Source organism: Achromobacter sp. PD1, from assembly GCF_048541815.1.
Lineage (GTDB): Bacteria > Pseudomonadota > Gammaproteobacteria > Burkholderiales > Burkholderiaceae_B > Achromobacter > Achromobacter bronchisepticus_A.
Window position 1 is genome coordinate 1,516,647 of sequence record NZ_CP183349.1, and the last position, 54,477, is coordinate 1,571,123.

Consider the following 54,477-nt stretch of genomic DNA (forward strand, 5'->3'; position numbering starts at 1 on the left):
GGTGGGTGCGGTGGCATCTATTGCAGGCGTGGCGCGCTATCGAGCCTACGAGAACGACACCAATACTACTGACGCCAACGGCATCCCTGGTCACTGCATCAGCCTGGTAGTGGATGGAGGGGATGCGATGGCCATCGCCAGTGCTATCGCAGCCAAGAAAACGCCGGGAACTGGCACCTATGGGACCACTACCGAGATCGTCACCGACATCTACGGAATTGCGCATCCGATCCGCTTCTTCCGGCCGGTGGCCGCTCCCATCACCGCGGCGCTGACCATCAGGGCGTTGACGGGCTACACAACGATGATTGGCGATCAGATCAAGCAAGCCATCGCTGACTACGTGAATGCGGTGGAGATCGGTGGAGGGCTGGGTGGTTCTGTCGAGTGGGGCGATGCCATTACCGCAGCAAATTCAATCGGCGGCGGTGTCGTCTACAAGCTGGTCTCGCTGGCGCTGTCGGGGCCCGGAGGGGCTGGAGCGCCAGACGTGCCCCTTGCATTCAACGCGGCCGCAGACATGACGCCTGCGGCTGTCACGCTGATGGTGATCTAGATGGCCGACAACGAAAAGTACCTTGGATTGATCACTGCTTTACATCGTGACAAGCCGAAGTTCTCCGCGATGGTCGGCGCAGTGTCGCAGTCGTTCGTCGATGCCCAGGCTGTCTTTGCAGGCTTCATCCCGGGGTATGACCTTGACCTGGCTGTAGGGGTCCAACTGGATGCGATAGGCCTTTGGGTCGGCGTTTCTCGGCATGTCAGAACTCCACTTGAGGGCGTGTACTTCTCGCTTGACGTCTCCGGCCTAGGCTTTGATGAAGGCGTGTGGAAAGGACCGTTCGATCCAGATTCAGGTGTCACGACCCTTGACGATGACACGTATCGCTTGCTTATAAGGGCAAAGATTGGCGCCAACCACTGGGATGGCACTCTGGATGGGTCCGCGGCGATCTTGAAGCTGATCTTTGGCGACAGTACGCACGTCTTCATCCAAGACAACGGAGATATGTCGATCGACATAGGTGTCGCTGGAGTTCGTCCTTCAGCGGTGTTCCTTGCGCTCTTGGTCGGCGGCTACATCCCTATCAAGCCTGAGGGTGTACGCGTGAACTATTACATCGTCCCGGATGTGGAAGGGCCTTTATTTGGCTTTGACGTGGGAAATCAGTACATCGCAGGCTTCGATATCGGGGTCTGGGGTGATCTCATCCAACTACAGGAGTAGCAATGGCCACCAATCAGATCTTGCAGTTTGGCGCGAGCGCCGGCGCAAACGTTTTGACCCCGGCAGAATACAGCGCGCTTGTCGCGCGTGCCTCTGGATTTCTTTCTGGAGTGGCGAAGTCCAAAGAGGTGAATACACCGCTCCGACAGTCGGCATTTGTAGCGGCGATGATTGGTCAGTTCATCGCTGATACGGCGGCGGTTGATGTGCTGGATGACGGGAATCTCCCCGGCCTTCTAGCCAAGTTTGTTGCGGCCCTCAAGGCCCAAATGCAAGGTCAGGTCGCCACTACCGCCCAGGCCCAAGCCATGACCGACGACACGGTCCTGATGACGCCGAAGAAGCTGGCGGATGCATTCGCCGGCACCAATCAATCGTTGACTTCCCCTGGTTATCAGAAGCTTCCTGGCGGCTTGATACTGCAATGGTCAAAGGTCCTTAGCAACATTAACGGTTTTGCGCCGTGGACTTACCCCATATCGTTCCCAACCGAGGTATTGGGGATCCTGGCTACCGCTGGCACGATATCCACCGATGTCGATATGTCGGCTACCTTGGTTGACGAGCCCTCGGTCGTGAATTGCACGACTTCCGTTTTCGTGGGCGGCGTCCAATCTTCAGTGGCTGGCCAGGTCAGCGTTCGTTATCTCGCAATAGGGCGATAAGACTATGTACTTTTTTTCTCAAAGCACTGGTGGTTTCTATACCCGTGAAATTCACGGCGATGCGATCCCGGAGGATGCCGCAGAAATAAGCGATGAGCTTTACGCATCCCTTATGGGAGGGCAATCGCAAGGCAAGATGATCGTTGCCGGTGAGGACGGCCATCCGATTCTGGCCGATCCGCCGCCGCCCACGGCTGAGCAATTGGCGACGGCGGCTTTGATTAAGCGCGACCGCTTGCTGAGGGACGCGGCCACCCGCATTGCTCCGCTGCAGGACGCGGTTGATCTTGGCGTGGCTACGGAGGAAGAGGACGCCAAGCTGCTTGCGTGGAAACGCTATCGCGTCGCTCTCAATCGCATTGAGCAGCAACCGGGATACCCGAGTGACTTTGTATGGCCGGAGCGACCCGACCAGGCCGCATAACCCGCCCGCTTCGGCGGGCTTTTTTTCGTCTATAGGGGACGCGATGAACGATTTTGAAAAGACGATCGCCTGGTTGGCGGGTATGGGCGCCCTGATCGCCGTGGGACGGGCGCTGACCAGTCAGGAGAAGCTGTCGTGGCGGGTTGTGCTGGGGCGGACGATTTTGGGCAGTACCCTGGGCACGGTGGCGGCGCTGATCTACATCCCATTCCCGGACGCGCCTCAGGCCGTCGTGATCGGAGCGGGCGCAGGTCTTGGAATTCTGGGTGAGCAGGTCTTGGAGTTGGCGGCGCGCCGACTCATCTCGTTCAAGTTGGGAGGTGATTCGAAATGAGCCAATTTCAGCTATCGCAGCGCAGCCTGATGCGGCTGATCGGCGTGCATCCCGACCTGGTCGCCGTCGTGAAGCTGGCGATCCAGCGAACAGCTGTCGACTTCACGGTCGTAGAGGGCGTGCGCACTGTCGAGCAGCAGCGCGAGTATGTCGCCCGCGGAGCCAGCAAGACCATGGCCAGCTACCACTTACCGCAGGCCGACGGCCTGGGTCACGCCGTTGATCTGGCGCCGCTGGTGGGCGGTGGGATTCCCTGGAACGACTGGCAAGCGTTTGCCGACCTAGCCTCGGTGGTCAAGGCATGCGCCGCAGAGCTAGGCGTCCCGGTGGAGTGGGGCGGCGACTGGAAGTCGTTCAAGGACGGCCCGCACTTCCAGATTCCGCGCGACTGGAAGGGGCAGGCATGAACCCGCTGCTGCGCGCCGCGGCGCCATACCTGATTGGGGCGGCCCTAGTGGTGGTCGCGGTCCTGGGCGTGCGCTGGTATGGAGCCAGCCAGTACCAGGCGGGCGGTGACGCACGCCAGGCAGAAATCGAGAAGCGCCAGGCTGCCATCGAGCGCGCCTGGCAGGAGGAAAGAGACCGTGCTGATGCCAAACACCGCGGCGCCGTCCTGGCGCGAGAAGCTGCTGAAAAAACTGTTGCCGCTCAGCGTGGCCGGATTGACGGGCTGCTCCGCCAGCTTGCCAAGCGGCGCGCCGAGACTACCGGCGCCGGCGGCGGACCTGATGCAACCGGCCCCGACTGGATCGGAATTATTGGGTCGTGTGTCGGACGATATGAGCAGCTGGGAAAAGATGCTGCTCGATGGGCAGACCAGGTAAACGGTCTGCAGGGCTACATCCGCGGCCTGGGCGTCGCGCCCTAAGCGCGCTCTGCCCGAACCGCCACCCAGAACCAGTGGCTGAACTTTCCGCGCTTGGCCTTCTGCTTGCGGAAGAAGATGCGGACGCGGCCGACGTGCCCGGCATCCACCACGGCGTCATAGTCGCGGTCTTCCGCTGTCCCCACCTGTGGGAGCGCCTGTTTGGCCTGGGACACGAATGGGCCGGGCACTTGCTCGAGAATTCCGTTGTTGTCCATGGCAGGAAAATACTGTATGGTTGTACAGTATATTCCCGCTGGAATCGGGGTCAGCTTTCGGGCTTTCCCATAGGCTCTGCGACCAGCCGGTCGGCCGGGTAGGGGACCAGGAAATCCCGGGTATCCGCGGCCGGCGCCGTGAGCCAGTCCTGGTAGGCACCCTCTGGCAGGATGACGACCATGCGCTTTTCCTTGCCGGCCTGGTGGTAGTCCTTGAAGAGCGGATCCTGGTCGGCGTTGATGGTGAGCATGGTGTAGCTCTCCTGCCACTGGCCGGCGGCGTCTCGGTAGCGATCCCACAGGCCGGCGATGCCCAGCGGCGCGCCGTCGGCGCGGGTGAAGCGGGTAGCCACTGCGGCGCCGGATCTCCAGTCGGGCTCGAAGATGGCCTCAGCCGGGATGATGCAGTGCTGGGCCCGGCGCCAGGCGTTGCCGAAGGTGAACGACTTGGCCGCGGTCTCGCTGCGTGCGTTGAAGGTGGACAGCTTGCCGGCCTTGTCCAGGCCATCCGCCTTGGTCATGGCGCTGATCAGCCCCCAGCGGCCCACCACCGCCTCGCGCTCCGGCACGGCCTCATCGCCCGCGTCATGCTCCGGCGGTCGGCGCACGAACGGGCCCTGGTAGCGCGGCCACATATCCGACTTGGGCGGCAGCGGGATGCCGCGCGCCCGGAAGTACTTCTCCATCTGTTCCTGCTTCTTGAGCGCGGTGTAGTGGCTGCACATGGGGTACCCTTACACAATCCGGTGGCACCCAAGCATAGATGAATAAGGGTAGGAATGAGGGTAAGGGGATGTGGCGTGCTCGCTACGTCCCTTACAAATCAAAGGCTTGCGCGGCGCTTCTGATTCCAATACCGCCTACCAAATTCCTGCAAAGTGCTGTCAAGCACGGCAAAAAGAAAGCCGCTAGATCCATGATCTGGCGGCTTTTTTGTTTTCAACTCCCAAATGCGGGGAATCGAAGGCCTGGTGCAATGATTAACGCGTCTTCAGATTACAGCCCATTCTTGGGCGCGTTCAGGATAAGGCGCAACCCCAGCGCGGAAATGACGCCCGCAGCACCTCTATCTATCCATTTCTTCGCGCGCAAATAAACTTCTCGCGGGCCTTTGGTCGAAAAGCAAAGCGCCACGATGGCATACCAGCCGAACTCGACCAGGAATACCAGCGGCGGCAGCGCGAAGTAAATCCATGCTGGCGGGTGCTGGGGCAGCAACGCGGCGAAAATGCTTCCATACCAGATCGCAGTTTTGGGATTGCTTAACTGAGTCGTCAGTCCGATCCAGAAGGAACTCCGTCCATTGCGAGAGGTCGCGGCGCCGCCACCGGGCAAGGCGAAAGGTTGCTTGGCGCTACGCCAGATCCGGCCAGCGATGTAAAGCAAATAGGCGCCGCCTGCGATTTTCAGCGTGACATAAAGCCATTCCACGCTTTGCAGCAGAGAATACAGGCCCGCCAGCGCCAGGCCGGCGAACAGCATGCCGCCTGCGCCCATGCCGAAGGCCGAGGCCAGGCCGTCCCAGCGGGACTGGCCGATGGCCTTGCGCGCGACGATGATGAAACTCGGCCCGGGCAACATGGCTCCGAGCCACAGTGCACCGAGAATCGCGAGTATGGATGCGAGAGGAGTCATGATCGTTTGGGAGGCTGAAGCCGCGGGAGGCTTTGATTCTTCCACGAAAGCCGGACCCTGCAAAGGACAGCGCAGTGCCTGCCGCTGGCAGACGTCTTGCAGTTTTTGTATCAGCCGCCTGCCAGCGCCGCCGACGCGGCGAGCCCCTGATGCGTCACCCGCGGCGCTGCCTGTATTGGCGGCGACGGCTCATCCCGCAGGCGAAACACGCCCACGGCTTGCAACAGTTCGGCCGCCTGTGTTTGCAAGGCGGTAGAGGCGTCCGCGGCTTGCGCGACCCGGGCCGCATTCTGCCGGGTCAGCTCGTCCATCTGGGTCACCGCCTGGTTGACTTCGTCGATGTCAGTGGCCTGCGCGCGTCCCGCGTCGCCGATCTGGCTGACGATGCCGGCTACGCGCTCGATACTGGCCACGACTTCGCGGATCACGTGGGCGGCATGGTCGGCCTGGCGGAACCCGTCGCCGGTCTTGGTCAGCGAACCGTCGATCAGGCCGCGGATTTCGCGCGCGGCGCTGGCGCTGCGTTGCGCCAGCGCGCGCACCTCGGTGGCCACGACGGCGAAGCCGCGTCCGCTTTCGCCGGCGCGGGCCGCTTCCACCGCCGCGTTCAAGGCGAGGATGTTGGTCTGGAAGGCGATGCTGTCGATCAAGCCGGTAATCTCGGAAATCTTCTTGGCCTCTTGCTGGATTTCTCCCATCACGGCCGCGACGCCGGCGACAGCCGTGCTGCCGGTGTCGACGATGCGCCGGGCTTCGTCGCTCAGTTCACGGGCATGCTGCGCATTGGTGGCGTTGTCGTGGACGTTCGCCGCCAGGTCGCGCATGGATGTCACGGTGCGCTGCAGCGAATCGGCCTGGGTGCGGGTGCGTTCCTCCAGTTGCTGGTTGTCCTGCATGATGTCGCGCGACGCTGCCGAGAGGGCGGTTGCGGTGGTCCGGACCCCGCTCATGGTCCGGTGCACGGCATCCATCGTGGCTTTGAAGCTTTGCCCCAGGCGGCTATCCATGCTCAAGCCGCCGAAGCGCAAGTCGAACATGCCGGCCTCGCGGCCTATATGCGCGCTGAGCCGGGCCAGTTCCTCGGCTGCTACCGCGGCCCGCTCCATTTTCCAGGCCAGCCAGCCCAGCGCGGCGGCCTGCACCACCACGTAGACCGCATGCAGAAGCACCATGGGCAGGCTGGGTTCCGTGAAGCAGATCGTCCCGTAGCCCCACTGTTGCAGGAAATTGAACGACAGGTGGTGCAGCGCGATGACCACTGCCGCGCACAGGATCGTGCGCCAGTCGCGATAGGCCAGGAGCAGCGACAGCAACACGAAGATGCCGAAATGAATCTCGGCCATGCCGGACATCAAATGGATATGGAGCGCGGCCAGCACCATCAGGCCACAGGCGACGGTCAAACGCGTGCTCAGCCGGCCGGGTCGCCAGAGTATCAGCAGCGAGGGAATGCCTGCGCCGGCCAGGCCGACTGCGATGGCGGCGCCCCAACGCCCGTACTGCGGGGCCATGCACAATCCGACGGCGAACAGCAGCCAGAGCAGGGGCAACATCGCCCGGTCGGTCCGGCGGTACGAGTCTTCCAGCAAATCGCTTGCGTTGCGCATGGCATTTCCTCGCGACGGAAAGCGCGGAACCCCGCGCACGTACGATTTTTATTCAATAATTCCAATTTGTGAATATATATTCCAATTTATTCATATTTGTCCCAAATACGCCACCGACCGGGCCGGGGCGTTGGAGCGCCGCCGCCGACTTGCGCAGCGCGTTTGAAGCGACTGGAAAACCTGGGATATCCTGCTGCCCATCATGATGAGAGTACTGTGGCTCTGCCTGGGTTGCCTGATGCTGGCATTGGGTGTGATCGGCGCGTTTCTGCCCGTCATGCCGACGACCATATTCCTGATCCTGGCAGTCGCCTGCTTTTCGCGCTCTTCGCCGCGGCTGGAGAAGTGGCTGCTGGATAGCCCGACCTACGGTCCCGCGCTGCGCGCCTGGCGGGACCAGGGCGCCGTATCGCGCAAGGGCAAGACCTACGCCTGCCTGGGCATGGCCGTGGGCTACGTGCTGTTCTGGTGGGGCGCGCATCCGTCGTGGATGCTGGCCGCCGCCGTCGCCGTGTTTTTCCTGGCCAGCGCGGCCTACGTCGTTACGCGGCCGGCTCCGCAAGGGCCGCAAGCCGGCAGCGGCCAGGCCCCCCAATAGCTGCCAGCGTCAGTGCGAATGGCGGGGATCGCCCCGCGTTTCCACCACTTTCAGGTACAGCGTCGCAGGCTCCAGGCAGCCGCCGGTCGAAAGCTGACCGACCAATTGCCGGTAGAGTTCTTGCCAGGGCGTCTGCGAAGCCGGCGCCTGGTACGGCGGTTCCAGCTTGCGGCGTTCCATTTCGGTTTCGTCCACCAGCGCGGTGACCGAACGCTGGTTCAGGTCGACACGGATGCGGTCGCCCGTGCGCAATAGCGCCAGGCCTCCGCCCACCGCAGCCTCCGGAGACATGTTCAGAATGGACGGGCTGGCCGAGGTGCCGCTCTGGCGGCCGTCGCCCAGGCAGGGCAGCGAGTCTATGCCGCGCTTGAGCAGATGCGAGGGCGGCGCCATGTTGACCACTTCGGCGCTGCCCGGGTAGCCCACGGTGCCGGCGCCGCGAATCACCAGGATGCAATGCTCGTCGATGTTCAGGGCAGGGTCTTCGATGCGCGCGTGGTAGTCCTCCGGGCCTTCGAAGACGATGGCACGCGCTTCGAAGGCGTTCTCCGAACCGGGCTCCGACAGGTAGGCGCGGCGGAAGGCTTCACCCACGACCGACATCTTGATGATCGCGCTGTCGAAGAAATTGCCGGACAGGACGATGAATCCCGCGCGGTGCTTGAGCGGCGCGTCGCAGCTGCGGATGACATCGGCATTGTTGGTCTTGGCCGTGGCCGCGATTTCGCCGATGGTCTTGCCGGACACGGTGCCGCAATCGGTATGCAGGCGGCCGGCCGCCGCCAGTTCATGCAACACCGCCGGGACGCCGCCCGCGCGGTGAAAGCCCTCGCCCAGATGCTCGCCCGCAGGCACGCAGTTGACCAGCAGCGGCACGTCTTCGCCCAAGCGCTGCCAGTCGTCCAGGCTCAGGTCTATGCCAGTGTGGCGGGCGATGGCGATGAGATGCGGCGGGCAGTTGCTGGAGGCGCCCAGCGCCGAGGCCACGACGATGGCGTTCTCGAAAGCCTGGCGCGTCAGGATATGAGACGGGCGCAAGTCCTCGCGCACCATGTCGCAGATGCGCAGCCCGGTGGCGTAGGCCATCTGGCCGCGTTCGCGGTAGGGCGCGGGAATGCTGGCGCAGGTGGGCAGCGACATGCCCAACGCTTCGGCCAGCGAGTTCATCGACAGCGCCGTGCCCATGGTGTTGCAGTGGCCGATGGATGGCGACGACGCCGTGGCCAGCGTCATGAAGCCTTCGTAGTCCAGCTTGCCCGCGGCCATCAGGTTGCGCGCATGCCAGATGACGGTGCCGGAGCCGACGCGCTGGCCGTCGTGCCAGCCGTCCAGCATCGGTCCGCCGGACAGCACGATGGCGGGAATGTCGACGGTGGTCGCGGCCATGAGGCAGGCGGGCGTGGTCTTGTCGCAACCGGTCGTCAGGACCACGCCGTCCAGCGGATAGCCGTGCAGGATCTCGACCAGGCCGAGGTAGGCCAGGTTGCGGTCCAGCGCGGCGGTGGGGCGCCGGCCCTGTTCGGCCAGCGGGTGCACGGGAAACTCCATGGGGATGCCGCCTGCGTCGCGGATGCCGGCCTTGATGCGCTCGGCCAGCGCCAGGTGATGCCGGTTGCAGGGCGCCAGGTCGCTGCCGGTCTGGGCGATGCCGATGATCGGCCGCCCCGATTGCAGTTCCTGGCGCGTCAGGCCGTAGTTGAGATAGCGCTCGACATAGATGGCCGTCATGTCGGCGTGCGCCGGATCATCGAACCACTTCTGGCTGCGCAGCTTGCGGGGAGTCTGGGACATGGGATTCTCGTTTACAGCGGTTGCGTGGCAGCCCGGCGCGCGTCCGGGCCGCAAAAGGCCTAGTTGCGCGCCTTCTGGATTTCGTCGTTGAGCTGCTTGACCAGCTCGGGGCCGAGGTCCTGCGTGTACTTGTCGACCACCGGCTGCACCTTCTGGCGCATGCGCGCGATCTCTTCGGGCGAGACCGTGTTGATCTTCATGCCAGCCTTCTCCAGCGTGGTCATGGCCTTCTGCGAATCGGCGCGGCTGTCCTGGCGTTCAAAGTCGCGCGAGGACGCGGCGGCCTGGCGGATCAGCTTCTGTTCTTCCGGCGACAGGGTGTCCCACCATTTCTTGGACGCCAGTACCACCCAGGGCGTGTAGACGTGGCGGGTAATGGTCAGATAGGGCTGCACCTCGTAGAACTTGCTGCTCTGGATGGTGGTAATGGGGTTTTCCTGGCCGTCCACGGTGCGGGTTTCCAGCGCGGTGAACAGTTCGGAGAACGGCATGGGCACGGCGTTGGCGCCCAGCGTGTTGAAGACGCCCAGCGCGATCTGGTTCTGCATCACGCGCAGCTTGATGCCTTGCAGGTCTTCCGCGCGCGCGATGGGGCGCTTGGAATTGGTCATGTTGCGAAAGCCGTTTTCCCAATAGACCAGGCCGACGATGCCCTTGGCTTCCAGCTTCTTCAGCATGTCCTGACCCATCGGGCCGTCCAGCACGGCGTCCGCTTCCTTTTCGCTGTTGAAGAGGAAGGGCAGGTCGAACACGCCGAACTCCTTGACCATGCCGGCCAGGGGCGCGGTGGATCCCACCATCATTTCCTGTACGCCGCCCACCAGCGCGCTTTGCATCTGTTCGTCCGAGCCCAGGTTGGCCGAGCCGAAGGTCTTCATCTTGAGCTTGCCGCCGCTGATTTTTTCCAGTTCCTGCGCCAGGTGGCGCGCGGCGCGTCCCTGGACGCTTTCCTCGTTCAGGCCGTAGCCGAAACGGATCAGGCGCGGTTTGACGTCGGCGGCGGACGCGACGCCGGCGATAGCGCAGGACAGCGCCGTCGCCAGGACAAGCATGCGGGTCTTGAAACGGGTGATCATGGTGCTCCTCCTTGGGGGTTTTTCTAATGCATCCAGCGTGCGGGGACGGTGATCAGCTCGGGGAAGATCACCAGCAGGACCAGCAGCAGCGTGTAGGCGACGACGTAGCGCCACACGCCCCTGCAGATGGTTTCCATATTGATGCGGGCGACGCCGCAGACCACGTTGAGTACGGTGCCCACCGGCGGCGTCAGCAGGCCCACGCAACCCACCATGACGAACATCACGCCGAAATAGACGGGGTCGATCCCGGCCTTGGTGACCACCGGCATCAGCACCGGCGCCAGGATCAGGATGGTGGGCGTCAGGTCCATCACCGTGCCTACCAGCGTCAGCAGCACCAGCAGGGCGAACATCAGCAGCTTGGGCTGGTCCAGTACGGGTTCCAGCAGCGCGATCAGGTCCTGCGGCATGTCGGCCAGGGTGATCATGTAGGACGAGACCATGGCGGCGGCCACCAGGAACATGACGATGGCGGTGGTACTGGCGGCGTTGATGAAGAGCGGCGCCAGGTCGCGCACGCTGATTTCCCGGTAGACGAACAGGCTCACCAGCAACGCGTAGACCGCGGCGACGACGGCTGCCTCGGTCGGCGTGAAGATGCCGCCGCGCAGGCCGCCGATGATGATGACGGGCAACATCAGGGCCCACAGCGATTCGCGCAGCGCCTTCCAGCGCTTGCTCCACGGCTCGCGCGGCGAGGGCTTGATGCTGCCGTGCTTGCGCGCCACCCAGGTCCAGACCGCAACCAGGGTCAGGCCCATCATCAGCCCGGGCGCGATGCCGGCGAAGAACAGCTTGGTGATCGACACGTTGGTGGCGACGCCGAAGATGATGAACGAGATCGAGGGCGGAATGATCGGCGCGATGATGCCGCCGGCCGCGATCAGCCCCGAGGCCTGGCCCGCGTCGTAGCCTCTTTCGCGCAGCATGGGGATGAGCAGCGAGCCCAGCGCCGCGGCGTCGGCCACGGCCGAGCCGGACAGCGCGGCCAGCAGCACGCTGGCGAAGATGGCGACATAGCCCAGGCCGCCCTGGATGTGGCCCACGAAGGTGCTGGCCAGATTGACGATGCGGCGCGAAATGCCGCCGGCGTTCATCAGTTCGCCGGCCAGCATGAACAGCGGCACCGCCATGAGGGTGAAGCTGTTGGCGCCAGACAGCATGTTCTGCGCCAGGATCTGGGTATCGAAAAAGTCCAGCTGGAACATCATGGCGATCGCGCTGAGCAGCAGCGCGAAGGCGATAGGCATGCCGAGGGCAATCAGCCCCAGCAGCACGAGCAGGAAGACGGTCAGGATCATTGCGGGCGTCCGGGCGGGGTGGGAAAGTTGGAGGCGGAGCCGTCAGACCAGCGGGTCTTCGGGGCTGGATTCCGCCGGCAAGGGCCCGCCCGCAAGGACGCGCACCAGATCGATCAAGGTCAGGATGCCCATGGCGGCAGCCGCATAGAGCGCCGCGGCGTTGAACACCGCCAGCGACATGCCGGTCACAGGCAGCACCGTGTCCAGGCCGATGACGGTCTGGGTCCAGCTGCCCTCGGCCATCAGCCACAGCACCCACAGCGTCAGCAACTGGCAGAACACGTGCGTAGCGCGGCGGGCGGCGGGGCCGAAGCGTTCCACCAGCATGGTGACGCCGATGTGTTGATGCGAGCGCAGCGCTATCACCGAACCCAGGAAGATCATCCAGACGAAGGCCAGCCGGGAGATCTCGTCGGAGACGTTGATGCCGGAATTGAACAGGTAGCGCAGCGCGACGTTGCCGAACAGCAGCACCACCATGACGGCCAGACAGGCCACCATCAGCCAGGTCTGCAGCGCGAAGCACCAATTGGCGGCGCGGGCCAGCGGCGTGCCGCCAGGCCGCCCCGGGGGGGAAGCTTGCATGCTTGTCTCCTATCCGTTTCCCGGAATTTTTTAGGGTTATGCTGTGCGAAATGTTAGCGCTAACATTTTGCGTTTGGCAAGCCCCAGTTTTTTACGTCAGACTACGCGCTCAACAACCGATGCCGAGGACCGATGTCCATCCGTAAACCCCGCAGTTCACGCGCCGGCCGCGTCACCATGCAGGATGTCGCGCGCCACGTGGGCGTGAGCGCGATCACGGTATCGCGGGCGTTGCGCACGCCGGACAAGGTGGCGGAGGAATTGCGGCTGCGCATCGCGCGGGTGTGCCAGGAACTGGGTTACGTGCCCAACCATGCGGCCAGCGCGCTGGCGTCGGCGCGTTCGCAGACCATCGTGGCGCTGATTCCGTCGCTGAGCAACGTGGTGTTCGTCGACATCATCGCGGGGATCAAGGAAGAACTGGACCGGCACGGCTACCACATGCTGATCGGCGTGACCGGCTATGCGCCGGACGAAGAGGAGGCTCTGCTGCGCAAGTATCTGCAGCACGCGCCCGACGGCCTGATCCTGACCGGCATCGACCACAACCCGGGCGTATGGGACCTGCTGGACACGCAGCGCATTCCCACCGTGCACACGATCGAGACGCTGGACGGCGGCGAGCACATGAGCGTGGGCTTTTCGCAGTTCGATTCCGGCTATGCCGCCGGCCGCCATCTGGTGGAGCGGGGCTACCGCCGTATCGGCATCGTCGGCGCGCAGCTGGATCCGCGGTCGCTGCGCCGCTGCGAAGGCTGCCGCCAGGCGCTGCGGGATGCGGGCCTGTATGACCCGGCTCTGGAAATCATGACGCCGGAGAAATCATCCATCGGCCTGGGAGCCTCGCTGCTGGAAGCGCTGCGCACGCGCCATCCCGACTGCGACGCGCTGTTCTTCTGCAACGACGACCTGGCCCAGGGCGCGGTGTTCCAGTGTGGAAGGCTGGGCGTGCCGGTGCCGGAACGCATGGCCATCGTCGGCTTCCACGACGTGGCGGGCACGGCCTGGACCACGCCGCCGCTGTCGACCATCGCCACGCCGCGCTACCAGATCGGCGTATCGGCCGCGAACCTGTTGATGCGCCATCTGGCGGGCGAAGCCGTCGCCGAGCGCCATGTGGACCTGGGCTTCAAACTGGTCCAGCGCGAGACCAGCTGAACGCAATCCTCAGCCCCGGCGCAGCGCCAGGAACACGCCGGAGGCGATGATCAGCGCCATGCCGGCCAAGGCCAGCCCATCGGGCGGACGCTGGAACCAGAAGGTGCTGAACAGTACCGCCAGCAGCAGCTGGAAGTAGTTCAGGGGCGCCAACGTCGCCGCCGCCACGCGCTGGAAGGCGGATATCAGGAAGATCTGCGCCAATCCACTGCAGGCGCCCAAGCCGACGATGAAAAGCATATCGGCGAGATCCGGCCACGGGTCAGGCAGGAAGAATGGCGCCGGCAGCCCCGTGACGACAAGGCAGATGAAGGCCGTGTAGGCATACTGGACCGGTCCGGGCACCTTGCCGGAGAGCTTGCGCGTCAGCACCTGGAACACCGCGTAACTGACCGCGGACACCGCCATCAGCAGCGTGCCCAGCCACGGCAGGTTGGCGCCTGGCCGCACGATCAGCAGCATGCCGCCAAAGCCCGCCGCCACCGCCATCCACTGGGCGGGTCGCACCCGCTCGCCCAGCAGCCAGGGCGACAGCGCCACCATGATCAGGGGCGAGGTGAAGTAGATGGCCGTGGCTTCCGACAGCGGCATCCAGATCAGCGCCGTCATGAAGCAGGTACCCACCGTGGCCAGCAGCAGGCCTCGCAGGATCAACAGCGGTTTTTCGGGCGCATCGCGCAGGCGCGGACCGCCGCGGTGCCGCCACAGCAGCGCCAGCGCCAGCACGGCCACCGCCGAATAGCGCATGATGTTCAGGAAGGGCGCGGGGTAGCGGGCCAGCATGTGCTTGGACCCTGCATCGAAGGTGGCGAAGGCCACCAGCGCGGCAAAGAACAGCAGGATGCCGGTCTGGCGCGCGGCGGCCGGCGAGGGTAACGCAATGGGAACGGAGCTCATGTCGGCGGACGGGCTCAGGCTGCCGCCAGGCCCGCGCCCTGCAGGAACGCGTCCAGCGCGGGGCCGATGGCCTCGACCATGTAGCCGCCTTCCTGCACGATCACGGTGGGCAGCCCCAGGCTGGCGACGCGCGCGCCGATGTCGCGGTAGGCATCGATGTCGAGCTTGAGCACGCTGATGGGATCGTCCTTGTAGGTGTCGAAGCCCAGGGCCAGCACCAGCGCCTGCGGCGCGTAGCCGTCCAGGGCGGCGAGCGCCGTGTCCAGCGCGCGCAGGAAGGCGTCGTTGCCAGAACCGTGCGGCAGCGGCAGGTTCAGGTTGCAGCCTTCGCCCGCGCCGTAGCCGCGCTCATGCGTATAGCCGGTATAGAAGGGGTAGTAGGCGGCGGGGTCGGCGTGCAGGGATACCGTCATGACGTCGCCGCGCTGATAGAAGATGTTCTGCGTGCCGTCGCCATGGTGCGCGTCCACATCCAGCACGGCCACCTTGGACCAGGTCTGAAGCAGCCGGCTGGCCGCGGCCGCGCTGCTGTTCAGGTAACAGAAGCCGCCCGCGCGATCGCGGTGGGCATGGTGGCCGGAGGGCCGGCACAAGGCGTAGGCCATGCCCCCGGTGCTGGCGACGTGGTCGGCGGCCGCCACCGCGCTGTGCGTGGAGCGCAGCGCCGAGCGCCAGGTCTGCGGCCCGATGGGGCAGGACAGGTCGCTCAGGTAGTAGCCGGTCTGCGCCACGATGGAGGGCGACGGGCAGGGGCCGCGGCCAGCCAGCTCGACGCGGCCGTTGTAGTAAGGCGAAAGATTGGGCAGCACCTCGGGGCCTGGGTCCATGGCAGGCGAGCGCAAGGCCTGCCAGCGCGCATAGGCCGTTTCCAGATAGTCCAGGTAGTCCGGGCTATGGATGTCCTGCAGCGGCTTGCGGCCGTAGTCCGCCGGCGCTTGAACGCGGATGCCGCGCGTGGCCAGCGCGCCTTGCAGGCTTTCCGCCCGCGCCGGCAGATCGGTGGGCGCGCTGATGCGCCCAAGCCGCATGAATTGCTGCGGCGTATGCAGCAGCTGCTCTTCCGAGAAAAACGCCTTCATGGCTGCCCTCGCTGGCGTTATGCGTGCTTGAGTTCGATTTCGACGAACACGAATTCCGTGTCGCTGGGATTGATCACGTTGTGCTCTACACCCACGGGCCGGTAGTAGGCCACGCCGGCGGTGAGCTGGCTGGTGATTTCGCCGTCGGGCGTGTCCAGCAAGAGCGGGCCGGTGGTCTGCGGGACCACCACGTAGTTCATGCCATGGCGGTGCCATCCCGTTTCGCCGCCGGGCGGGAAGCGCCATTCGGTGACGGTGACCATGTCATTGTCGATCTGCACGGTCGGTATGGCGGCGGGGCGTTGCATGGAGCTTCTCCTTGGGGGTATGAATATTCTTGTGCGCTTCAGGCCGCTTGCGCCTTGGTCGGGTCCCAATGCTGGCCGGGGACCGCGGCGATCAGCTGCCGTGTATAGGCGTGTTGCGGGTTGTCGAAGATCTGCGCGGGCGAGCCGTACTCGACCACCTTGCCGCGATGCATGACCAGAACGGAATTGCAGATCTGGGCCGCCACGCGCAAATCGTGGGTAATGAAGACCAGCGCAATCTTCAGGCGTTGCTGCAAATCGTGCAATAGCTGCAGCACCTGCGCCTGAACCGAGACGTCCAGCGCCGACACTGATTCGTCGGCCACCAGCACCTTGGGCTCCAGCGCCAGCGCGCGTGCGATGCCGATGCGCTGGCGCTGTCCGCCCGAAAACTGGTTGGGATAGCGGTCGAAGGCGGACGGGTCCAGCCCGACCAGCGACAGCAGCTCGCGCACCCGCGCCTCGGCCTGCGCGCGCGGCACGCCGTTGGCGACGGGACCGTCGCTGATGATGCGGCCCACGGTATGGCGCGGGTTGAGCGAGGCGAACGGATCCTGGAAGATCATCTGGATATCGTGGCGCAACGGCCGGAAGCGCGATTCCGGCATGGCCGCAATGTCCTGGCCGTTGAAGATCAGCTGGCCGCCGTTGATGCCCACCAGCTTGAGCAGGCATTTGCCGATGGTGGACTTGCCGGAGCCCGATTCGCCCACGATGCCCAGCGTCTCGCCGCGCCGCACGCTGAAGCTGACGCCGTCCACCGCATGCACCTCGCGCTTGCCGCCCAGCCAGCCGCGGCCTACCACGTAGGTCTTCTTCAAGTCCCGCACGTCCAGCACGGGCTGGTCGTGCGCGGCGGACTCGCGCTCGGCGCCGCGGCGATGCGGCACGGCCGCGATCAGGCGTTGCGTGTAGGGGTGGCGGGGGCGGTTCAGTACCTCCTCGGCCGGCCCCTGTTCGACCAGGATGCCTTTTTCCATGACGGCGACCCGGTGGGCGATTTCGGCCACCACGCCGAAGTCATGGGTGACGAACATCACGCCCATGCCTTTCTCTTTCTGGATGCGGGCGATCAACGCCAGGATCTGCGCCTGGGTGGTGACGTCCAGCGCGGTGGTGGGTTCATCGGCGATCAGGAGCGCGGGCTCCAGCGCCAAGGCCATGGCGATCATCACGCGCTGGCGCTGGCCGCCCGACAGCCGGAACGGATAGACGTGGTAGAGCGTGGCGGGGTCGGGCAGGCCCACGAAGGCCAGCAGCTCCAGCGTGCGTGCCATGCGCTGCGCGCCCGGATAGGCGTTGTGCACGCGCATGACTTCGCTGATCTGCTCGCCTACCGTCATCAGCGGGTTGAGCGCCGACAGGGGCTCCTGGAAGATCATCGCCATGTCCTTGCCGCGCATGGCTTGCAGCGTGGCTTCGTCCTGCCGCAGCAGGTCCTGGCCGCGGAACAGGATGCGGCCCTGCTGCGGCGTCAGGTAGTCGGGCAGCAGGCCCATGATGGCGTTGGCGCTCATGGACTTGCCCGAGCCCGATTCGCCGACGATGCAGAGGATTTCGCCGGCGCGGATGTCGTAGGACACGTCCTGGACCGCATAGGGGCGGTCGCCGCCCTTGGGCAGGGCGATGCTCAGGTTCTGGATGGAGAGCAGAGGGGGGGATGCGTTCATGCCGTCCTCCTATTCGCCGCGCTTGCGCAGCTGCGGGTTGAGGGCGTCGTTCAGGCCTTCGCCGATCAGGTTGATGGCCAGCACCGTCAGCAGGATCGCGACGCCGGGCCAGACGCTCATCCACCAGGCTTCGCGGATCATGGTGCGGGCCGCGCCGATCATGAAGCCCCAGCTCATCAGGTTGCGGTCGCCCAAACCCAGGAAGGACAGCGAGGATTCCGTCAGGATCGCGGTGGCGACCATGAAGGACGCCGACACGATGATGGGCGACATGGCGTTGGGCAGGATCTGGGTGCCGACGATGCGGGCCGGCGTCTGCCCGATGACGATGGCGGCCTGCACGAACTCGCGCTGCTTGAGCGTCATGAATTCGGAGCGCACCAGCCGCGCAGCCGGCGGCCAGGAGACGACCGCGATGGCGCCCATGATGGAGTAGACGGACGGGCTCAGGATCGCCACCAGCACCACGGCCATGGCCAGCTGCGGGATGGTCTGGAAGAACTCCGTGAAGCGCATCAGCGCGTCGTCCACCCGGCCGCCGCAGTAACCCGCCACCGAGCCCACCACGATGCCGAACACCAGCGCCACGGCGGTGGACAAGAGACCCACCATCAACGAGACCCGGGCGCCCCAGACCAGCCCGGCCGTGATGTCGCGGCCCAGCATGTCGGTGCCGAAGGGGTAGTCGGCATTGGTGAAGGGCGGAATCAGCGGGTCGGCCACCATCATCCAGGGGGATTCTTCATACAGCAGCGGCGCGGCCAGGGCCACGACGATCACGACCAGCATGATGGCCAGTCCGGCCACCGCTCCGTAATTGCGCATGTAGCGCCGGGCAAATGACTTCATGCGGCGGCTCCTTGCTGCGCGCCCGCGCCGATGCGCGGATCGATGAGTCGGTACAGCACGTCGGTCAGCAGGTTGAACACCACCACCATGATGGAGGTGACCAGGAAGATGCCCAGCAGCAGCTGGTAGTCGCGCTGCAGCAGCGCGTCGAACATCAGCCTGCCTATGCCGGGCCATGCGAACACGGTTTCGGTCAATACCGCGCCGCCCGCCATCTGCCCCAACTGGATGCCGGCGAAGGTAATGACAGGCAGCAGCGCATTGCGCAGCACGTGGGCGCGGATCACGCGGCCGGGACTTACGCCCTTGGCGCGCGCCGTCTTCACGAAATCCATGCCTATCACTTCCAGCATGGAGGCGCGGGTCAGCCGCACGTAGACCGCCATGAAGAAGCAGCCCAGCGTCACGGTGGGCAGGATCAGGTGCTGGGCAATGTCGGCTGCGCGCGCCCAACCCTTCAGGTTGGCGCCCACGGTCTCCATGCCGAAGGCCGGCAGCCAGCCCAGCACCACCGAGAACAGCAGAATGCCCATCAGCGACAACCAGAACAGCGGCGTGGCATACAGCACCAGGGCGCCCGTCATGACGGAGCTGTCGATCCAGCGGCGCTTGTTGCGGTAGCGGGCCTTGGCCGCCACCACGCCCAGGAAGACGCCCAGCACGATGGAAAACACGAAGGCGCAGGACATCAGCAGGAAGGTGGCCGGCAGCCGTTCCAGGATCAGGTCCAGCACCGGCACATGGTTGCGGTACGAGAAGCCCAGGTCCAGCTGCACCACGCCCTTCAGGTACAGCATCAGCTGGGTCAGGATGGGCTTGTCCAGGCCGAACGCGACGCGCAATTGTTCGACGTAGGCGGCGTCGCCCGCGCCGGCCTGGCCTGCCAGCACGGCGGCGGGGTCGCCGGGAGCCAGGCGGATCAGGAAGAAATTGATGATCACCACGCCCAGCACGACCACCAGGGCCTTGCCGATGCGGGAAACAAGGAAAGACAGGAATTTCATGCTCGGGGTCCTCTCTGGTCGGGCGCGGCCTGCCTGGGGCAGCCGTAGTCCGGCCGGCATCCGCCGCCGCGGCAGGCCTGCCGCGGCGGCGTCCTGCGGCGCTTACTTCTCGATGTACACGTCGTCGAAGCTCTCGTTCAGGCCGATGGCGGTCTTGACCAGATTCTTCACGTTGCCGCGGTATAGCGTGGGGAACTCCATGTCCACCAGGAACCCGTTGGCGATCTCGTTGACCAGCGTCGTCTGCAGCTTGGTGTAGAGCTCCTGGCGCTTGGCGGGGTCAACTTCGGACGCGGCCGCCTCCCATTGCTTGTCGGTCTCCGGGTTGCTGTAGCCCTGCACGTTGGCGAAGGGCGACCCCTTGACGATGTTCGACGAGATATAGAGCCGCTGCACGCCCAGCGCGGGGTCGCCGTACTGGTAGGTGAAGGTGGTCGTCATGTCGAAGTCCCAGTTGCCGGTGCGGCTGGCCCAGCCGCCGGCGTCGGTGGCTTCCAGGTTGACCTTGAAGCCCAATTGCTCCAGCGCCTGCTTGGTGTATTCGCCCAGGCGGTCCCAGGTGGAGCCGTAGGGGAAGCTCAGTTGGCGGATCGTGTAGTCCTCGGGCTTGATGCCGGATTCCTTGATCAGCGCGCGCGCCTTCTTCATGTCGAACGCCAGCAGCGGCATGTTCTTGTCGTAGAACATCTCGGTGGTGACGAAGGGGCTGGTGGACACTTTGCCCAGGCCGAAGAAAATGTTGTTGACCACCATGTTGCGGTTGATGGCCGCCATCACCGCCTGGCGCACCTTCAGGTTGTCGAAGGGCGGCTTGCGCATATTGAAGATCAGGTAGGCCTGGGGCGAGAACATCTCCCAGCCAGCCGTCGTGTACTCGACCTTGGGCAGGGCGCGCAGGCGCTTGATGTCGACGTTGTCCACGTCGCCGCCGCGCAGCACGTCCACGCTGCCGCGCTCGAAAGCCACCGCGCGCGAGGCCGAGTCGGGGATGACGTTGAACACCAGTTCATCCAGATACGGCTTGCCGGGCTTCCAGTAGTCGGGGTTGCGGGTCAGCTTGATGTATTCGCCGCGCTTCCATTCCTTGAACATGAACGGACCCGTGCCGACCGGCTTCTGGTTGGCCGGGTTGGTCATGTAGTCGGTGCCTGCATAGATGTGCTTGGGCATCATGGGCGCAAAGCCCGGCTCGAACATCAGCATGAAGGCGGGGAAGGGCGTCTTCAGCTTGACGACCACCGTCTTTGCGTCTGGAGCCTGCACCGATTCCACGAACTTGTTCAGGATCACGCGGGCGCGCGCGTGAGTCTTGGGCAGCATGTCCGCCAGCGAGAAGACCACGTCCTCGGAGGTGAAGGGCTTGCCGTCATGCCACTTGACGTTGTCCTGCAGGTGAAAGGTGTAGGACAGGCCGTCGGCCGAGGCGTCCCAGGACTTGGCGAGGCCGGGCTGGGGCTTCAGGTCGGTGGAGTAGGTCAGCAGGCTCTCGTAGATCTTGCCGGCGACGAATTGCGTGGGACCCTGCTGATTGATGGCGGTGACGATCACCGGCGGTTCGGGCTGGACGATCATGTTCAGCGTGCCGCCCTTGGTCTGCGCCAGCGCTTGCGTGGCGGGCAGCGCGGCCGCGAGGACCAGTGCGCCGATGCTTAGGGAGAACCATTTCTTCGATTTCACTGCGAGCCTCCGGGCTGGAAAGGGTCTGACAGGTGTCCGCGTCGCGGATGCCGTGCACTGGCAAGCAAACCTCATGCCACCTGTGTTTTCAGGGGTACTACGGGTGGAGCCGCTACAACAATGCTTCGTACAGGTGCTCTTCAGCGCGCCGCGCACCATTGCGGAGCGCCGTTCTCGTCGCCAAAGTCTTCCCGCAGGCGCGCCAGGATGCCCAGCAGATGCGCATGCATGGCGTGCCGCGCGCGGATCGGGTCGCGCGCCTGGATGGCCGTCAGGATGCGCTGGTGCTCGGCATGGGCGATGGCCCAGACCTTGGTATCGACGAAGTAATCCTCCATGCGGCTGTACACGGGGCTGGTCTGCGTCAAGTCCCACAGATGGGCGACCGAGGCCGCTACCGCGGCGTTGCCGCAAGCCGCGGCAATGGCGTTGTGGAATTCGCGGTCGTGGCGGCCGGGCGAGTTGCCCAGCGACATGCCCTCGTGGGCGTCGCGGATGGCGGCAATCTGGGCGGGCGATCCATGCTGCGCGGCCATGCCGGCGCACTCGGGTTCGATCAGCATGCGCGCTTCGAGCAGGTCGAACGGGCCGATGCCGTCCTGTCCCGGCGTGGCGTACGTGGCGGGAGCGGAGGCTTCCCGGGAGGCGGTGACGAATACTCCGGTGCCTACGCGCACTTCGACATAGCCTTCAATTTCCAACGCGATCAAAGCCTCGCGGATCGACGCGCGGCTGACCTGCAGTTGTTCGGCCAGCTCCCGCTCGGAAGGCAGGCGCCCGCCGCGAGGGAATTCTCCGGCCCGGATCCGGCCGGCGATCTGGTCGGCGATGACGCGGTACAGGCGGGTGACGGTGGCAGCTTGGAAGGTGTTCATCGACGGTGGGGGCGGGAACTTGGAGCCAAGTGGTCAGGCCACCAAATATAGGCATCTGATCCTTGAATATGAAGGGAAATTTTCCAATTCAAGGGAAAACGATCACAGGGATTCCACCTCTTTCTTTAAGGTGGTCAGGCCAGTTAGGAATGCCTGGCGCGCTTTACAGTTTCCAGACAAATCCGCACAGAAACAGCGCTGTTGCGAACCCGCGCCATCCCATACTCCGTTGCGCCCGATAACGGGCGTGAAGCAAGGCAGTGCGCTGCGCCGGCAGGAAGGGGTAGGAAGTGCGGGAAGTGACGAAGCGGGCGTTCCAGCCCGAGGGCTGGTGGATCGGCGCGGGCATGGCGGTGTATGCGCTGGCGTGGTTGACGCTGCTGGACAGGGCGACCTTGGTGCCGCCCACCGACAACATCGAGCAACTGACCTGGGTACGCAGCCTGGAATGGGGCTATTACAAGCATCCGCCGCTACCGACCTGGTTGCTGTGGCCAGCGGTGCAATTGCTGGGTTGGTCGGCGTGGACCAGCTACATCGCCGGCGCGCTCTGCACCCTGGGCGCTTTCGCGTTGTTGTGGCGCTGGCTGCGGCGCATGCGCGGCAGCGGCCATGCGCGGGCGGCGTTGTTGGCCGGCCTGTGCATCACCTTCTACAACGGCCGCCTGCATTTCTACAACCACGAGATCGTACTGATTCCCCTGGCGGTGGGCTGTGCCGTCGCGTGCTGGAAAGCCTGGACCACGCGCCGGATCGGGTGGTGGATCGTGCTGGGCGCCAGCCTGGGTCTGGGCGCGCTATCCAAATACCAGAGCGCGGTGGCGGGCGCCGCCGTGCTGGTCTTTTGGCTGAGCCAGCGCGGCTGGCGCGATTCCATGCACCGGTTCGGGCTGCAGGTGGCGGCGCTGACCGCGCTGGCGGTCTTCGCGCCGCATCTCTGCTGGCTGGCCTACAACGGTTTCGAGCCCCTGAACTACGCAATGAACTCATCGCTGGCCGCTGGCCTGCCTTGGGCCCACCGCGTGGCGGAAGTGGCGCGGTGGTGGGGCGATCAGATGCTGAACCGCGCGCTGCCTGCGTGGGTGTTCCTGGGCGTCTTGTGGTGGCTGGCCCGCCGCCGCTCAACCGTGGCCGCTGTGAGGACGGAGGCGCTGCCGCGCGATGCTGGCCGCGCCATCCTGCTGTCGTTCGGCTTTACGCCACTGGTGTTCGTCAGCGTCATGACGCTTGCCAGCGGTTCCCATGTGCAACTGCACTGGGGCACGCCCTATCTGCTATTCGTGGCGCCCGCGATGATGGAGCTGGCGCGTGGCGGCGTCTGGGAGCGCGTGCGGCCGCGCGATGCCGTACTGGTGTTCGCTTTGGTCCAGGCGCTGTTGATGGTCCGGGTCGGGCTGACGTCCCCGGGCGGGGCGGGGCTTGTGCGCAAGGCGTCGGACTGGCGCTATTTCGATTCCCGGGCGCTGGCCCGGGCCTTGCATGAACCCGCCAAGGCCGCGCTGGGCGGACCCGTCACGGTGATATCGGGCCCGCCCGCCGAAGCCGGCGCGCTGGCCCTGAGGCTGCCCGAACAGCCGCTGGTGCTGATAGATGGACAGCTCCGTTTCAGTCCCTGGGTGCCGAAGGAGGTGGCCGAGGCTTGCGGCGCGTTGGAACTGGAGCTGGAACCGAGAACGCTCGGAGCGGGGTTCGTCGCAGTCGGCCAGGATTTTCCGGGCCTGCACTGGCGCGTGACGCCGGCCTCCCGGCTTTGCGGCGCGGCGCCTGGCGCGCGTGGCCCCTAGGGGCAGACTACTGCGCCTCGTCGTCCGGTTCGGGCGTCTGCGTGAAGGCGCGCACCAGCCGCGCGATGCCGTCCAGTTCATCGTGTGCGCCCGCCACCCATTCCGGTTTCTCGAACGGGCTGTCCGAAGGGGTGTTGTCCATGCTTGCCTTCAGGTCATTGAGCAGCTCCAGCGCCATGTCGGTGGCCTGGGGGCTGCTGCGGGTCGAGAGGGCGATGGCGATCGCCAGCGCCTGGCGCATGGCGAGCAGGCGGCCGTCCAGTTCAGTGCCCATGATGGTTTCCTTGTTGTGCATCTTTTTGACAGGCGCATTTTACGGGGACGAGGCCGCAAGCGTCGCAGGGAGTCCCTAGGGGGGCTGGCGGATAGGAGGCGGGTCAGCAAGACGCCGGCATTTGCGCAAGATCAACCCGGACTGGCCGGCGCAGGCGAATAATTCCAGGTATGCAAGCCGCCCTACGCCCGTCACAGACAGAATCCCGCGAGCCCTCCGCCGCCAGCCCATTGTTCCCGCCCCAACTTCTGGCGCGGCTGGACAAGAACGGACCCCGCTATACCTCGTATCCCACGGCCGACCGGTATCACGGCGGTTTCGGCGAGCAGGAGTACCGGCTGGCGCTGCAGCAGCGCCGCGCGGCGGCGCCGGCTGAGCCTTTGTCGCTCTACGTGCACATTCCGTTCTGTGAGTCGGTCTGTTATTACTGCGCCTGTAACAAGGTGGTGACCCGCCACCACGACCGCGCCGCCCGCTATCTGGACGCACTGGCGGCGGAGATCGAGCTGCATGTGCGCGAGCTGGGCGAGGGTGTGCCCGTATCGCAGTTGCATTTCGGGGGCGGCACGCCGACCTTCCTGTCCGACGAGGAACTGTCGCGCCTGATGGCAAACCTGCGCCGCGCCTTCCGCTTCGAGCCCGACGCGGAAATCTCGATAGAGGTCGATCCGCGCACCGCCACGCCCGAGCGCCTGGCCCATATGCGCGAACTGGGCTTTAACCGCCTGAGTTTCGGCGTGCAGGATTTCGATCCTCGGGTGCAGGCGGCGGTGCATCGCATGCAGTCGTTCGAAGACGTGCGGGCGCTGATGCTGAGCGCCCGGGCCTTGGGCTATGCCTCGGTCAACATGGATCTGATCTATGGCCTGCCGCTGCAGACCACGGAATCCTTTGCCCGCACCATCGCGCAGGTCATTGCGTTGCGACCCGACCGTATCGCGTTGTATGCCTACGCTCATCTGCCCGCGCGCTTCAAGCCGCAGCGCCGCATCAACGAGGCCGACCTGCCCGACAGGGAGACGCGGGTGGGGCTGCTGAGCGCCGCCATCGACGGTTTCCTGAAGCAGGGCTATGCCTACATCGGCATGGACCATTTCGCGCTGGAAACCGATGCGCTGGCGATCGCCAAGCGCAAGGGGGAACTGCACCGCAATTTCCAGGGCTACAGCACGCAGCCCGACCGCGACCTGGTCGCGCTGGGCGTGTCCGCGATCGGCCGCATTGGCAATACCTACAGCCAGAACGCCAAGGTCCTGGACGAGTATTACGCAGCGATCGAAGCGGGGCGCTTCGCCGTCGAAAGAGGGCTGGCGCTGAGCACGGACGATCTGGTTCGGCGCGAGATCATCATGGACATCATGTGCCAGGGCCGCGTGGACTACAGCCGGGTCGAGACGCGCCACGGACTGCGGTTCGCCGACAGCTTTGGCCCGGAACTGCAGCAGATGGCGAATCTGGCCGAGCTGGGCCTGGTCAACCTGCGCCCCGATGAGCTGCGGGTGACCGGCCTGGGCTGGTACTTCGTGCGAGCCGTCGCCATGGCGTTCGACGGCTACCTGCAGGCGCCGGGCACCGCGGCGAGTTACTCGCGGATCATCTGAGCCGCGGCGTTGCGCGGAGCCTGGGGCTGCGTTCATTCGGCGAACTTCTCCCGAAGATAGAGCGCCAGCGACAAATCGTCGGACAGCTGCAGCTTGCGCATGGCGCGGCGCTTGTGGGTGCTGATGGTCTTCTTGCTGCGCATCAGGCGCGCCGAGATCTGCGTGACGGACAGGCCCTGGCTGATGTGGCGCAGTACCTCCACTTCCGAGGTGGTCAAGGCCGAATGAGGGTGCGTCGGCTGCTGCGGCCGGACCTTGCCGTCCTGCACCGTGAGGAACGCCTCTTTGCCAGCCAGCACGCCGCGGATCATTTCCGGCAGCAGCACCATGCCGCATTCCTTGGCGAAGTAGCCGTTCGCGCCTGCGCGAAAGGCGGCGTATTGGGTTTCCTGGCGGCTGCCCGCCGAGAAGGTGATGAGCGCCATTTCCGGGTGGTGGCGGCGCAGGCGCCGCAGATAGTTCACGCCATCCCAGGGTTCCAGGGGCAGGTAGAAATCGACGAGGGCGACTTCGCAGGGCGAGTGGGACAGTTTCTCCAATAGGGAACGTGCCGAAGTTTCCCGATGCACCACCCGGAAGCCCGGCCGGCTCTCCAGATAGGCGCCCACGCCCACGGCAACCACGGGGTGGTCGTCCAGGATCGCCACCTTGATGAGAGGCGGCGGCCGGGACAGGAGCAGGTGCCGGCGCGTGCCCGGGCGGTCGCCGCTGTCGGCGGGCTCGGGGTTGAGGTGCGGGGGCGCTTTGAGGGTGAGCGCTGAGACAGTTTTCATCGATGCTCCACATGCAGGATGGGGGAACGCCGGCGGTCGATTGCGCAGGTCGCGGGTGTCCTGAATTTGCGAAGGCAGATTACGTTTTCGCATGGCCTGCGGGAGGTGAATCGCGCCAATATCAGACTGTTGCACCGTCGACCTGTCATATATGCGAGAAGCACGCGTGGAACAGCCGGGATTTAGGCCGCGACGGCAGATGAGGTTTTGAGTTATGGCGCCCGCGCGCGCCGGCGGGCGCAACCGACGCGCCCTGAAGGGCGTGTTGTGGCGCTTTAGCCACGGAAAAGGCGTAAGTAGTGATACAATCGTGGACGATAAGCACAGCTTCTGTTGCGCGGTGCATTGTTTGCTGTTTTTGATCCCTGCCGCTGCGGCGAGCATCATTAGGTCCAGACACCATGTTTTTCCCGCTGGCACGAACTACGACCCGGAACTTTCGCCCTATGTCGCGTTAAGTTTTCGTGCGTCGGGTTTCACCGTGTCAGGTCAGCGGTAGGACTCAGCAAGACAATCCAAGAAACGCGGCTCTCTGGCCGCGTTTTTCGTTTCCGTATTTTGTTTTTTTAGTTCCCAGAACCCCCCAGGAAGCACTCCCGATGGTACAGATCACATTGCCCGATGGTTCGCAGCGCCAATATCCGGGGCCGGTAACGGTTGCCGAAGTGGCGCAATCGATCGGTACGGGCCTGGCGAAGGCCGCCTTGGGCGGCCGCGTGACGTTTGAGGGCTCGGATTCCAAGCTGGTCGACACCAGCTTCCGCATCGAGGGCGACGCGCGCCTGGCCATCGTCACCGCCAAGGACGCCGACGGCCTGGATCTGATCCGCCACTCGACGGCGCACTTGCTGGCCTATGCCGTCAAGGAGCTGTTTCCCGATGCCCAGGTCACCATTGGTCCGGTGATCGACAACGGCTTCTACTACGACTTCTCGTACAAGCGCCCGTTCACGCCCGAAGACCTGGCCGCCATCGAGAAGAAGATGGCCGAACTCGCCAAGAAGGACGAAGTCGTCACGCGCGAGGAATGGTCGCGCGACGACGCCGTTGAGTTCTTCAAGGGCATCGGCGAAAAGTACAAGGCCGAGATCATCGCCTCGATTCCGTCGAACGAGCCGCTCAGTCTGTACCGTGAAGGCGACTTCATCGACCTTTGCCGCGGCCCCCACGTGCCGTCCACGGGCAAGCTGAAGGTCTTCAAGCTGATGAAGGTGGCCGGCGCCTACTGGCGCGGCGACAGCAAGAACGAGATGCTCCAGCGCATCTACGGCACGGCCTGGGCGACCAAGGAAGAGCAGGAAGCCTATCTGCACATGCTGGAAGAGGCCGAACGCCGCGACCACCGCAAGATTGGCCGCGAGCTGGACCTGTTCCATTTCCAGGACGAGGCCCCGGGCCTGATCTTCTGGCACCCCAAGGGCTGGGCGCTGTGGCAGCAGGTGGAGCAGTACATGCGCTCCGTCTACCGCGACAACGGCTACCAGGAAGTGAAGGCGCCGCAGATCCTCGACATTTCGCTCTGGAAAAAGACGGGCCACTGGGACAACTACCGTGAAAACATGTTCACGACGGAGTCCGAGAACCGCGTCTACGGCCTGAAACCGATGAACTGCCCGGGCCACGTGCAGATCTTCAACGCCGGCCTGCATTCCTATCGCGAGCTGCCCCTGCGCTACGGCGAATTCGGCCAGTGCCACCGCAACGAACCCTCGGGTTCGCTGCACGGCATGATGCGCGTGCGCGGCTTCACGCAGGACGACGGCCACATCTTCTGTACCGAAGAACAGCTGCAGGACGAGTGCGCCGATTTCACGGCGTTGCTGCAGAAGGTCTACCGCGACTTCGGCTTCACGGAAGTGCTGTACAAGGTCGCTACGCGTCCGGAAAAACGCATCGGCACGGACGAAGTCTGGGATACGGCGGAAGCCGCCCTGATGGAGAGCCTGCGCCGCACGGGTTGCGAATTCGAGATCTCGCCGGGAGAGGGCGCCTTCTATGGCCCCAAGGTGGAATACACCCTGAAGGACGCCATCGGCCGCCATTGGCAGTGCGGCACGATCCAGGTCGATTTCTCCATGCCCGTGCGCCTGGGCGCCGAGTACGTGGACCAGAACGACCAGCGCCGCCCGCCGGTCATGCTGCACCGCGCGATCCTCGGTTCGCTGGAGCGTTTTATCGGCATGCTGATCGAAAACCACGCCGGCGCCATGCCTCCCTGGCTGGCTCCGGTGCAGGCGGTCGTGTGCTGCATTTCCGAACCTTCGGCCGATTATGCGGCTGAAATCACGCAAAGCCTGAAAAAACAAGGCTTTAGAGTAGAGTCCGATTTGCGCGGTGAAAAAATCACTCGTAAAATTCGGGAGCACAGCCTGCAAAAGGTGCCGTACATCCTCGTCGTCGGCGACAAGGAAAAGCAAAACGGCACCGTAGCCGTACGCGGACTGGGCGGATTGGATCTTGGAGCCATCGCATACGACGAGTTCGTCGCGCGTTTGTCCGAGGACGTTTCCACCCGTCGCGACGTCGTTCATTCTGATAGCAGCGCTGCTTAACATTTCTAGGAGCTTTCAACATCGCCACTGAAAAAGCCAATCGCATCAACGGTGAAATCCGCGTCCCCGAGGTGCGCCTGATAGGTCTGGACGGAGAACAGCTCGGCATCGTCAAGATTGCCGACGCCTTCCGTCTTTCCGAGCAAAGCGACGTGGATCTGGTGGAAATCGCGCCGAACGCCGAACCGCCGGTCTGCCGTTTGATGGACTACGGCAAATTCAAGTACCAGGAGCAGAAGCGCCAAGCCGAAGCTCGTTCCAAGCAGAAGGTCATCCAGGTCAAGGAAGTCAAATTCCGTCCGGCCACCGACGAGGGCGACTACCAGGTCAAGCTGCGCAACCTGCGCCGCTTCCTCGAAGAAGGCGACAAGGCCAAGGTGACGCTGCGTTTCCGTGGCCGCGAAATGGCTCACCAGGAACTCGGTATGCGGGTGCTTGAACGTGTGCGCGACGATCTGCTGGAACTTGCCCAGGTCGAAGCCATGCCGAAGCTCGAAGGCCGTCAGATGGTCATGGTGCTGGCGCCGAAGAAAAAGGCCGTGCCTGCGGGCAAGCCTGAATCGGCTGCCTGAGCTCCTGCCGTAGTCTCCCCAGGGAGGCTACGCCGCTTGTGCGATCTGCCGCCAGTCATGGCGCCGGCGGGTTCGCTAATTGGGCGGCTCTGCGCTACGATGTCATAAAGCCGCCTTCCCGCGAGGGAAGGCGGTGTCCGTTCAGGGTGTCGCGATGCATGTATTGTTCGTTTTGGATCCCTTGCCGCTGCTCAAGGCGTACAAGGACAGCTCTGTCGCCATGATGCGCGCCCTGGTGGCGCGCGGCCATACGTTAAGCGTGGCCATGCAGGGCGATCTCTATATCGAGGCGGGCACGGTCAAGACCGCGGCCACCCCCATCGAATTGGTCGCGGACGCCGATCTGCACGGCCACGACTGGTGGCGCGAGTCTGCCGCCCAGGATCTGCCGTTGGCGGAATTCGGCGCGGTGGTCATGCGCAAGGATCCGCCGTTCGACATGGAGTATGTCTACTCCACGCACCTGCTCGAGTACGCCGAGGCGCAAGGCGCCCGCGTCTTCAATAGCGGCGCGGCGATCCGCAACCATCCCGAAAAGCTGGCCATCACCGAAATCAGCGAGTTCACCGCGCCTACGCTGGTGACCCGCAGCATGGCCCGCCTGAAGGCGTTCCACGACGAGCATCGCGATGTCATCGTCAAGCCGCTGGACGGCATGGGCGGCACGGGCGTGTTCCGGCTGCAGCCCAAGGATCCCAATCTCAACGCCATCCTGGAAACGCTGACGGACAATGGCGCGCGCACCATCATGGCGCAGCGCTACATTCCCGACATCGTCAAGGGCGACAAGCGCATCCTGCTGATCGGCGGGGTGCCGGTGCCGTATTCGCTGGCCCGCATTCCGCTGGCCGGTGAAACCCGCGGCAACCTGGCGGCCGGCGGCCGCGGGGTGGCCCAGGAACTTTCCCCGCGCGACCGCGAGATCGCCGAGGCCGTGGCCCCCAAGCTGGCCGCCCGCGGCCTGCTGCTGGTCGGCCTGGACGTCATTGGCGATTACGTTACCGAAGTCAACGTCACCAGCCCCACCTGTTTCGTGGAAATCGCGGAGCAAACCGGTTTCGACGTCGCGGGCATGTTCGTCCAGGCGCTGGAAAAGGCCGTGGCGACCCCTGCCGCTGCTGCTTGACCCGCCAGGATTCCTGTCATGACCACAGGTATAGTCATCGTCGTGCACGCGCCCCTGGGCGCAGCGATACGCGATTGCGCCAGCCACGTCATGGGCAACCTGGACGGCATGCTGGCCATACACGACATCCAGCCTGAAGACCGGCCGGACGATCTGGCGCCGCAAGTCCTCAAGGACATCCTGGAGCAGGAGCACGGCGCGGGCGTACTGGTGCTGACCGACCTGATCGGCGCCACGCCCGCCAATATTGCCAAGCGCGCCGTCTCCGATGCCCAGGCCCAGGGCATTCAGTGCTGCGTGCTGGCCGGATTGAACACCCCGATGCTGCTGCGGGCCCTGACCTATCGCAATCTGCCCTTGGCCGAAACCCGCGAGAAGGCGCTGGCCGGGGGGCTTCAGGGTGTCTTACGTGTAGACTGACGGGCGGAAGTTTGCCCTATTATGTCGGCTATCCATTCAGGCCGATTGACGGTTCGACGGTTTGCTGTGATCAACACTGCGGCCTCATGCCGCAGCCATAATATTTCCTATGCCTAATACAGACATCGTCATCAGCAATAAACTGGGCCTGCATGCCCGGGCGGCGGCCAAGCTGACGCAGCTGGCCAGCAAGTTTTCCAGCGAGATCTTCATCTCGCGCGGCGCGCAGCGCGTGAACGCCAAGAGCATCATGGGCGTCATGATGTTGGCGGCCGGGCTGGGTGTGACGGTAAAGCTGGAGGCCTCCGGCAATGACGCCGATCAGGCCCTTTCTGAAATTCAATCATTGTTCGATAGCAAATTCGGTGAGCAGGAATAGAATTTCTTCCGAATCCGCCGGCCTGAGCATCGCCCAGGCCGGCGCGTCTACGACCCTCAATGATGCACCCAACGGGGCTGGCTTTGCCGGCCCCGTTGTCTGTTTGTACGGCAAAGGCGTCGCCAAGGGATATGCCATCGGCCGCGCGGTCGTCATGGGCGCGGCGGCGCTGGAGGTCGCGCACTACCGCATCTCGCCTGAGGATGTGCCTGCCGAAAGCAGCCGGCTCACCGATGCGCTGGCTTCGGCGCAGCAGGAACTGCTGCAGCTGGCCGATACCTTGCCGGCCGACGCGCCGCGCGAGCTCGGCGCCATGCTCAACGTGCACAGCCTGCTGCTGGGCGACCCGCTGCTGGCCGAGCAGACCCTGGCGCTGATCGCCGAACGCCACTACAACGCCGAATGGGCCTTGACGACGCAGGGCCAGATCCTGGGCCAGCAATTCGACGCCATGGCGGACGAGTACCTGCGCGAGCGCGGGGCCGACGTGCGCCAGGTCATCGAACGGGTACTGCATGTGCTGGCCGGCACCTCGGCGATCCTGCCCGACATGTCTCACATGGGCGGCGACGACGCGCTGGTGGTCGTGGCCCACGACATTTCGCCCGCCGACATGCTGCGCCTGCGCGGCGGCCGCTTTGCCGCCTTCGTGACGGACCTGGGCGGTCCTACTTCGCATACCGCCATCGTGGCGCGCAGCATGGCCGTGCCCGCGGTGGTCGCCATGGGCAACGTGCGGGAACTGGTTCGCGACGGCGACATGCTGATCATCGACGGCGCGGCCGGCGCGGTGATCGTCAATCCGTCCAACCGCATTCTCGAGGAATACCGCCGCCGCCAGTCGGCCTATGCCGACGAGCGCGCCGAGCTGAGCCTGCTGCGCGACGAGCCTTCGGTCACGCTGGACGGCATCGATGTGGTGCTGCACGCCAACATCGAATTGCCTGAGGAAGCCGCGCTGGCGCTGGCTTCCGGTGCGCACGGCATCGGCTTGTTCCGCAGCGAATTCCTCTTCATGGGACGTCCGGACCTGCCGGGCGAGGAAGAGCAGTACGAAGCCTATTCGTCGGTGGTCAAGGTGATGGCCGGCAGGCCCGTCACGATCCGCACGCTGGACATCGGCTCGGACAAGACGCTGGACGGCGAGGCCACCGTGGCCACCAATCCCGCGCTCGGCCAGCGCGCCATCCGCTATTGCCTGGCGCGTCCGGAGATGTTCGCGACCCAGTTGCGCGCCATACTGCGGGCCTCGGCACACGGGCCCGTGCGCCTGCTGATTCCCATGATCGCGCACATGCACGAGGTGGTGGCGACCAAGGCTGCCATCGAATCCGCCCGCCGCGAGCTCGATGCGCGCGGCCAGGCCTACGCGCCCCACATGGACGTGGGCGCCATGGTCGAGGTGCCCGCCATCGCCATCGCCATCGAACCGTTCGCGCAGGCGCTGGATTTCCTGTCCATCGGCACCAACGACCTGATCCAGTACACGCTGGCGATCGATCGCGGCGACCACGACGTGGCGTCCCTGTACGATCCGCTGCATCCTGCGGTGCTGCGCCTGGTTGCGCACACCATCAATGCGGGCGAGCGCGCCGGCAAGCCGGTTGCCGTGTGCGGCGAGATGGCGGGGGATTCGCGCATGACCCGGCTGCTGTTGGGCCTGGGCCTGACCGAGTTCTCCATGCACCCCCAGCAGCTGCTGGACGTCAAGCGCGAGGTCCGGCGCGCGCACTCCAACGCCTTGCGCGTGAAGGTGGCCAGCGCCCTGAACCGCGCCTTGCCGGTGGACCTGGACACGCTGGACCTGGCCTGAGGCGGTTCGCCGCTGCATGAAAAAAGGCGCCGGGCGGAATGCCCCGGCGCCTTTTTTATCCCCGCCCGCCCATGCCATCCGGCGGGCGGGGGGAGAGGCTTCTGACTTAGCTGTGATACGCCGATTCGCCGTGGCTGGTGACGTCCAGGCCTTCGCGCTCCTGGTCTTCCGGCACGCGCATGCCGCACAGGGCGTTGGCGATCTTGTAGGCGATCCACGCCACCACGCCGGACCAGACAATGGTCAGCAGCACGCCTTCCAGCTGGACCCACAGTTGATGGCCGATCATGCCCGGCTCGGCCAGGCCGGGACCGCCGAGGATCTGCGCATTGAACACGCCAGTCAGCAGGGCGCCCACGATACCGCCCACGCCGTGTACGCCGAATACGTCCAGCGCGTCGTCGGCGCGCAGCAGGCGCTTCAGGCCGTTGACGCCCCAGACGCAGACGATGCCGGCAATGACGCCGATGACCAGCGCGCCCACCGGACCCACCAGGCCGGCGGCCGGGGTGATGCCGACCAGGCCGGCGACGGCGCCCGAGGCGGCGCCCAGCATCGAGGGCTTGCCCTTGACGGCCCATTCGGTGAACAGCCAGGACAGCACGGCGCCGGCGGTCGCGATCATGGTGTTGAAGAAGGCCAGGGTGGCGTTCTCATTGGCGGCCAAGGCGGAGCCGGCATTGAACCCGAACCAGCCCACCCACAGCAGCGCCGCGCCCACGAAGGTCATCGGCAGGTTGTGCGGCTGCATGGCTTCGCGGCCGTAGCCGACGCGCTTGCCCACCACGTAGGCGCCCACCAGGCCGGCCACGCCGGCGTTGATGTGCACCACGGTGCCGCCGGCGAAGTCCAGGGCGCCCTTGGCGTTCAGCAGGCCCGGCGCCGTTTCGGACGCGAACCAGACCATGTGGGCAATCGGTACGTAGGCGAACGTGAACCAGATCACCGTGAACACCAGCACCGCCGAGAAGCGGGCGCGTTCGGCGAAGCTGCCGACGATCAGCGCGCAGGTAATGCCGGCGAAGGTGGCCTGGAAGGAGGCGAACAGCAGTTCGGTCAGCGAGTTCGACATGGCGTACTTGCCGTCGGACGGGGTGAACATGCCGGAGAAGAAGGCGCGCGACAGGCCGCCGAAGAAGGCGTTGCCTTCGGTGAAGGCAAGGGAATATCCGTAGATGAACCAGAGCACCAGGCCCAGCACGAACGTGCACAGTACCTGCAGCAGCACGGACAACACGTTCTTGCTGCGCACCAGGCCGCCATAGAACATCGCCAGACCGGGTACGGCCATCATCAATACAAGCAGGGTAGAGACGAGCAACCAGGAGATATCTGCTTTATCCATTTTCAGGCTCCATTGAGTCTTTATTTATTTACAGCGCAGCTTCGCCGGATTCACCCGTTCTGATGCGGATCACTTGTTCGAGCGGCGCGGCGAAGATCTTGCCGTCGCCGATCTTGCCGGTGCGGGCCGCCTGTTCGATGGCTTCAATGACCTGATCGACCAGATGGTCAGGCACGGCGGCTTCGACGCGCAGCTTGGGCAGGAAATCGACGGCGTACTCGGCGCCGCGATACAGCTCGGTATGGCCCTTCTGGCGGCCAAATCCCTTTACTTCAGTGACAGTCAGACCCTGGACGCCGATCCCGGATAGAGCCACCCGCACTTCGTCGAGCTTGAAGGGCTTGATGATGGCGATGATGAGTTTCATGGCATTTCCTCTCATGGTTGCACGTTGGCCTCACCTATCAAGCAAATTCCATGCCATGTCGGACATGGCCCAGCGGAGGAGGTTGGTGCGCTGAAGGTGTGCCTGATTGCACCGATTTGGTGCTTCATGCACCGCTGGTCGGCTTCAAGTTGGTGCGCCGCGCCAGCCCTTGGGGCAAGCAACAAGATATGTTTCTCAACCAATATTTGTAGCAAATTGATGCGTGTTTTATTGCGTTTTATATTGGCATATCAGCTTATTTGTAGAACCATCGACGGACCGCCTGTTGCCCGCAGAGCCATGCGCGGCGCGCCTCTGGCGCAAATCGACAGACATGCGGCGAGACGTCGGAGCGCGCCGGAATCGGTGCGGCCGGCGCGGTCGCGTGATACGAGGGTTTACACCCGTCGGCTTGTTGCCGAAGAGCGGCTGCAGAAGAATCGATATCAGTTCAAGCCTGTCCCCAAACAGGCTGGGCCGCAGGCGGAGCCTCCGCGTCGACGGATCTCCAAGAGAAAGCAGGAACGGGAAGGGGTAGTCATGAAGATCCACCGCAAGGCTTTCTGCACTTTGGCCCTGGCCGCGTCGCTCGCCGCGCTGGCCGGTTGCAACAAGAGCGAAGAAAAGGCCGCCACGCCGGCCGCCACCGCTCCTGCGCCCGCACCTGCGGCTCCCGCGACGCCGCCTCCACCCGCAACTCCGCCTTCCTCGGCTGCTCCAGCGGCAGGCGCTGTGGCGTCCGTTCCCGCCGAGTGCGAGGCCTACGTCGCCAAGATCAATGCCTGCATGGACAAGCTCGGCAGCGGCAATCCGGCTGCCGCCGCGATCAAGGAGCAGCTTGACGCGGCCAGGGCGCAATGGGGCGCGGTCAGCGACAAGGCGCAGCTGGCGGCGCAATGCAAGCAGTCGTCGGATACGTTCACGCAGTCGGCAAGCCAGATGGGTTGCCCGTAACGATGTTGGTAGGGGGTTGCCGCCATGGCAGCCCGGTTTTCTCCTGTGCTTTGAAGGGCGGTCACCGCATGCGGCCCGCCCTCTTTTTTTGGATCGAGGCGGCCCTTTTTTGCCGGACGGGTCCGGAAACGGCATTCCGACGCACTACACTTGAGGCATCAAGAACACAGTGAGGCCGTCATGAACAATCGCACCCAGTGGATGGAAGACATCCAGAAGAACATCTCCGACCTGATCGCCCGCAGCCCGGCCGCGGATGTCGAGCGCAACGTGCGCGCGATGATGACGCAGGCATTCTCCAAGCTGGATCTCGTCACGCGCGAGGAATTCGACGTCCAGGCCGACCTGCTGGCGCGCACCCGCGCTCGGGTGGATCAATTGGCCGCGCAGGTGCAGCAGCTGGAGTCGCGCTTGTCCGCGCTGGACAAGTAAGCGCTGGCGGCCGCATCGCGGCCGGCAGGGAACGCTTCCCGGAAACGGCCGCGATCAGCGGCCGTTTTCCATTTCCGCGTGCGCATCTGTGGCGGGCGGGCGTGATGCTTCTGTCACGGCCGCCGCCGCGGACGCCTCGCGTTTGCGGATACTGGCGGACCCAGCTCTTACTCGGAGGCCGCCTTGACGCTAGCCGTACTTGCCAGCCGCGCCCTGTGCGGCCTGGATGCCCATGCGGTCCGCGTGGAAACGCATCTGGGCCCGGGCCTGCCCAGCTTCAATGTGGTCGGCCTGCCCGATATCGAAGTGCGCGAAAGCCGCGAGCGCGTGCGCGCGGCCATCCTGAATAGCGGCTTCGAGTTCCCGCCGGGCAGGATCACCGTCAATCTTTCGCCCGCCGACATCCCCAAGGAGTCGGGGCGTTTCGACCTGCCCATTGCCCTGGGCCTGCTGCTGGCCTCCGGCCAGTTGGCCGCGCCGGCGGACGTCCGTGATCCGGAATCACCCGTTCGCGATCCGGCCCTGGCCGACCTGGTGCTGGCCGGCGAGCTATCCCTGACTGGCGCGTTGGTGCCGGTCGCGGCGCCGCTGGTCATCGCGCTGAGCGTCGCCCGGGAGGCGCCCGGCGCCACGCTCATCCTGCCTGCGGGCAGCGCCGAGCAGGCAGCCTGGGTTCCCGGGCTGCGCGTGCTGTCGGCGCGCACATTGGCCGACGTGGCTGCGCACGCCGCCGGTGCTTGTCTGTTGCCCAATGCCGTACCCCGGCCCTGGCCGGCGACTGCGCCCGGGCCGTGCCTGTCGGACGTTCGGGGGCAGCCGGGGGCGCGGCGGGCCCTGGAGGTTGCTGCGGCGGGCGGACATAGTCTCTTGATGATAGGGCCGCCGGGGGCGGGCAAGAGCATGTTGGCGGCGCGCCTGCCGGGGCTGCTGCCGCCGCTGGCGCGCGGCGAGGCGTTGGAAGTTGCCGCCGTTGCCGCGCTGGCTGGCTTGTCCGACGCGCCCGTGGGCCAGCCTCCGTTCCGGGCGCCGCACCATTCCGCCACGGCGGCGGCGCTGGTGGGCGGGGGGAGCCGTCCCCGTCCAGGCGAGATCAGCCTCGCGCATCATGGGGTGCTGTTTCTGGATGAATTGCCGGAGTTCAGCCGCCGTACGCTGGAGGCCCTGCGCGAACCCCTGGAGACGGGCAGGGTGGTCATCGCACGGGCGCTGCGCGCAGCGCAGTTTCCTGCCCGTTTCCAGTTGGTGGCGGCCATGAATCCGTGTCCTTGCGGTTGGCGTGGGCACCCGGGGCGGCCCTGCGCCTGCACGCCGGATCAGGTGGCGCGCTATGCAGGCAAGATATCGGGTCCGTTGCTGGACCGCATCGATCTGCACGTGGCCTTGCCGCCATCCGACCCCGAATGGATGGGCAAGCCGCCGGGGGAGGCGTCCGGCCCGGTCCGCGAACGTGTGGCGCGTTGCCGCCAGCGCCAGCAGGCCCGCCAGGGCAAGCCCAACGCCGCGCTGGCGGGAGCGGAACTGGACGAGCATTGCCGTCTGGATGACGAAGGCCAGGCCCTGCTGCTGCAGGCCATGCGCCGCCTGGCGGGCTCGGCCCGCGCCATGCACCGGGCGCTGCGGGTGGCGCGCACGATCGCCGATCTGGAAGGGGAGGACGCCCTGGGCGCCCGCCACATTGCCCAGGCGGTGCAGTACCGGCGGCCGGGCGTATGAGACTCCCTGCGGACGCCCAATGAGCCTGGGTTGCGCTTTGCCGGCTGCCTGGCTCGACAAAATGCAGGAAATCACCATATAATCAAAGGCTTTCCCGGATCTGGATCAGATTTGACCTGCTCTGGGGAGAATCCGCTTGGCAGCGATGCTGGCGGAAAGTACCCCGGAAGTACTTCGAGAAGTATCCCAAGAAGTACCCCCCCGGAAGTACCCCAAGTAGTACCCCAAGTAGTACCCCAAGAAGTGGCAACAGGTCTCCAAGTTTTGCCGCCATGGAAGGTTTCATCGGCCGTCCATGCGTCAAGCACCTGGTGTCATGCATATCAACAATGAGTGTTTAGTTTAGGGAATCAACATGCCCAAGATGAAAACCAAGAAAAGCGCCTCCAAGCGCTTTAAGGTTCGCGGCAGCGGCTCCATCAAGCGCGGTCAGGCGTTCAAGCGCCACATTCTGACCAAGAAGACCACCAAGGCCAAGCGTCAACTGCGCGGCTCGACGGCGGTCCATGAATCCAACGTGGCCTCCGTCAAGGCCATGATGCCTTTCGCTTGATCTAAGGGAGATCTACTATGCCTCGCGTCAAACGCGGCGTAACTGCCCGCGCACGTCACAAGAAAGTCATTGCCGCCGCCAAGGGTTACCGTGGCCGCCGCGGTAATGTGTTCCGTATTGCCAAGCAAGCAGTCATGCGCGCTGGCCAATACGCCTACCGCGACCGTCGTAACAAGAAGCGCACGTTCCGTGCTCTGTGGATCACGCGTATCAACGCCGCCGTCCGCGAACATGGCGTCAGCTACAGCGTGTTCATCGCCGGCCTGAAGAAGGCTTCGATCGAACTCGACCGCAAGGTTCTGGCCGACCTGGCCGTGCGCGACAAGGCCGGCTTTGCCGCCATCGTGCAGCAAGCCAAGGCTGCCTTGGCTGCCTGATCGCGCTTTAACTCATCGCGCATCGCTGCAAACGGGGCTGTAATGGCCCCGTTTGCGTTTTGAAGGCTGGATTTCATGACTCAAACGGTTGACGACCTGGTCTCCCAGGCGCAAGAACGCTTCGCCGCGGCCTCCGATGCCGCCGCGCTGGAAAATGCAAAGGCTCGGTTCCTGGGCAAGGAAGGCGCGCTGACGGTGCTGCTCAAAGCCCTAGGCAAGCTCGAACCCGAGCAGAAGCGCGAGATGGGCGCCCGGATCAATCAGGCCAAGCAACAGGTCGAAGAGCTCCTGAACCTGCGCCGCGCCGCGCTGGCACAGGCTGAACTGGACGCCCGCCTGGCATCCGAAACCATTGACGTCACCCTCCCGGGCCGCGGCCGCGCGCCGGGCGGCATCCATCCGGTGATCCGGACCTGGGAACGCGTGGAAGAGATCTTCCGTTCCATAGGCTTCGACGTGGCCGACGGCCCCGAAGTGGAAAACGACTGGACCAATTTCACCGCTTTGAACAACCCGCTGGACCATCCGGCGCGTTCCATGCAGGACACGTTCTACGTCGACATGAACGACGCCGACGGCCTGCCGCTGCTGTTGCGCACGCACACCAGCCCCATGCAGGTGCGTTACGCCCGCATGCACAAGCCGCCCATCAAGGTCATCGCGCCGGGGCGCACCTATCGCGTCGACAGCGACGCCACGCACTCGCCCATGTTCCACCAGGTGGAAGGGCTCTGGATCGCCGAGGACATCTCGTTTGCTGACCTCAAGGGCGTGTACACCGATTTCCTGCGCTGCTTCTTTGAAACCGACGACCTGGCCGTGCGTTTCCGCCCGTCGTTCTTCCCGTTTACGGAGCCGTCCGCCGAAATCGACATGATGTTCACCTCGGGTCCGAACCGCGGCCGCTGGCTGGAGATTTCTGGCTCGGGCCAGGTGCATCCGCAAGTGGTGCGCAACTTCGGCCTCGATCCCGAACGCTACATCGGCTTTGCCTTCGGTTCCGGACTTGAGCGCCTGACCATGTTGCGCTACGGCGTCAACGATCTGCGCCAGTTCTACGAAGGCGATTTGCGCTTCCTGCGCCAGTTCAACGAATAACAGACGGCTGATCATGCAATTTCCCGAATCCTGGCTGCGTACGCTGGTCAACCCCGCCATCGCCACCGATGAACTTGCACACCGGCTTACCATGGCCGGCCTGGAAGTCGAAGACACCGTGCCCGCCGCGCCCGCCTTTACCGGCGTGGTCGTGGGCCACATCGTCGAAATCGCGCCGCACCCCGACGCCGACAAGCTGCGCGTCTGCAAAGTAGACGACGGCTCCGGCGAACTGCTGCAGATCGTGTGCGGCGCGCCCAACGCGGCTGCCGGCCTGAAGGTGCCGCTGGCGCGCGTCGGCGCCGAGCTGCCTGGCGGCATGAAGATCGGCGTGGCCAAGATGCGCGGCGTGCAGTCCTCGGGCATGCTGTGCTCGGCCCGCGAACTGGGCCTGTCGCAAGACCATGCGGGCCTGTTGGAACTGCCTGCCGACATGACGCCGGGCCAGTCGATCCGCGAGGCGCTGGATCTGGACGACACGCTCTTCACGCTGAAGATGACGCCCAATCGCGCCGACTGCCTGTCCATCCTGGGCGTCGCGCGCGAAGTGGCCGCCCTGACTGGCGCACCGCTGTCGGTACCCACGGCCGTCGCCGTGCCCGTCACGCTGGATGAGCGCCTGCCAGTCAAGGTCGAAGCGCCCGATCTGTGCGGCCGTTTTGGCGGCCGCGTGATCCGCGGCGTCAACGCCCGCGCCGCGACTCCTGAATGGATGAAGACGCGCCTGGAGCGCGCCGGCCAACGTTCGGTGTCGGCGCTGGTGGACATCTCCAACTACGTCATGCTCGAACTGGGCCGCCCCTCGCACGTGTTCGACCTGGACAAGATCCGCGGCGACCTCAGCGTGCGCTGGGCCCGCGAAGGCGAGACGCTCGAACTGCTGAACGGCCAGACCGTTGCGCTGGACTCCAAGGTGGGCGTGGTCGTGGCCGGCGACCAGGTGGAAAGCCTGGCCGGCATCATGGGCGGCGAAGCCACCTCGGTCACGCTCGATACCCGCAACATCTATCTGGAAGCCGCGTTCTGGTGGCCGCAGTCGCTCGCCGGCCGCGCGCGCCGCTACAAGTTCAGCTCGGAAGCCAGCCACCGCGGCGAGCGTGGCGTGGACTACGCCACCATCCCCGAGCACATCGAATTCATCACGCGCCTGATCATTGACATCTGCGGCGGCGAAGCCGGCCCGCTGGATGATCAGATCGTCAACCTGCCCAAGCGTGAACCCGTGCGCATGCGCCTGGCGCGTTGCCACCGCGTGCTGGGCGTGCCCGTCACGCAGGCCGAAGTCGCCAAGATCTTCGGCAGCCTGGGCCTGGACTTCAAGATCGAAGGCGACGACTTCGTCGTCACGCCGCCGTCCTACCGCTTCGACCTGGAGCTTGAGGAAGACCTGATCGAGGAAGTGGCCCGCATCTACGGTTTTGAAAACATTCCGGCCGAGCCGCCCATGGCGCGCGCCAAGATGTACTCGCAGCCGGAGATCCGCCGTGGCGCCCACGCGCTGCGCCGCCTCACCGCCGCGCAGGACTACCAGGAAGTCGTGAACTACAGCTTCGTCGAAGCCGATTGGGAACGCGACTACGCCGGCAACGAGACGCCGGTGCGCCTGGTCAACCCGATTGCCAGCCATCTGTCGGTCATGCGCTCCAGCCTGATCGGCGGCCTGATTGCCAACATCCGCCACAACGCCAATCGCAAGCAGACGCGCGTGCGCCTGTTCGAACTGGGCCGCGTATTCATGCGCGATGCGTCCGCCCAGGATGGTCCGCTGGAAGTGGCCGGCGTGCGCCAGCCCATGAAACTGGCGGGCGCGGCCTGGGGGCCGGCCGTGGAAGAACAGTGGGGCGCCGCAACGCGCCAGGTGGACTTCTATGATGTGAAGATGGATGTCGAGGCGCTGTTCGGCGCGCGCGGCAGCCGTCTGCGCTTTGAAGCCGCCTCGCATCCCGCTCTGCATCCGGGCCGCGGCGCCCGCATCGAACTGGACGGCAAGCATGTCGGCTGGATCGGCGAGCTGCATCCGCGCTGGGCGCAACAAGCCGACCTGGCGCACGCGCCTGTCGTGTTCGAACTGGACGTCGCCGCGCTGTCCGAAGGCGAACTGCCGCAAGTGCGTGAACTCTCGCGCCAGCCCGTGGTGGTGCGCGATCTGGCGCTGTGGGTCGATGCTCATGTGTCGGCGCAATCCATGCTCGATACCGTCGCCGCGGCCGTCAAGGCGGACCCGCAGCTGTCGGTGGTGCAGGACGCGCGCCTGTTCGACGTGTGGCGCGAGAAGGCCCAAGGCAGCGAGCCCGTCTCGGAGAAAAGCCTTGCTTTCCGTTTCTGGCTACAGGACACTGAGGTCACGCTGGACGAGGCCCGCGTGGCGGATTGCCTGGCACGCATCAAGGAAGCCTTGGTGGCTGCGCACGGCGCTCGCCAACGCGCTTGAACCATGGGGAACAGTATGCTTGCTGCCGAGCCGCGCACTCTGACCAAGGCTGAACTGGCCGAACTGCTCTTCGAGCGGGTCGGCCTGAACAAGCGCGAAGCCAAGGACATCGTCGATACTTTCTTCGAGGAAATCCGCGACGCCTTGGCGCGCGGTGATTCCGTCAAGCTCTCCGGTTTCGGCAACTTCCAGGTGCGCGACAAGCCGCCGCGCCCTGGCCGCAATCCCAAGACCGGCGAAACCATCCCCATCGCCGCGCGCCGCGTGGTCACCTTCCACGCGAGCCAGAAGCTCAAGAGCGTGGTGGAGCAGGCAGCGCCCGCAGCACCCGACGCCGAGGAGTGATACGCTTTGTCGGCAATTGTTATCGGCACCTGACGCATCGCGGCATAAAATCCCCTTATGACACGTACCGAATCCACCGTTACCTTACCGCCCATTCCCGCCAAGCGTTACTTCACCATCGGTGAAGTCAGCGACCTGTGTGGCGTCAAGCCTCATGTCTTGCGGTATTGGGAACAGGAATTCACGCAGCTCAAGCCGGTGAAGCGGCGCGGTAACCGCCGCTACTACCAGCATCACGAAGTGCTGCTGATCCGCCGCATCCGCTCGCTGCTGTATGAGCAAGGCTTCACGATCAGCGGCGCGCGCAATCGCCTGGGCGATGCGCGCGACGTGCCGCATGATCAGGACGCGGCAGTGCGCCTGTCGGGCGCCGAGATGCAGGCCTTGCGTAATGAGCTGGGCAACGTCTCGACGATGCTGTCTGAAGCCTTGGGCACGGCGGCGAACGCTGCAGGCGCAAGCGCCAGCAACGCCAGCCCCGCGGCCTGAACGCGGCGCGTCGTCTTTCCCAATATTGTTTGAACGCAGTACCTGCAACGCGCGGCTCATGCCGCGCGTTGCATTGAGCAGTACCTCGCGCTGCAATCATCGATGCGCATGCGGTTGATGCACTCGATGAACGCAGCGCGAAAATTTTTTTGAGTATTCAGCACTTTTTTTGCACGAATGCGTGCAAACAATTTTTTGTTCTGCTATACTCTTTTTCTTTCGGGGCGTAGCGCAGCCTGGTAGCGCACTTGCATGGGGTGCAAGGGGTCGCGAGTTCGAATCCCGCCGTCCCGACCAGTAGTTCCAAAGGCCGTCAGTGAGAAATCACTGACGGCCTTTTCATTTTTGCTGCTCTATTTTCGATGCGACCAACGCAAGCCCAATGCATCGGCGCCTGCCAAAAGAAAGCCACCTGATGCAGGTGGCTTTTGTTTTCTTCCGATCAGCTTCGATACGCCAGATGGATCAGCGGGTATGGCCTGCCTTGATCATCAAGCGGCGAACGCCCTGTACGCCTGAAGCCCATCCTCTCATAGAAGCCTACCGCCTGGCCATTCTGTTCATTGACGTCCGTCGTCATGTTGGGATGAAGCGAGAGTCCGTGCCGCACCAGCGCGGCGCCGAGGCCTGTGCCGCGGCAGGCGGGATCGACGAACAACGCCTGCATGTGGCCGTCGTCGATCAGCATGAATGCCTGCGGATAATCGTTGGCGTCGACCGCAAGCCAGAGCGGCACTTGGGGGAGAAAGCCGCACACCATCTCGTCGATGGCCTGGCGATCCTCGGGTGAAAGAAAGTCGTGCGTGGCGTCCACCGCATTGCGCCAGATTTCGACGGCGCGCGCGCCTTCGTCGGGGCGGGAGGTTCTTATCGTAATCATCGGCGCAGAGTATTGGATTTTCTTTTGCGTCGTCAAATTGACGACGATCTGGTGCGTACCTGAATGGTATAAGTGCTCGGCAGCGCAACGACGGTGCGCTTGATGGTCACTGATTACTCCAGGCGGTCTGCGGATGAAAGTCATGAGAACTCTTGCGTTGCTCCTTTTGCTGACGCTACAGGCGGCCAACGCCGTTGCCGAAACGCAGGCGGACACGTCGGTCGCGCGCGTGGTGCAGGGCGGCCGCTGGACCGACGGCGCAGCCACGGGCGCGTACCGGATTGTCGTGGAAGAGGTCGGCTTCGAGCACGTCAGCTGCCGCATCCAGATTCAATGGGTCGCTTCCGCGCCCTCTGGCCGCCCCGCGAAGCTCGTCGCGGAACAGACCTTTGCTGAACTCTCAACCACCTTCTGGAGTTGCGGGCAGGGCAAGCAGAGCGTGCTCGTCGCGGGCAATGTGCTGAAAGTGCAGGCCACGCACGCGTATTCCGGCGAGTCCTGCACATTTACGGCAAGGCTCGGCAAGCCGGGCCGATATCAATACGAAGGATGCAGCAACGAGAAGCCTGCAACCAAGGCTGGCGGTTGAGTCGCTTACCGCGGTGGTAAATCGCGCACCGCGAACCCCTGCGACGTCACGCCCGGCTTGGTTAAGATAACGCCCACTCTTCGATATGCCTACCTGATGCCTCTATCCCAACGCCGGCCCCTGCTCAAAAGAATATTCGCCAGCAAGATCACGCTTCTGCTGATCGCCTGCAATATCGCCGTGTACGGCGTGGCGGGGTTTTTGGACTCGCGCGCGTTCGAAAGCCTGAGCGAAACCTCGTTCCTGATCGATTGGGGCGGAAACGTGCCCGCCTTGACCTTGTCCGGGGAATACTGGCGCCTGTTCACCAGCATGTTCCTGCATGTCGGCTTCCTGCATCTGGCAATCAACATGCTGGCGCTGTGGTCGCTGGGGATCATTCTGGAGGCGCGTATGCGCTCCTGGGTGTTCCTGGGCGTGTATCTGCTATCTGGCCTGTGCGGCAGCCTGGCTACGGCGCTATGGCATCGCGACGATTTTTTCCTGAGCTGCGGGGCTTCCGGCGCGATCCTGGGCATTTTCGGGGCGGCGATCGTTTATGGCCTGCATGACCGGCGCATGGGCCGGCCGCACATCCCTCCCGGCAATCTGCTGTTCAGCCTGGTGCTGACCTTCGGCGCCGGCTTCGCGTTCGACGTCGACAACGCGGCGCACCTGGGCGGCTTGCTGTCGGGAGCACTGCTCGCGGGTATCGCGCTATACGCCGAGCGCTTGCGGCCGATGACGGCGGCGGTGGTCCTGGCCGCGACGGGCATGCTCAGCGCCGCGGCGCTGGCGGCGGTGACGCTAGCCAATCATGACCGCGACATGCAGGAACAGCTTGCCGCCGCCCAGTTTGGGCGCACGCTGGGAAAAATGGGATTGCTGGGCTCGGATCAGGCGCTATGGAAGGCTCCGTCGCTGGATGAGTGCATTGCCGGCGCGTTGTCCGCCGCTGCGCGCGACGGATCGCAAACGCCGGATCTGCGAGGTTGCGCGAAACCCGGCGACAGGGATCTGGCCTTGTTGGCGAGGTTCATGCCGCAGCAATACCAAAGCTGCCATGCGCAGATCGCAGGGTTGCGGAAACTCTACACGGCTGCCGCTGCGCAAGAGGCATTGACCGCGGCAGACCAGTACTGCGAACTTCAAACCCGGATCTATGGCGCGGTCTTTCAAAAAGACGGCGCTGAGATCGATCCTGAAACAGCGCGCCAGACACGTTTGAAGATGAACTTCCTGCTCGACACGAAGGGGATGTATCGGACCGATTCGGCGCAATTGCGGGCGCAGGCAGCAGCCCTGAAGGCGATACTCCGGCGGCCGGGTGAACTCGCATTGGCGGTCATCAGCCGGTCTGGTTGCCCATACTGGAGTTGCGAGCGCTAGCGCCTGCGACCGGGGCCATAAGCAAACGCAGCAATAAACGGGAGGACAAGGCGCCCCGGCATTCGTAGGATGCAGGCATTGTTCATGTGCCTGGAGCAGACGCCGATGTCTTTATCTCTTGCTGGAAAAGTGGCTTTGGTGACGGGCGCGTCCTCGGGCATCGGGCGCGCGGTGGCGTTGCGCCTGGCAGCCGAGGGCGCGGCGCTGGTGCTGACGGCCAGGCGCCGTGATCCGCTGGAGCAGGTGGCCGATGAGATCAGAAGCGCTGGCGGGCGGGCCTGCGTTGCGGCGGGAGACGTCGCCTTGCCGGACACGCACAGACTGGCGGCGCAGAGCGCGCAGCGCGAGTTCGGCGGCCTGGATATCGCGATAAACAATGCCGGCACCATCGGGCCCTTCAAGCCGCTTGCGGAAGTGGCCCTGGACGAATGGGAACACACGCTGAGCGTCAATCTCACGGCGGCGTTCCTGGGGGCGCGGCATCAGATCCCGGCGATGCTGGAGCGGGGCGGCGGCGCGCTGGTCTTCGTGTCCAGCTTTGTGGGGACGAGCGTGGGCCTGCCCGGGATGGCTGCCTACGGCACGTCGAAAGCCGCGCTGATGGGCTTGGTCAAAGGCATTACGGCGGACTATGCCGCGCAAGGCATCCGGGCCAATGCGCTCTTGCCTGGCGGAGTGGACACCGAGATGGCCGGGAATCAGGAGCAGAAGGACTGGGCGGCCAGCCTGCACGCGATGAAGCGGATTGCGCGGGCCGATGAAATCGCCTCGGCGGCGCTGTTCCTGGCCAGCCCGATGGCAAGCTTCGTGACGGGGTCGGCGCTTTATGCGGATGGCGGCAACTCCGCGGTGAAGTGAGCGCGCGGCAAGCGCTCGCCGCGTGCGCTCAATCGTGCAAGACCGGCGCTTCGTTGGCAACCGCCTGCCGGCGCGAGTACATGTCCAGGGTTTCCTTGGCATTGACGCCCAACGGCCCGAGGACGCTATCCAGCGCCTTGGCATTGCGGGCAAGCTGATCGCGGCCGGGTAGTTCGCCGTTGACCGCCATGATGACGCGATTGCCTGTTTGCAGATTGAAGAACTCTCCGAACACCGCGGCATAGGTCGCCGATTCGCGCGCGTATAGCTGGCTCTCGGTGAACGTGTTCGCCACCGCCACGCCGCCCGGCGCGAGGATGCCGCGCACGTGCTGCAGGAACTCCAGCGTCATCAGGTGTTCAGGGATGTAGTCGACGTCGAACGCGTCCAGCATCACCATGTCGTATTGCAGGCCGTCGCGATGGGCGCGTTCGATGTGGGCGCGGCCGTCTTCCAGGAAGAGGCGTTGCCTGGGGCCTTCCTGATAGCCGAAGTAGCGCGCCGCGACCTTGCCCACGGCGGGATCGATTTCAACGGTATCGATGACGGTGTCGGGCAGGAGCGCGGCCAGGGTCTTCTGCAGCGTGGCGCCGCCCAATCCGACGATCAGGATGTTGCGCGGCTTGGGATTGATGTAGAGCGCGGTCATCATCATGCGCGTGTACGAAAACACCAGCTGCCCGGGATGCGCAAGGCTCATGCAGGTCTGGCGCCCGACGTCGTGCATGGAGTTGAAGTTCATGCAGCGCTCGCCGTTTTCCTCGAACACGAGCAGCTTGCCGAACTGCGAATCTTCGCTGTGGATCAGCTGGGGGCCGCCCGTGCCTCGCAGCAGCACCAAGGCGGCGCTGGCGATGACAAGGACGAGAATGGCGCGCAGGGCAATACGGAGCATGTAGCGGCAAGCAACAAGTGGGGGACGCGTCATCGTATCGTGCGCCGAGGCCTACCGTGCGGCGCGTTGGCGCGTGACCCCGGCTGGCAAGGCTGCGGCAACCTCGGGACAGCAGAAATCAACGATCGTTTTTTTGGAAAGACACGTTCGATATATTTCATTTCCTTAAATGCTCGGCTCTCCTTAGAATTTTGCTCGAAACGGGGCATAGATTCCCGTCCGGAAAATCAGAGGAGACCCGCATGTTCTACGATCCCGTCCCCAGGATTCAGGCCAGCGTATACGCCCGGCTGCCCGACGAGCTGAAGTGGCAAGGCCGGGACCTGAACGAGTGGGTCGCCAGCCAGCCGCAGGGCAATCCGCCGCGCTCGTTGCTGGAAGGGCCTTCCTTCGGGCCGGACGGCCTGTTGTATTGCGTGGACGTGATCAACGGCCGCGTCCTGCGTGTCGACGCGCGCGGCGAGTTCGAGCCGCTCGTGCAGTACGACGGCTGGCCCAATGGCCTGAAGTTCCATCGCGACGGCCGCATCTTCATCGCCGACTACAAGCACGGCATCATGCAGTTCGACCTCGAGCGCCGCGAGGTGCGTCCGGTGCTCGAACGCTACAACATCGAGCGCTTCAAGGGCGTTAACGACCTGTTCTTCTCGCAAGCGGGGGACCTCTATTTCACCGACCAGGGCATGACCGGCTGGCAGGATCCGACCGGCCGCTTGTTCCGCCTGCGGCCGGACGGAAAGCTGGACTGCCTGCTCGACTGCATCCCCAGCCCCAACGGCCTGGTGATGGATCTGGACGAGCACGCGCTGTATGTGGCGGCGACGCGGGCCAATGCCATCTGGAAGGTGCCGCTGCTGCGCAACGGCCAGGTCGGCAAGGTCGGCACCTTCATCCAGATGTCGGGCGGCGGCGGCCCGGACGGCCTGGCGCTGGATGCCCGGGGAGGGCTGTGCATCGCCCACGTGGGCCTGGGCACAGTGTGGTGCATGGACCCCCTGGGCCAGCCGGCCCTGCGCATCCAGTCTCCGGAAGGGCTGCACACCACCAATGTGGCCTTTGGCGGGCAGGGCGGGCGCACGCTTTACATCACCGAGTCCAGTTCGGCCAGCATCCTGCGCGTCGAACTCGACGTGGCGGGTAAACCCATGTACCTGCCGGCGCCGCAGGCGCAGGCTCTCTGAACACCACATACCCCAACTACCAAAAGGACGGAAAAGATGGATCAGGCAATTGTGCTGGGCGCGGGCACCATGGGGGCCGACGTCGCCGCCGGCTTTCATGCGGCCGGCTGGCGCGTATGGCTGGTGGAGCCCGACGCGGCGGCGCGCGCGGCGGCGACGCGGCGCGTGAACGCATCCAGCGAAATGATCGGCGGGCAGGCGGACGCCGGGCGCATCGTCACCAGCGCGACCATGGAGGAAATCGACTGGCGCGATACCCGCATCGTGGTCGAGTGCGTGCCGGAACTGCTGGAAACCAAGCGTGCGGTGTTCGCCCGTCTGGAACAGCTGGCGCCCGCTTCGATTCCCTTGACCAGCAATTCGTCGAGCTTTCCCATCAGCGCCATCGGCGAGGGCTTGCAGACCCGCGCACGCATGGTGGGCCTGCATTACTTCATGCCGGCCCATCTGGTGCCCGCCGTGGAGGTGATACGCGGCGAGGCCACCGATGAAGCCATGGCCCAGGAAGTCAGCCGCATCATGCGCGATACCGGCAAGAAGCCGGTGCAGGTCAAGCGCGACGTGCCTGGGTTTCTTGCCAACCGCATCCAGCACGCGCTGATGCGCGAGGCGATCGCGCTGGTCGAGGAGGGCTTCGCGTCCGCCGAGGACGTGGACACCGCCGTGCGCTACGGGTTCGGATTCCGCTACATCGCGGCCGGCCCGCTGCTGCAGAAGGATCTGGCCGGCATCGACATCCATTGCGCGGCGGCTGCGACCATGTATCCGCATCTGCGCACGGACGACAGGCCCAGCGCGCTCATGCGCGAGCTGGTCGAGCAGGGCAACATCGGCGTCAAGTCGCCGTCGCTGAAGGGCTTCTATCAATGGACGCCGGACCGTGTCGCCCAGGAGCAGCGGCGCTACCAGGTCGCCCTTGGCAAGGCCATGCAGATCCTGAAGGATGAGGAAGCGTTGGCCTGACGCAGATTGCGACCGGGCTTCGAGCTTGCGGATGTCAGGGTTCTTTAGCCGCCAAGGCAGCCCTGCGCCATTCCGATGCTCGCCCCAATGGGGCTGCGCTTCGGATGGCTCCGGGCCGCCTCGGCTGACAGTCGCCTAATGCGTTGGCTTCAGCCCCCCGTTTATGGGCAGATGCCGTGAGCCGGTGGCCGGGCGGAGGGATCCGAAGCGCAGCCCCACCGGGGCGAGCATCGGAATCCCGCAGCCCGGACGCCGGCGGCTCAAGAACCCTGCTTCACAACACCGAAGTGCGATCCCGGATTTCCCTCATCCGAACGCCCCAGGACTCGCATGGATTTTTTTGACAGAACATAAATTTTTTTCTCTTTTCGCAGACGAGAGTTTGCGAACATGCGCCTAGAGCTTTCAAGCCATAAGAACGCATCGGGAGACAACAATGTTCTGTAAGAATGCCGCGCGCAAGCGCATTCACATCGCCGCGGCCGCCTTCATCGCGGCAGCCGCCTTCACCGTTCCTGGCCATGCCTACGCACAGGGCGCCGATAGCTACCCCGGCAAGCCCATCCGCCTGATCATTCCGTACCCGCCGGGAGGCGCGACCGACGTGATCGGGCGCATCGTCGGCCAGCGCCTGAGCGAACAGATCGGCGGCCAGGTCGTGATCGAGAACCGGGGCGGAGCGGGCGGCAATATCGGCGCGGCCGAAGTGGCGCGCGCCCAGCCCGACGGCTACACATTGTTGATGGGGGCGCTGACTTCGCATTCGGTCATGGCGACCCTGGAGAAGGACACCATTCCCTACGATTTGCGCAAGGACTTCGCGCCCGCCGGAGTGGTCGGTTTCGTGCCGCTGGTGGCCGTGGTCAATCCCAAGCTGCCGATCAACTCGCTGGCCGATCTGGTGAGCTACGCCAAGGCGAATCCCGGAAAACTCAATTTCGCCTCGTCGGGCGCGGGCGCGCCGCAGCGCATGGCGATGGAACTCTTCAAGCAGATCGCGGGCGTCAACATCGTGCACGTGGCCTATCGCGGCAGCGGCCCGGCCATGACGGACCTGGTCGGCGGCCAGGTGGAGACGATGACAGAGACGGTGCCCGCCGCGATCTCCTTCATCAAGTCCGGCCAGCTGCGTCCGCTGGCCGTGCTGACGCCGCAGCGCGTTTCGATGCTGCCGGATATCCCCACCGCCGAGGAACAAGGCTTCAGCGGCTTCAACGTCAGTTCGCTCTTTGGCGTGATGGCGCCGGCCGGCACGCCGGCTCCCATCGTCGCCAAGATCAACAAGGCGCTGACCACGGCGCTGGCCAAGGACGATGCCAAGGCCCAGCTGTTGCAGCAAGGCGTTTACGCCGACGCGTTAGACGTCGAAGCCTCCAAGGCGCGCCTGAACGCTGAAATCGAGCAGTGGGCCAAGGTCATCCGCGACGGCGGCATTACCGCAAATTAACTGGAAGCAGCTTGAACAAGATGAGCAAGAAAAACACCGAGGCGTCGCAGGGCGAGGCCGGCGGCCTGCGCAAAGGCCTCACCAGCTATGGCGACAGCGGCTTTTCGCTGTTCCTGCGCAAGGCCTTCATCAAGGGCGCGGGCTACACGGACGGCGCGCTGGACCGGCCGGTGATCGGCATCGCCAACACGGGCAGCGCCTACAACCCCTGCCACGGCAACGCGCCGCAGCTGCTGGAGGCCGTGAAGCGCGGCATCATGTTCGCCGGCGGGCTGCCGATGGACTTCCCGACCATCTCCATCCACGAGAGCTTTTCCTTTCCCACCAGCATGTACTTGCGCAACCTCATGTCCATGGACACCGAGGAGCTGATACGCGCCCAGCCCATGGATGCGGTGGTGCTGATAGGCGGATGCGACAAGACCGTGCCCGCCCAGCTCATGGGGGCCGCGTCGGCGGACATCCCGGCGATCCAGCTGGTGACGGGGTCGATGCTGACGGGTTCGCACCGTTCGGAACGGGTGGGCGCATGCACGGATTGCCGCCGGTACTGGGGCAAGTACCGCGCCGAAGAGATCGACGCTCAGGAGATCGCAGACGTCAACAACCAGCTCGTGGCCAGCGTGGGCACCTGTTCGGTCATGGGCACGGCAAGCACCATGGCCTGTATCGCCGAAGCGCTGGGCATGACCGTGCCTGGCGGCGCCACGCCGCCGGCCGTCACGGCGGACCGGATGCGTATCGCTGAACTCACGGGCGCACAGGCCGTCGAGATCGCCAGGCAGCGCCTGTCGGTCTCGAAGATCCTGACCGCGGATTCCTTCGAGAATGCCATGCGCGTGCTGCTGGCCATCGGCGGGTCCACCAACGGCATCATCCACCTGACCGCCATCGCCGGCCGGCTGGGCCTGGACCTGGATCTGCAGGCGCTGGACCGCATGGGGCGCGAGACGCCCGTGCTGGTGGACCTGAAACCGTCGGGCCAGCACTACATGGAGGACTTCCACAAGGCGGGCGGCATGGCCACGCTGCTGCGCGAACTCAAGCCGCTGTTGAAGCTCGACGCGCTGACCGTGACCGGCAGGACGCTGGGCGAGGAGATCGAGCGCGCGGGGCCGGGGTTCCCGCAGACCGTGGTCAGGACCAGGCAGAACCCGATCTATCCGCAGGGCGGAATAGCGGTGCTGTCCGGCAACCTCGCGCCCGAGGGCGCCATCATCAAGCAGTCTTCCGCCAACGCCGGGCTGATGGAGCACGAAGGCCGCGCCGTGGTGTTCGAGAACGCCGAAGATCTGGCGGGCCGCATCGACGCCGCCGATCTGGACGTCACGCCGCAGGACATCCTGGTGCTGAAGAACATCGGTCCCAAGGGCGCGCCCGGCATGCCGGAGGCGGGCTACATCCCGATCCCCAAGAAACTGGCGTCGCAGGGGGTGAAGGACATCATCCGGATTTCGGACGGCCGCATGAGCGGCACCGCCTTTGGCACCATCGTGCTGCACGTCACGCCGGAAGCGGCCATAGGCGGGCCGCTGGCCTATGTCAGGAACGGCGACCGCATACGCCTGAGCGTGAGCCGGCGCGAGATCTCCCTGCTGGTGCCGGACGAAGAGCTGGACCGCCGCCGCCGCGAGCATCCAGTCACGCCGCCGACGGCCGAGCGCGGCTACAAGAAGCTCTTCCTCGATACGGTGACCCAGGCCGACAAGGGCGTGGATTTCGACTTCCTGCGCGGCGTGCCGGGCAAGTCGAAGTAGGGCTATGGCGTTACCCGGCGTGCTTCCATGTTGCCGAAGAGGGTCCGGGCATCCTGGGAAATCGACGCGGCCATCTTGGCATGATGGCCGCGGGTATTCCAGATCAGGCCGTTCCGGCGCACGGGCGCGCGGTTGGGCAGCGGGATGCGCGCCACGTCGAGCGACTTCCACATGGACGACCAGTCCGGAATCAGCGCAACGCCCAGGCCTTCGTGCACCAGCGCGACGATGGCAAGCAGGCCGTCGATTTCCAGCCGCTGCTTGGGCCAGATCTGATGGTCGCGCAGATAGCGGTCGGCCAACTGGCCGCCGTAGATGTTGCGGTCATACCGTATGAAGGGTTGGGTCGACAGCAGGGTGTGGGCGTCCTGGTCCGCAAGATGGGACGGCGCCACCACGACCAGCGGCTCTTCCATGAACGGCTGCCAGAGACAGCTCTTGGGCACGGCGAACTGCGGTTCCACCACGATGGCAGCGTCCAGTTCGCCGCTGACCACCTTGCCGCACAGGTCGATGGAGCCGCCGGGCGTGACGAAGACGCAGGCGTCCGGATGCTTGCGGTACAGCGATTTCAGTATCGGCGGCAGCACGTTCGTCAACGCGGACACGAAACAGCCGATGCGGAATTCGCCCGGCTGGTCGCCGTCGACGGCCATGGCGCGCAGATCGCGGATATTGCGGATGGCCGCCTTGGTGCCTTCGAGGATGCGCATGCCGCTCTCGGTCGGCCGCACCGAACGCCCGGAGCGCTTGACCAGCGCCACGCCCAGGTCCATCTCCAACGCCTTGATGCGCGCGGCGATGGCGGCCGAGGTCAGATCGAGCTTGCGCGCCGCTTCGGCGAATGAACCGGCTTCGACGACCGCGACGAAGCTCTGCATGCACTTGATGTCCATGATGCGATGGGCCTATTGCCCTGAAAGGAGAAACTTCAGGTTGAAGATCGCACGAACCGCTACGAACCCGGCTGCGATGGTTGCAGGCTTATCGCGCCAATTTTCCGTATGTTATAGCGTCGAGGTTGAAATCCATGATCGAGCATGAACTGGCCCAAGCGCGCCAGGCAGCAGCAAATGGCCCCGGCAAGGGGGACGGCGGGTTTCCCCCTCTGCTCAAGGTAGGGGTTTTTCCCGAGTCGGTGGAAGCGCAGTTCCGTTCGAGGTTCACGTTGATCGACGAGGAGGCGCTGCAAAACGATCCCGCGCAGGCCGAGGCGATCGGCGGCATCGTCACGCGCTCGAACTACCGGATTCCCGCCGAGCTGATGGATCGTTTGCCTGGGCTGCGCATCATC

General features: G+C 64.8%; 58 protein-coding genes and 1 tRNA gene (2 of these 59 running past the window's edge). 35 read left to right on the plus strand and 24 right to left on the minus strand.

What is annotated here, in order from left to right; translation table 11 throughout:
* The 7 genes in view from ACM1PE_RS07060 to ACM1PE_RS07090 are tightly spaced (at most 43 nt apart) and all read left to right on the plus strand, a layout consistent with a single transcriptional unit that may run on beyond the window.
* Positions 1–556, plus strand: the 3' portion of a protein-coding gene (locus ACM1PE_RS07060) for a baseplate J/gp47 family protein (RefSeq protein WP_419342815.1). Its footprint begins 626 nt before the window's first position; only the last 556 of its 1,182 coding nucleotides appear in the window; its start codon lies beyond the left edge, outside the window; the stop codon is at positions 554–556.
* Positions 557–1,228 (plus strand): DUF2612 domain-containing protein, encoded by a 672-nt coding sequence (locus tag ACM1PE_RS07065; protein WP_419342816.1) that lies wholly within the window; start codon positions 557–559, stop codon positions 1,226–1,228. It abuts the gene before it with no gap.
* Between the two features lie 2 nt (positions 1,229–1,230).
* Positions 1,231–1,893, plus strand: a complete 663-nt coding sequence (locus ACM1PE_RS07070; protein WP_419342817.1) for a gp53-like domain-containing protein — start codon at positions 1,231–1,233, stop codon at positions 1,891–1,893.
* 4 nt (positions 1,894–1,897) lie between these two features.
* Positions 1,898–2,317 (plus strand): tail fiber assembly protein, encoded by a 420-nt coding sequence (locus tag ACM1PE_RS07075; RefSeq protein ID WP_306633193.1) that lies wholly within the window; start codon positions 1,898–1,900, stop codon positions 2,315–2,317.
* Between the two features lie 43 nt (positions 2,318–2,360).
* The gene (locus ACM1PE_RS07080; RefSeq protein ID WP_419342819.1) at positions 2,361–2,651 is read left to right on the plus strand and encodes a holin; all 291 of its coding nucleotides are present in this window, start codon (positions 2,361–2,363) and stop codon (positions 2,649–2,651) included.
* Positions 2,648–3,058: a M15 family metallopeptidase gene (locus ACM1PE_RS07085; RefSeq protein WP_419342820.1), complete on the plus strand. Its 411-nt coding sequence runs from the start codon at positions 2,648–2,650 to the stop codon at positions 3,056–3,058. The genes ACM1PE_RS07080 and ACM1PE_RS07085 overlap by 4 nt, the downstream gene beginning before the upstream one ends.
* On the plus strand, positions 3,055–3,519 hold the full coding sequence (locus tag ACM1PE_RS07090; protein WP_419342821.1) for a hypothetical protein: 465 nt from the start codon (positions 3,055–3,057) through the stop codon (positions 3,517–3,519). The genes ACM1PE_RS07085 and ACM1PE_RS07090 overlap by 4 nt, the downstream gene beginning before the upstream one ends.
* Here ACM1PE_RS07090 and ACM1PE_RS07095 read toward each other — a convergent pair.
* From ACM1PE_RS07095 to ACM1PE_RS07110, 4 genes are all read right to left on the minus strand, one after another.
* A complete protein-coding gene (locus ACM1PE_RS07095; RefSeq protein WP_419342823.1) occupies positions 3,516–3,734 on the minus strand; it encodes a hypothetical protein in 219 nt (72 codons plus the stop codon). The genes ACM1PE_RS07090 and ACM1PE_RS07095 overlap by 4 nt on opposite strands.
* A gap of 50 nt (positions 3,735–3,784) precedes the next feature.
* Positions 3,785–4,459 (minus strand): SOS response-associated peptidase, encoded by a 675-nt coding sequence (locus tag ACM1PE_RS07100; protein ID WP_419342824.1) that lies wholly within the window; start codon positions 4,457–4,459, stop codon positions 3,785–3,787.
* 271 nt (positions 4,460–4,730) lie between these two features.
* Complete coding sequence (locus ACM1PE_RS07105) at positions 4,731–5,369, minus strand: LysE family translocator (RefSeq protein ID WP_419342825.1); 639 nt, start codon at positions 5,367–5,369, stop codon at positions 4,731–4,733.
* A gap of 110 nt (positions 5,370–5,479) precedes the next feature.
* Positions 5,480–6,976 (minus strand): methyl-accepting chemotaxis protein, encoded by a 1,497-nt coding sequence (locus tag ACM1PE_RS07110; protein WP_223283421.1) that lies wholly within the window; start codon positions 6,974–6,976, stop codon positions 5,480–5,482.
* A gap of 202 nt (positions 6,977–7,178) precedes the next feature.
* On the opposite strand from ACM1PE_RS07110, the gene ACM1PE_RS07115 reads away from it, so the two are divergent.
* A complete protein-coding gene (locus tag ACM1PE_RS07115) occupies positions 7,179–7,574 on the plus strand; it encodes a YbaN family protein (protein ID WP_251880894.1) in 396 nt (131 codons plus the stop codon).
* Positions 7,575–7,583: 9 nt separating this feature from the next.
* Here the strand turns inward: ACM1PE_RS07115 and ACM1PE_RS07120 are convergent, their stop codons facing one another.
* The 4 genes from ACM1PE_RS07120 to ACM1PE_RS07135 are packed head-to-tail and all read right to left on the minus strand — an operon-like array spanning position 7,584 to position 12,330.
* Entirely contained in the window at positions 7,584–9,365 is a 1,782-nt protein-coding gene (locus ACM1PE_RS07120; RefSeq protein ID WP_419342826.1) for an IlvD/Edd family dehydratase, read from the minus strand.
* Between the two features lie 59 nt (positions 9,366–9,424).
* The gene (locus ACM1PE_RS07125; protein ID WP_059380511.1) at positions 9,425–10,441 is read right to left on the minus strand and encodes a TRAP transporter substrate-binding protein; all 1,017 of its coding nucleotides are present in this window, start codon (positions 10,439–10,441) and stop codon (positions 9,425–9,427) included.
* Between the two features lie 23 nt (positions 10,442–10,464).
* A complete protein-coding gene (locus tag ACM1PE_RS07130; protein ID WP_118933329.1) occupies positions 10,465–11,745 on the minus strand; it encodes a TRAP transporter large permease in 1,281 nt (426 codons plus the stop codon).
* Positions 11,746–11,787: 42 nt separating this feature from the next.
* Complete coding sequence (locus ACM1PE_RS07135) at positions 11,788–12,330, minus strand: TRAP transporter small permease (RefSeq protein ID WP_251880891.1); 543 nt, start codon at positions 12,328–12,330, stop codon at positions 11,788–11,790.
* Between the two features lie 132 nt (positions 12,331–12,462).
* Here ACM1PE_RS07135 and ACM1PE_RS07140 point away from each other — a divergent pair, with 132 nt between their 5' ends.
* Entirely contained in the window at positions 12,463–13,488 is a 1,026-nt protein-coding gene (locus ACM1PE_RS07140; protein ID WP_280016729.1) for a LacI family DNA-binding transcriptional regulator, read from the plus strand.
* Between the two features lie 9 nt (positions 13,489–13,497).
* On the opposite strand, the gene ACM1PE_RS07145 is transcribed toward ACM1PE_RS07140, so the two are convergent.
* The 8 genes from ACM1PE_RS07145 to ACM1PE_RS07180 form a co-directional block, all read right to left on the minus strand.
* The gene (locus ACM1PE_RS07145; protein ID WP_118933326.1) at positions 13,498–14,385 is read right to left on the minus strand and encodes a DMT family transporter; all 888 of its coding nucleotides are present in this window, start codon (positions 14,383–14,385) and stop codon (positions 13,498–13,500) included.
* A 14-nt stretch (positions 14,386–14,399) separates the two neighbouring features.
* Positions 14,400–15,464, minus strand: coding sequence for a histone deacetylase family protein (locus tag ACM1PE_RS07150; protein ID WP_419342828.1), 1,065 nt, complete (start codon positions 15,462–15,464; stop codon positions 14,400–14,402).
* A 17-nt stretch (positions 15,465–15,481) separates the two neighbouring features.
* On the minus strand, positions 15,482–15,772 hold the full coding sequence (locus ACM1PE_RS07155) for a cupin domain-containing protein (RefSeq protein WP_059380517.1): 291 nt from the start codon (positions 15,770–15,772) through the stop codon (positions 15,482–15,484).
* Between the two features lie 38 nt (positions 15,773–15,810).
* The gene (locus ACM1PE_RS07160) at positions 15,811–17,442 is read right to left on the minus strand and encodes an ABC transporter ATP-binding protein (RefSeq protein ID WP_059380518.1); all 1,632 of its coding nucleotides are present in this window, start codon (positions 17,440–17,442) and stop codon (positions 15,811–15,813) included.
* 9 nt (positions 17,443–17,451) lie between these two features.
* Positions 17,452–18,291 (minus strand): ABC transporter permease, encoded by an 840-nt coding sequence (locus ACM1PE_RS07165; RefSeq protein WP_059380519.1) that lies wholly within the window; start codon positions 18,289–18,291, stop codon positions 17,452–17,454.
* The gene (locus ACM1PE_RS07170) at positions 18,288–19,295 is read right to left on the minus strand and encodes an ABC transporter permease (RefSeq protein WP_118933324.1); all 1,008 of its coding nucleotides are present in this window, start codon (positions 19,293–19,295) and stop codon (positions 18,288–18,290) included. Before ACM1PE_RS07170 ends, ACM1PE_RS07165 begins: the two co-directional genes overlap by 4 nt.
* A 102-nt stretch (positions 19,296–19,397) precedes the next feature.
* Entirely contained in the window at positions 19,398–20,972 is a 1,575-nt protein-coding gene (locus tag ACM1PE_RS07175) for an ABC transporter substrate-binding protein (protein WP_419342831.1), read from the minus strand.
* 140 nt (positions 20,973–21,112) lie between these two features.
* The gene (locus ACM1PE_RS07180) at positions 21,113–21,847 is read right to left on the minus strand and encodes a FadR/GntR family transcriptional regulator (RefSeq protein ID WP_419342833.1); all 735 of its coding nucleotides are present in this window, start codon (positions 21,845–21,847) and stop codon (positions 21,113–21,115) included.
* 290 nt (positions 21,848–22,137) lie between these two features.
* Here ACM1PE_RS07180 and ACM1PE_RS07185 point away from each other — a divergent pair, with 290 nt between their 5' ends.
* A complete protein-coding gene (locus ACM1PE_RS07185) occupies positions 22,138–23,631 on the plus strand; it encodes a glycosyltransferase family 39 protein (RefSeq protein WP_419342835.1) in 1,494 nt (497 codons plus the stop codon).
* A gap of 7 nt (positions 23,632–23,638) precedes the next feature.
* On the opposite strand, the gene ACM1PE_RS07190 is transcribed toward ACM1PE_RS07185, so the two are convergent.
* Positions 23,639–23,905 (minus strand): hypothetical protein, encoded by a 267-nt coding sequence (locus ACM1PE_RS07190; RefSeq protein ID WP_059380540.1) that lies wholly within the window; start codon positions 23,903–23,905, stop codon positions 23,639–23,641.
* Positions 23,906–24,075: 170 nt separating this feature from the next.
* On the opposite strand from ACM1PE_RS07190, the gene hemN reads away from it, so the two are divergent.
* Positions 24,076–25,506: an oxygen-independent coproporphyrinogen III oxidase gene (gene hemN, locus ACM1PE_RS07195; protein WP_419342837.1), complete on the plus strand. Its 1,431-nt coding sequence runs from the start codon at positions 24,076–24,078 to the stop codon at positions 25,504–25,506.
* 32 nt (positions 25,507–25,538) lie between these two features.
* Here hemN and ACM1PE_RS07200 read toward each other — a convergent pair whose 3' ends face one another.
* Positions 25,539–26,279, minus strand: coding sequence for a response regulator transcription factor (locus ACM1PE_RS07200; RefSeq protein WP_059380524.1), 741 nt, complete (start codon positions 26,277–26,279; stop codon positions 25,539–25,541).
* Positions 26,280–26,878: 599 nt separating this feature from the next.
* Here ACM1PE_RS07200 and thrS point away from each other — a divergent pair.
* The 6 genes from thrS to ptsP all read left to right on the plus strand — a co-directional run bounded on the left by thrS (position 26,879) and on the right by ptsP (position 33,141).
* A complete protein-coding gene (thrS, locus tag ACM1PE_RS07205) occupies positions 26,879–28,831 on the plus strand; it encodes a threonine--tRNA ligase (RefSeq protein WP_419342840.1) in 1,953 nt (650 codons plus the stop codon).
* 20 nt (positions 28,832–28,851) lie between these two features.
* Entirely contained in the window at positions 28,852–29,403 is a 552-nt protein-coding gene (gene infC / locus ACM1PE_RS07210; protein ID WP_080551054.1) for a translation initiation factor IF-3, read from the plus strand.
* A 154-nt stretch (positions 29,404–29,557) separates the two neighbouring features.
* Positions 29,558–30,529 carry a glutathione synthase gene (gene gshB, locus ACM1PE_RS07215; protein WP_059380526.1) on the plus strand — a complete coding sequence of 324 codons (972 nt, stop codon included), beginning with the start codon at positions 29,558–29,560 and terminating at the stop codon, positions 30,527–30,529.
* A gap of 18 nt (positions 30,530–30,547) precedes the next feature.
* Positions 30,548–30,949: a PTS sugar transporter subunit IIA gene (locus tag ACM1PE_RS07220; protein ID WP_054458255.1), complete on the plus strand. Its 402-nt coding sequence runs from the start codon at positions 30,548–30,550 to the stop codon at positions 30,947–30,949.
* Between the two features lie 109 nt (positions 30,950–31,058).
* Positions 31,059–31,328, plus strand: coding sequence for an HPr family phosphocarrier protein (locus ACM1PE_RS07225; protein ID WP_013392913.1), 270 nt, complete (start codon positions 31,059–31,061; stop codon positions 31,326–31,328).
* A 103-nt stretch (positions 31,329–31,431) separates the two neighbouring features.
* Complete coding sequence (gene ptsP / locus ACM1PE_RS07230; protein WP_419343818.1) at positions 31,432–33,141, plus strand: phosphoenolpyruvate--protein phosphotransferase; 1,710 nt, start codon at positions 31,432–31,434, stop codon at positions 33,139–33,141.
* A 106-nt stretch (positions 33,142–33,247) separates the two neighbouring features.
* Here the strand turns inward: ptsP and amt are convergent, their stop codons facing one another.
* Together amt and ACM1PE_RS07240 are read right to left on the minus strand one after the other, a co-directional pair.
* Complete coding sequence (gene amt, locus ACM1PE_RS07235; protein WP_013392915.1) at positions 33,248–34,486, minus strand: ammonium transporter; 1,239 nt, start codon at positions 34,484–34,486, stop codon at positions 33,248–33,250.
* Positions 34,487–34,514: 28 nt separating this feature from the next.
* Positions 34,515–34,853, minus strand: coding sequence for a P-II family nitrogen regulator (locus tag ACM1PE_RS07240; RefSeq protein WP_054458254.1), 339 nt, complete (start codon positions 34,851–34,853; stop codon positions 34,515–34,517).
* Positions 34,854–35,393: 540 nt separating this feature from the next.
* On the opposite strand from ACM1PE_RS07240, the gene ACM1PE_RS07245 reads away from it, so the two are divergent.
* From ACM1PE_RS07245 to ACM1PE_RS07290, 10 genes are all read left to right on the plus strand, one after another.
* Positions 35,394–35,807, plus strand: a complete 414-nt coding sequence (locus ACM1PE_RS07245; protein ID WP_118933320.1) for a DUF5339 family protein — start codon at positions 35,394–35,396, stop codon at positions 35,805–35,807.
* 180 nt (positions 35,808–35,987) lie between these two features.
* A complete protein-coding gene (locus tag ACM1PE_RS07250; RefSeq protein ID WP_054458252.1) occupies positions 35,988–36,239 on the plus strand; it encodes an accessory factor UbiK family protein in 252 nt (83 codons plus the stop codon).
* 183 nt (positions 36,240–36,422) lie between these two features.
* On the plus strand, positions 36,423–37,952 hold the full coding sequence (locus ACM1PE_RS07255) for a YifB family Mg chelatase-like AAA ATPase (RefSeq protein ID WP_419342844.1): 1,530 nt from the start codon (positions 36,423–36,425) through the stop codon (positions 37,950–37,952).
* Positions 37,953–38,307: 355 nt separating this feature from the next.
* A complete protein-coding gene (gene rpmI, locus ACM1PE_RS07260) occupies positions 38,308–38,505 on the plus strand; it encodes a 50S ribosomal protein L35 (RefSeq protein WP_006218740.1) in 198 nt (65 codons plus the stop codon).
* 17 nt (positions 38,506–38,522) lie between these two features.
* A complete protein-coding gene (rplT, locus tag ACM1PE_RS07265; RefSeq protein ID WP_006218741.1) occupies positions 38,523–38,882 on the plus strand; it encodes a 50S ribosomal protein L20 in 360 nt (119 codons plus the stop codon).
* A 75-nt stretch (positions 38,883–38,957) separates the two neighbouring features.
* Entirely contained in the window at positions 38,958–39,980 is a 1,023-nt protein-coding gene (pheS, locus tag ACM1PE_RS07270; RefSeq protein ID WP_118933318.1) for a phenylalanine--tRNA ligase subunit alpha, read from the plus strand.
* 13 nt (positions 39,981–39,993) lie between these two features.
* Entirely contained in the window at positions 39,994–42,411 is a 2,418-nt protein-coding gene (pheT, locus tag ACM1PE_RS07275; RefSeq protein ID WP_280016720.1) for a phenylalanine--tRNA ligase subunit beta, read from the plus strand.
* Positions 42,412–42,414: 3 nt separating this feature from the next.
* On the plus strand, positions 42,415–42,756 hold the full coding sequence (locus tag ACM1PE_RS07280; protein WP_054458248.1) for an integration host factor subunit alpha: 342 nt from the start codon (positions 42,415–42,417) through the stop codon (positions 42,754–42,756).
* Between the two features lie 57 nt (positions 42,757–42,813).
* Complete coding sequence (locus ACM1PE_RS07285; protein WP_059380532.1) at positions 42,814–43,245, plus strand: MerR family transcriptional regulator; 432 nt, start codon at positions 42,814–42,816, stop codon at positions 43,243–43,245.
* 220 nt (positions 43,246–43,465) lie between these two features.
* Positions 43,466–43,542 (plus strand) — tRNA-Pro (locus ACM1PE_RS07290).
* Between the two features lie 145 nt (positions 43,543–43,687).
* Here ACM1PE_RS07290 and ACM1PE_RS07295 read toward each other — a convergent pair.
* Positions 43,688–44,125, minus strand: a complete 438-nt coding sequence (locus ACM1PE_RS07295; RefSeq protein ID WP_419343819.1) for an acetyltransferase — start codon at positions 44,123–44,125, stop codon at positions 43,688–43,690.
* A gap of 142 nt (positions 44,126–44,267) precedes the next feature.
* Between ACM1PE_RS07295 and ACM1PE_RS07300 the strand changes: the two genes are divergently transcribed.
* Positions 44,268–44,714, plus strand: coding sequence for a hypothetical protein (locus tag ACM1PE_RS07300; protein ID WP_419342847.1), 447 nt, complete (start codon positions 44,268–44,270; stop codon positions 44,712–44,714).
* A 102-nt stretch (positions 44,715–44,816) separates the two neighbouring features.
* Here ACM1PE_RS07300 and ACM1PE_RS07305 read toward each other — a convergent pair whose 3' ends face one another.
* Positions 44,817–45,053 (minus strand): hypothetical protein, encoded by a 237-nt coding sequence (locus tag ACM1PE_RS07305; RefSeq protein ID WP_419343876.1) that lies wholly within the window; start codon positions 45,051–45,053, stop codon positions 44,817–44,819.
* On the opposite strand from ACM1PE_RS07305, the gene ACM1PE_RS07310 reads away from it, so the two are divergent.
* Together ACM1PE_RS07310 and ACM1PE_RS07315 are read left to right on the plus strand one after the other, a co-directional pair.
* Entirely contained in the window at positions 45,027–46,082 is a 1,056-nt protein-coding gene (locus tag ACM1PE_RS07310; RefSeq protein WP_419343820.1) for a rhomboid family intramembrane serine protease, read from the plus strand. The two genes, ACM1PE_RS07305 and ACM1PE_RS07310, sit on opposite strands and share 27 nt — an antisense overlap.
* Before the next feature lie 84 nt (positions 46,083–46,166).
* Complete coding sequence (locus ACM1PE_RS07315) at positions 46,167–46,940, plus strand: SDR family oxidoreductase (RefSeq protein WP_373428985.1); 774 nt, start codon at positions 46,167–46,169, stop codon at positions 46,938–46,940.
* 28 nt (positions 46,941–46,968) lie between these two features.
* On the opposite strand, the gene ACM1PE_RS07320 is transcribed toward ACM1PE_RS07315, so the two are convergent.
* Positions 46,969–47,835, minus strand: a complete 867-nt coding sequence (locus ACM1PE_RS07320) for a spermidine synthase (protein ID WP_118933314.1) — start codon at positions 47,833–47,835, stop codon at positions 46,969–46,971.
* Between the two features lie 242 nt (positions 47,836–48,077).
* On the opposite strand from ACM1PE_RS07320, the gene ACM1PE_RS07325 reads away from it, so the two are divergent.
* From ACM1PE_RS07325 to ACM1PE_RS07340, 4 genes are all read left to right on the plus strand, one after another.
* Positions 48,078–49,016: an SMP-30/gluconolactonase/LRE family protein gene (locus tag ACM1PE_RS07325; RefSeq protein ID WP_059380537.1), complete on the plus strand. Its 939-nt coding sequence runs from the start codon at positions 48,078–48,080 to the stop codon at positions 49,014–49,016.
* Positions 49,017–49,052: 36 nt separating this feature from the next.
* Positions 49,053–49,979, plus strand: a complete 927-nt coding sequence (locus ACM1PE_RS07330) for a 3-hydroxyacyl-CoA dehydrogenase family protein (RefSeq protein ID WP_059380538.1) — start codon at positions 49,053–49,055, stop codon at positions 49,977–49,979.
* Between the two features lie 436 nt (positions 49,980–50,415).
* On the plus strand, positions 50,416–51,426 hold the full coding sequence (locus ACM1PE_RS07335) for a Bug family tripartite tricarboxylate transporter substrate binding protein (protein ID WP_419342849.1): 1,011 nt from the start codon (positions 50,416–50,418) through the stop codon (positions 51,424–51,426).
* A gap of 20 nt (positions 51,427–51,446) precedes the next feature.
* A complete protein-coding gene (locus tag ACM1PE_RS07340) occupies positions 51,447–53,183 on the plus strand; it encodes an IlvD/Edd family dehydratase (protein ID WP_419342851.1) in 1,737 nt (578 codons plus the stop codon).
* Positions 53,184–53,185: 2 nt separating this feature from the next.
* Here ACM1PE_RS07340 and ACM1PE_RS07345 read toward each other — a convergent pair whose 3' ends face one another.
* Positions 53,186–54,079, minus strand: coding sequence for a LysR family transcriptional regulator (locus ACM1PE_RS07345; RefSeq protein ID WP_306633158.1), 894 nt, complete (start codon positions 54,077–54,079; stop codon positions 53,186–53,188).
* A gap of 134 nt (positions 54,080–54,213) precedes the next feature.
* On the opposite strand from ACM1PE_RS07345, the gene ACM1PE_RS07350 reads away from it, so the two are divergent.
* Positions 54,214–54,477: the 5' end (the start) of a 2-hydroxyacid dehydrogenase gene (locus ACM1PE_RS07350; RefSeq protein ID WP_118933311.1), read on the plus strand. The gene runs 726 nt beyond the window's last position; only the first 264 of its 990 coding nucleotides appear in the window; the start codon lies at positions 54,214–54,216; its stop codon lies beyond the right edge, outside the window.

Excerpts from the sequence above, each read along its gene's own strand:
- ACM1PE_RS07070 (WP_419342817.1), top strand. The coding sequence starts at position 1,231 with ATGGCCACCAATCAGATCTTGCAGTTTGGCGCGAGCGCCGGCGCAAAC.
- ACM1PE_RS07300 (WP_419342847.1), top strand. The coding sequence starts at position 44,268 with ATGAGAACTCTTGCGTTGCTCCTTTTGCTGACGCTACAGGCGGCCAAC.
- pheT (WP_280016720.1), top strand. The coding sequence starts at position 39,994 with ATGCAATTTCCCGAATCCTGGCTGCGTACGCTGGTCAACCCCGCCATC.
- ACM1PE_RS07065 (WP_419342816.1), top strand. The coding sequence starts at position 557 with ATGGCCGACAACGAAAAGTACCTTGGATTGATCACTGCTTTACATCGT.
- ACM1PE_RS07280 (WP_054458248.1), top strand. The coding sequence starts at position 42,415 with ATGGGGAACAGTATGCTTGCTGCCGAGCCGCGCACTCTGACCAAGGCT.
- ACM1PE_RS07295 (WP_419343819.1), bottom strand. The coding sequence starts at position 44,125 with ATGATTACGATAAGAACCTCCCGCCCCGACGAAGGCGCGCGCGCCGTC.
- ACM1PE_RS07330 (WP_059380538.1), top strand. The coding sequence starts at position 49,053 with ATGGATCAGGCAATTGTGCTGGGCGCGGGCACCATGGGGGCCGACGTC.
- ACM1PE_RS07120 (WP_419342826.1), bottom strand. The coding sequence starts at position 9,365 with ATGTCCCAGACTCCCCGCAAGCTGCGCAGCCAGAAGTGGTTCGATGAT.
- ACM1PE_RS07165 (WP_059380519.1), bottom strand. The coding sequence starts at position 18,291 with ATGAAGTCATTTGCCCGGCGCTACATGCGCAATTACGGAGCGGTGGCC.
- ACM1PE_RS07130 (WP_118933329.1), bottom strand. The coding sequence starts at position 11,745 with ATGATCCTGACCGTCTTCCTGCTCGTGCTGCTGGGGCTGATTGCCCTC.
- ACM1PE_RS07335 (WP_419342849.1), top strand. The coding sequence starts at position 50,416 with ATGTTCTGTAAGAATGCCGCGCGCAAGCGCATTCACATCGCCGCGGCC.
- ACM1PE_RS07125 (WP_059380511.1), bottom strand. The coding sequence starts at position 10,441 with ATGATCACCCGTTTCAAGACCCGCATGCTTGTCCTGGCGACGGCGCTG.
- ACM1PE_RS07085 (WP_419342820.1), top strand. The coding sequence starts at position 2,648 with ATGAGCCAATTTCAGCTATCGCAGCGCAGCCTGATGCGGCTGATCGGC.
- ACM1PE_RS07190 (WP_059380540.1), bottom strand. The coding sequence starts at position 23,905 with ATGGGCACTGAACTGGACGGCCGCCTGCTCGCCATGCGCCAGGCGCTG.
- ACM1PE_RS07075 (WP_306633193.1), top strand. The coding sequence starts at position 1,898 with ATGTACTTTTTTTCTCAAAGCACTGGTGGTTTCTATACCCGTGAAATT.
- hemN (WP_419342837.1), top strand. The coding sequence starts at position 24,076 with ATGCAAGCCGCCCTACGCCCGTCACAGACAGAATCCCGCGAGCCCTCC.
- ACM1PE_RS07200 (WP_059380524.1), bottom strand. The coding sequence starts at position 26,279 with ATGAAAACTGTCTCAGCGCTCACCCTCAAAGCGCCCCCGCACCTCAAC.
- ACM1PE_RS07145 (WP_118933326.1), bottom strand. The coding sequence starts at position 14,385 with ATGAGCTCCGTTCCCATTGCGTTACCCTCGCCGGCCGCCGCGCGCCAG.
- ACM1PE_RS07150 (WP_419342828.1), bottom strand. The coding sequence starts at position 15,464 with ATGAAGGCGTTTTTCTCGGAAGAGCAGCTGCTGCATACGCCGCAGCAA.
- ACM1PE_RS07140 (WP_280016729.1), top strand. The coding sequence starts at position 12,463 with ATGTCCATCCGTAAACCCCGCAGTTCACGCGCCGGCCGCGTCACCATG.
- ACM1PE_RS07090 (WP_419342821.1), top strand. The coding sequence starts at position 3,055 with ATGAACCCGCTGCTGCGCGCCGCGGCGCCATACCTGATTGGGGCGGCC.
- ACM1PE_RS07170 (WP_118933324.1), bottom strand. The coding sequence starts at position 19,295 with ATGAAATTCCTGTCTTTCCTTGTTTCCCGCATCGGCAAGGCCCTGGTG.
- ACM1PE_RS07320 (WP_118933314.1), bottom strand. The coding sequence starts at position 47,835 with ATGCTCCGTATTGCCCTGCGCGCCATTCTCGTCCTTGTCATCGCCAGC.
- amt (WP_013392915.1), bottom strand. The coding sequence starts at position 34,486 with ATGGATAAAGCAGATATCTCCTGGTTGCTCGTCTCTACCCTGCTTGTA.
- ACM1PE_RS07105 (WP_419342825.1), bottom strand. The coding sequence starts at position 5,369 with ATGACTCCTCTCGCATCCATACTCGCGATTCTCGGTGCACTGTGGCTC.
- ACM1PE_RS07325 (WP_059380537.1), top strand. The coding sequence starts at position 48,078 with ATGTTCTACGATCCCGTCCCCAGGATTCAGGCCAGCGTATACGCCCGG.
- ACM1PE_RS07115 (WP_251880894.1), top strand. The coding sequence starts at position 7,179 with ATGATGAGAGTACTGTGGCTCTGCCTGGGTTGCCTGATGCTGGCATTG.
- ACM1PE_RS07225 (WP_013392913.1), top strand. The coding sequence starts at position 31,059 with ATGCCTAATACAGACATCGTCATCAGCAATAAACTGGGCCTGCATGCC.
- ACM1PE_RS07305 (WP_419343876.1), bottom strand. The coding sequence starts at position 45,053 with ATGCAGGAAGCCGACATGCAGGAACATGCTGGTGAACAGGCGCCAGTA.
- ACM1PE_RS07095 (WP_419342823.1), bottom strand. The coding sequence starts at position 3,734 with ATGGACAACAACGGAATTCTCGAGCAAGTGCCCGGCCCATTCGTGTCC.
- ACM1PE_RS07100 (WP_419342824.1), bottom strand. The coding sequence starts at position 4,459 with ATGTGCAGCCACTACACCGCGCTCAAGAAGCAGGAACAGATGGAGAAG.
- ACM1PE_RS07340 (WP_419342851.1), top strand. The coding sequence starts at position 51,447 with ATGAGCAAGAAAAACACCGAGGCGTCGCAGGGCGAGGCCGGCGGCCTG.
- ACM1PE_RS07135 (WP_251880891.1), bottom strand. The coding sequence starts at position 12,330 with ATGCAAGCTTCCCCCCCGGGGCGGCCTGGCGGCACGCCGCTGGCCCGC.
- ACM1PE_RS07110 (WP_223283421.1), bottom strand. The coding sequence starts at position 6,976 with ATGCGCAACGCAAGCGATTTGCTGGAAGACTCGTACCGCCGGACCGAC.
- ACM1PE_RS07160 (WP_059380518.1), bottom strand. The coding sequence starts at position 17,442 with ATGAACGCATCCCCCCCTCTGCTCTCCATCCAGAACCTGAGCATCGCC.
- ACM1PE_RS07285 (WP_059380532.1), top strand. The coding sequence starts at position 42,814 with ATGACACGTACCGAATCCACCGTTACCTTACCGCCCATTCCCGCCAAG.
- ACM1PE_RS07180 (WP_419342833.1), bottom strand. The coding sequence starts at position 21,847 with ATGAACACCTTCCAAGCTGCCACCGTCACCCGCCTGTACCGCGTCATC.
- rplT (WP_006218741.1), top strand. The coding sequence starts at position 38,523 with ATGCCTCGCGTCAAACGCGGCGTAACTGCCCGCGCACGTCACAAGAAA.
- gshB (WP_059380526.1), top strand. The coding sequence starts at position 29,558 with ATGCATGTATTGTTCGTTTTGGATCCCTTGCCGCTGCTCAAGGCGTAC.
- thrS (WP_419342840.1), top strand. The coding sequence starts at position 26,879 with ATGGTACAGATCACATTGCCCGATGGTTCGCAGCGCCAATATCCGGGG.
- ACM1PE_RS07310 (WP_419343820.1), top strand. The coding sequence starts at position 45,027 with ATGTTCCTGCATGTCGGCTTCCTGCATCTGGCAATCAACATGCTGGCG.
- ACM1PE_RS07155 (WP_059380517.1), bottom strand. The coding sequence starts at position 15,772 with ATGCAACGCCCCGCCGCCATACCGACCGTGCAGATCGACAATGACATG.
- ACM1PE_RS07250 (WP_054458252.1), top strand. The coding sequence starts at position 35,988 with ATGAACAATCGCACCCAGTGGATGGAAGACATCCAGAAGAACATCTCC.
- ACM1PE_RS07315 (WP_373428985.1), top strand. The coding sequence starts at position 46,167 with ATGTGCCTGGAGCAGACGCCGATGTCTTTATCTCTTGCTGGAAAAGTG.
- ACM1PE_RS07220 (WP_054458255.1), top strand. The coding sequence starts at position 30,548 with ATGACCACAGGTATAGTCATCGTCGTGCACGCGCCCCTGGGCGCAGCG.
- rpmI (WP_006218740.1), top strand. The coding sequence starts at position 38,308 with ATGCCCAAGATGAAAACCAAGAAAAGCGCCTCCAAGCGCTTTAAGGTT.
- pheS (WP_118933318.1), top strand. The coding sequence starts at position 38,958 with ATGACTCAAACGGTTGACGACCTGGTCTCCCAGGCGCAAGAACGCTTC.
- ACM1PE_RS07080 (WP_419342819.1), top strand. The coding sequence starts at position 2,361 with ATGAACGATTTTGAAAAGACGATCGCCTGGTTGGCGGGTATGGGCGCC.
- ACM1PE_RS07240 (WP_054458254.1), bottom strand. The coding sequence starts at position 34,853 with ATGAAACTCATCATCGCCATCATCAAGCCCTTCAAGCTCGACGAAGTG.
- ACM1PE_RS07245 (WP_118933320.1), top strand. The coding sequence starts at position 35,394 with ATGAAGATCCACCGCAAGGCTTTCTGCACTTTGGCCCTGGCCGCGTCG.
- ACM1PE_RS07345 (WP_306633158.1), bottom strand. The coding sequence starts at position 54,079 with ATGGACATCAAGTGCATGCAGAGCTTCGTCGCGGTCGTCGAAGCCGGT.